The organism is Actinoplanes sp. NPDC019969 (genome assembly GCF_055562375.1).
This window is the reverse complement of the sequence record NZ_JBVHFK010000024.1, coordinates 1-57,671: the sequence shown is the minus strand read 5'-3', so window position 1 is coordinate 57,671 and position 57,671 is coordinate 1. Positions and strand designations below refer to the sequence as shown.

At 72.4% G+C, this 57,671-nt stretch carries 35 protein-coding genes (1 of these 35 running past the window's edge); 17 read left to right on the top strand and 18 right to left on the bottom strand.

The features are described 5' to 3' along the window. Positions 1-1,719, top strand: the final stretch of a protein-coding gene (locus ACZ3II_RS41680) for an SCO7613 C-terminal domain-containing membrane protein (RefSeq protein WP_465526075.1). The gene continues 2,016 nt to the left of window position 1, outside the view; 1,719 of the gene's 3,735 nt are visible here — the last part of the coding sequence; its start codon lies off the left edge, out of view; the stop codon is at positions 1,717-1,719. A 275-nt stretch (positions 1,720-1,994) separates the two neighbouring features. Here ACZ3II_RS41680 and ACZ3II_RS41675 read toward each other — a convergent pair whose 3' ends face one another. The 4 genes from ACZ3II_RS41675 to ACZ3II_RS41660 form a co-directional block, all read right to left on the bottom strand. Further along, the gene (locus ACZ3II_RS41675; RefSeq protein ID WP_465526073.1) at positions 1,995-6,824 is read right to left on the bottom strand and encodes a molybdopterin-dependent oxidoreductase; all 4,830 of its coding nucleotides are present in this window, start codon (positions 6,822-6,824) and stop codon (positions 1,995-1,997) included. A gap of 199 nt (positions 6,825-7,023) precedes the next feature. Then, positions 7,024-8,079: a cell envelope lipid trafficking protein PgfA gene (gene pgfA, locus ACZ3II_RS41670; protein ID WP_465526071.1), complete on the bottom strand. Its 1,056-nt coding sequence runs from the start codon at positions 8,077-8,079 to the stop codon at positions 7,024-7,026. Positions 8,080-8,145: 66 nt separating this feature from the next. Continuing rightward, entirely contained in the window at positions 8,146-13,116 is a 4,971-nt protein-coding gene (locus ACZ3II_RS41665; RefSeq protein ID WP_465526069.1) for an alpha-(1->3)-arabinofuranosyltransferase domain-containing protein, read from the bottom strand. Beyond that, a complete protein-coding gene (locus tag ACZ3II_RS41660; protein ID WP_465526067.1) occupies positions 13,113-14,867 on the bottom strand; it encodes a substrate-binding domain-containing protein in 1,755 nt (584 codons plus the stop codon). The genes ACZ3II_RS41665 and ACZ3II_RS41660 overlap by 4 nt, the downstream gene beginning before the upstream one ends. Positions 14,868-14,971: 104 nt before the next feature. On the opposite strand from ACZ3II_RS41660, the gene ACZ3II_RS41655 reads away from it, so the two are divergent. Beyond that, positions 14,972-16,156, top strand: a complete 1,185-nt coding sequence (locus ACZ3II_RS41655) for a glycosyltransferase family 4 protein (RefSeq protein WP_465526065.1) — start codon at positions 14,972-14,974, stop codon at positions 16,154-16,156. Positions 16,157-16,299: 143 nt separating this feature from the next. Here ACZ3II_RS41655 and ACZ3II_RS41650 read toward each other — a convergent pair whose 3' ends face one another. The 3 genes from ACZ3II_RS41650 to ACZ3II_RS41640 are packed head-to-tail and all read right to left on the bottom strand — an operon-like array spanning position 16,300 to position 20,716. Further along, on the bottom strand, positions 16,300-18,096 hold the full coding sequence (locus tag ACZ3II_RS41650) for an MmpA family trehalose lipid delivery protein (protein ID WP_465526063.1): 1,797 nt from the start codon (positions 18,094-18,096) through the stop codon (positions 16,300-16,302). Beyond that, positions 18,096-19,961 (bottom strand): hypothetical protein, encoded by a 1,866-nt coding sequence (locus ACZ3II_RS41645; RefSeq protein ID WP_465526061.1) that lies wholly within the window; start codon positions 19,959-19,961, stop codon positions 18,096-18,098. Before ACZ3II_RS41645 ends, ACZ3II_RS41650 begins: the two co-directional genes overlap by 1 nt. After that, entirely contained in the window at positions 19,958-20,716 is a 759-nt protein-coding gene (locus ACZ3II_RS41640) for an FkbM family methyltransferase (RefSeq protein WP_465526059.1), read from the bottom strand. Before ACZ3II_RS41640 ends, ACZ3II_RS41645 begins: the two co-directional genes overlap by 4 nt. Positions 20,717-20,817: 101 nt before the next feature. Between ACZ3II_RS41640 and ACZ3II_RS41635 the strand changes: the two genes are divergently transcribed. The 8 genes from ACZ3II_RS41635 (at position 20,818) to ACZ3II_RS41600 (ending at position 29,848) form a co-directional block, all read left to right on the top strand. Beyond that, positions 20,818-22,023 (top strand): nucleotide sugar dehydrogenase, encoded by a 1,206-nt coding sequence (locus ACZ3II_RS41635; protein ID WP_465526057.1) that lies wholly within the window; start codon positions 20,818-20,820, stop codon positions 22,021-22,023. Next, the gene (locus tag ACZ3II_RS41630; protein WP_465526055.1) at positions 22,020-22,808 is read left to right on the top strand and encodes a glycosyltransferase family 2 protein; all 789 of its coding nucleotides are present in this window, start codon (positions 22,020-22,022) and stop codon (positions 22,806-22,808) included. Before ACZ3II_RS41635 ends, ACZ3II_RS41630 begins: the two co-directional genes overlap by 4 nt. Further along, positions 22,805-23,827, top strand: coding sequence for an NAD-dependent epimerase/dehydratase family protein (locus ACZ3II_RS41625; RefSeq protein ID WP_465526053.1), 1,023 nt, complete (start codon positions 22,805-22,807; stop codon positions 23,825-23,827). Before ACZ3II_RS41630 ends, ACZ3II_RS41625 begins: the two co-directional genes overlap by 4 nt. Continuing rightward, positions 23,791-25,050, top strand: a complete 1,260-nt coding sequence (locus ACZ3II_RS41620; protein ID WP_465526051.1) for an MATE family efflux transporter — start codon at positions 23,791-23,793, stop codon at positions 25,048-25,050. The genes ACZ3II_RS41625 and ACZ3II_RS41620 overlap by 37 nt, the downstream gene beginning before the upstream one ends. Before the next feature lie 76 nt (positions 25,051-25,126). Further along, positions 25,127-26,635 (top strand): peroxidase family protein, encoded by a 1,509-nt coding sequence (locus ACZ3II_RS41615; protein WP_465526049.1) that lies wholly within the window; start codon positions 25,127-25,129, stop codon positions 26,633-26,635. Positions 26,636-26,762: 127 nt separating this feature from the next. Then, positions 26,763-27,833: an AI-2E family transporter gene (locus tag ACZ3II_RS41610; RefSeq protein WP_465526047.1), complete on the top strand. Its 1,071-nt coding sequence runs from the start codon at positions 26,763-26,765 to the stop codon at positions 27,831-27,833. A 147-nt stretch (positions 27,834-27,980) separates the two neighbouring features. Continuing rightward, on the top strand, positions 27,981-28,622 hold the full coding sequence (gene lipB, locus ACZ3II_RS41605) for a lipoyl(octanoyl) transferase LipB (protein ID WP_465526045.1): 642 nt from the start codon (positions 27,981-27,983) through the stop codon (positions 28,620-28,622). A 464-nt stretch (positions 28,623-29,086) separates the two neighbouring features. Continuing rightward, complete coding sequence (locus ACZ3II_RS41600) at positions 29,087-29,848, top strand: M15 family metallopeptidase (RefSeq protein WP_465526043.1); 762 nt, start codon at positions 29,087-29,089, stop codon at positions 29,846-29,848. Positions 29,849-29,851: 3 nt separating this feature from the next. Here the strand turns inward: ACZ3II_RS41600 and ACZ3II_RS41595 are convergent, their stop codons facing one another. Beyond that, a complete protein-coding gene (locus tag ACZ3II_RS41595; protein ID WP_465526041.1) occupies positions 29,852-30,835 on the bottom strand; it encodes a saccharopine dehydrogenase NADP-binding domain-containing protein in 984 nt (327 codons plus the stop codon). 87 nt (positions 30,836-30,922) lie between these two features. Between ACZ3II_RS41595 and ACZ3II_RS41590 the strand changes: the two genes are divergently transcribed. Further along, entirely contained in the window at positions 30,923-31,861 is a 939-nt protein-coding gene (locus ACZ3II_RS41590) for a helix-turn-helix domain-containing protein (protein ID WP_465526039.1), read from the top strand. On the opposite strand, the gene ACZ3II_RS41585 is transcribed toward ACZ3II_RS41590, so the two are convergent. Genes ACZ3II_RS41585 through ACZ3II_RS41575 form a run of 3 tightly spaced genes read right to left on the bottom strand, consistent with a single transcriptional unit; the run spans position 31,856 to position 33,298 of the window. Further along, positions 31,856-32,098, bottom strand: a complete 243-nt coding sequence (locus tag ACZ3II_RS41585; protein WP_465526037.1) for a hypothetical protein — start codon at positions 32,096-32,098, stop codon at positions 31,856-31,858. The genes ACZ3II_RS41590 and ACZ3II_RS41585 overlap by 6 nt on opposite strands. 45 nt (positions 32,099-32,143) lie before the next feature. Beyond that, positions 32,144-33,022: a helix-turn-helix domain-containing protein gene (locus ACZ3II_RS41580; RefSeq protein ID WP_465526035.1), complete on the bottom strand. Its 879-nt coding sequence runs from the start codon at positions 33,020-33,022 to the stop codon at positions 32,144-32,146. A 36-nt stretch (positions 33,023-33,058) separates the two neighbouring features. Then, positions 33,059-33,298 (bottom strand): hypothetical protein, encoded by a 240-nt coding sequence (locus tag ACZ3II_RS41575; RefSeq protein ID WP_465526033.1) that lies wholly within the window; start codon positions 33,296-33,298, stop codon positions 33,059-33,061. Positions 33,299-33,647: 349 nt separating this feature from the next. On the opposite strand from ACZ3II_RS41575, the gene ACZ3II_RS41570 reads away from it, so the two are divergent. Both ACZ3II_RS41570 and ACZ3II_RS41565 read left to right on the top strand, forming a co-directional pair. Then, a complete protein-coding gene (locus tag ACZ3II_RS41570) occupies positions 33,648-33,887 on the top strand; it encodes a hypothetical protein (protein ID WP_465526031.1) in 240 nt (79 codons plus the stop codon). 18 nt (positions 33,888-33,905) lie between these two features. Continuing rightward, on the top strand, positions 33,906-34,133 hold the full coding sequence (locus ACZ3II_RS41565; protein ID WP_465526029.1) for a hypothetical protein: 228 nt from the start codon (positions 33,906-33,908) through the stop codon (positions 34,131-34,133). Here ACZ3II_RS41565 and ACZ3II_RS41560 read toward each other — a convergent pair. The 4 genes from ACZ3II_RS41560 to ACZ3II_RS41545 are packed head-to-tail and all read right to left on the bottom strand — an operon-like array spanning position 34,130 to position 43,660. Continuing rightward, the gene (locus tag ACZ3II_RS41560) at positions 34,130-39,337 is read right to left on the bottom strand and encodes a diguanylate cyclase (RefSeq protein WP_465526027.1); all 5,208 of its coding nucleotides are present in this window, start codon (positions 39,335-39,337) and stop codon (positions 34,130-34,132) included. The genes ACZ3II_RS41565 and ACZ3II_RS41560 overlap by 4 nt on opposite strands. After that, on the bottom strand, positions 39,334-41,673 hold the full coding sequence (locus ACZ3II_RS41555; RefSeq protein WP_465526025.1) for a putative bifunctional diguanylate cyclase/phosphodiesterase: 2,340 nt from the start codon (positions 41,671-41,673) through the stop codon (positions 39,334-39,336). Before ACZ3II_RS41555 ends, ACZ3II_RS41560 begins: the two co-directional genes overlap by 4 nt. Before the next feature lie 58 nt (positions 41,674-41,731). Continuing rightward, a complete protein-coding gene (locus ACZ3II_RS41550) occupies positions 41,732-42,487 on the bottom strand; it encodes an MBL fold metallo-hydrolase (protein WP_465526023.1) in 756 nt (251 codons plus the stop codon). Positions 42,488-42,496: 9 nt separating this feature from the next. Continuing rightward, complete coding sequence (locus tag ACZ3II_RS41545; protein ID WP_465526021.1) at positions 42,497-43,660, bottom strand: glycosyltransferase family 4 protein; 1,164 nt, start codon at positions 43,658-43,660, stop codon at positions 42,497-42,499. Positions 43,661-43,966: 306 nt separating this feature from the next. Here ACZ3II_RS41545 and ACZ3II_RS41540 point away from each other — a divergent pair, with 306 nt between their 5' ends. Together ACZ3II_RS41540 and ACZ3II_RS41535 are read left to right on the top strand one after the other, a co-directional pair. After that, on the top strand, positions 43,967-44,572 hold the full coding sequence (locus ACZ3II_RS41540; protein ID WP_465526020.1) for an alpha/beta fold hydrolase: 606 nt from the start codon (positions 43,967-43,969) through the stop codon (positions 44,570-44,572). Between the two features lie 165 nt (positions 44,573-44,737). Beyond that, positions 44,738-45,724, top strand: a complete 987-nt coding sequence (locus ACZ3II_RS41535) for a TerC/Alx family metal homeostasis membrane protein (RefSeq protein ID WP_465526019.1) — start codon at positions 44,738-44,740, stop codon at positions 45,722-45,724. Here the strand turns inward: ACZ3II_RS41535 and ACZ3II_RS41530 are convergent. Continuing rightward, complete coding sequence (locus tag ACZ3II_RS41530) at positions 45,703-48,501, bottom strand: hybrid sensor histidine kinase/response regulator (protein ID WP_465526017.1); 2,799 nt, start codon at positions 48,499-48,501, stop codon at positions 45,703-45,705. The genes ACZ3II_RS41535 and ACZ3II_RS41530 overlap by 22 nt on opposite strands. A gap of 131 nt (positions 48,502-48,632) precedes the next feature. On the opposite strand from ACZ3II_RS41530, the gene ACZ3II_RS41525 reads away from it, so the two are divergent. Both ACZ3II_RS41525 and ACZ3II_RS41520 read left to right on the top strand, forming a co-directional pair. Further along, positions 48,633-50,663 carry an ATP-binding response regulator gene (locus ACZ3II_RS41525; RefSeq protein WP_465526015.1) on the top strand — a complete coding sequence of 677 codons (2,031 nt, stop codon included), beginning with the start codon at positions 48,633-48,635 and terminating at the stop codon, positions 50,661-50,663. Between the two features lie 47 nt (positions 50,664-50,710). Beyond that, the gene (locus ACZ3II_RS41520; protein ID WP_465526013.1) at positions 50,711-52,483 is read left to right on the top strand and encodes a VanW family protein; all 1,773 of its coding nucleotides are present in this window, start codon (positions 50,711-50,713) and stop codon (positions 52,481-52,483) included. Positions 52,484-52,498: 15 nt separating this feature from the next. Here ACZ3II_RS41520 and ACZ3II_RS41515 read toward each other — a convergent pair whose 3' ends face one another. Both ACZ3II_RS41515 and ACZ3II_RS41510 read right to left on the bottom strand, forming a co-directional pair. After that, on the bottom strand, positions 52,499-53,581 hold the full coding sequence (locus tag ACZ3II_RS41515) for a class I SAM-dependent methyltransferase (RefSeq protein ID WP_465526011.1): 1,083 nt from the start codon (positions 53,579-53,581) through the stop codon (positions 52,499-52,501). Next, the gene (locus ACZ3II_RS41510) at positions 53,574-56,576 is read right to left on the bottom strand and encodes an AfsR/SARP family transcriptional regulator (RefSeq protein ID WP_465526009.1); all 3,003 of its coding nucleotides are present in this window, start codon (positions 56,574-56,576) and stop codon (positions 53,574-53,576) included. The genes ACZ3II_RS41515 and ACZ3II_RS41510 overlap by 8 nt, the downstream gene beginning before the upstream one ends. Positions 56,577-57,671 lie beyond the last annotated feature (1,095 nt).

Sequence of the window (57,671 nt, the reverse complement as noted above, 5' to 3'; positions counted from 1 at the left end):
CGACAGGCGCTGGGTGTCGCCCTGGTCGCCGCCGGCAGCATCCCGTTGTGGGCCGGAGCCGGTGCCGACGCGGTCGCGCCGTACGCCGCCGCGGCCCTGCTCCTGATCGTCTCCCTCCTGCCGATCCGCACCACCGCGACCCTCGGCGGCGCCGTGACCGCGGCGCTGGTCCCGGCCCTGGCCCTGATCGCCCTGACGCTCGGCGACCTGGCGATCGTCCTGGCCCATCCGTGGGACGCCACGAACGCCATCTGGTCCGGCGCCGCACCCGATCAACCGGCCGCCGCCTGGCCCTCGGTCGCCGCCTTCACCATGGCCGCGGCCGCTGCCGCCATTGCCGGCTGGCTGTTCACCCGCTTCGCCCTGCTCCCCGCCACGCATACCGAGCCCACTTCACCCATTGAGCCCACCTCCCGCGCCGAGCCTGCCTCGCCCACGGAGCCCGACTCCCTCGCTGAGCCCGCTTCTCCCCTCGAACCCACATCGCCCGCCAAGCCCACTGCATCCGCCGAGCCCGCACCCGCCGCACCCGCAGCGGGCGCGGAAGCGCTGGCCCGAGCCTCTCGACGGGCTGGGATACCACCATGGCTGGTGGCGGTATCGGCGGCGGCTCCGCTGCTCGCGCTGGTGGCGCCGATGGCATTCGCGGCGGCGCGGGCTCCCTGGCCCACCGTGCCGATCGTGGACCTGGTGGTGGGACTCGCGGGGCTACTGGCCATCGCGTACCTGCCCCGGCGCGACAGCCCCGCCGATCTGCTCACGGTTCTGTTCGGCGCGCTGGCCGCGGCCGGGGTCGCCGGCTCGACCGCCGCGCACGGCTCCACGATGGTCGCGCTCGGCCTGGTCACGGCGGCTGCCGCGGTCGCCGGTGTGGGCGGGCGCCGTACGATCGCCCGGATCGCCGGCTGGATCACCGGCACCGTCGCGGTGGTGGCCCTGGCGTACACCGTCGCGGACGCTGCCGACCTCGGCCCCGCCGCGCCACCGTTGTTCGTGCTGACCGCCGCGGCCCTCGCCGTGGCGCTGGAGTGGGTCCTGGCCTCGCACCGCCCACGGGAGGCCCCGGCGCCGTTCGTAGTAGCGCACGCGTCGGCGCTGGTCGCGCTCCTGATCACGGATTCGCTGCTCTGGGCCGCGCTGGTCTGCAAACTGTGGGCGCTGGTCCTCTCGGTCCGCGCGATGCGGCCGGGCGAGACACGAAGGACCCGCTTCCGGTACGCCGTCACCGCCGCCTCCATCGCCCTGGCCGGCTGGTGGCTGCTGCTGTCGTCGCGGGACGTGGAGACCACCGAGGTCTACACGCTCCCGGCCGCCGTCCTGGCCGCGGTGATCGGCTGGTTCGCCCGCCGGAGCCGCCCCGACCTGCCGTCCTGGACCGCCTACGGTCCCGCCCTGGGCGCCGCCTTCCTGCCGTCACTGGCGGTGATCGCCTACGGTTCCGGCGCCGAACCGCACTATCTGCGGCGGCTCCTGCTCGGCACCGGCGCCCTGCTGGTGCTGCTGGCCGGCGCGCGGGCTCGGCTGCAGGCACCGGTGGTGACCGGCGGGGTGACGCTGGCGCTGGTCGCGGTGCACGAACTGGTCCAGTTCTGGGACCTGCTACCCCGCTGGGTGCCGCTCGCCGTCGGCGGCCTGCTCCTGGTAGGCGTCGCTACCACCATCGAACAACGCCGCCGCGACGTGGCCCGCCTCCGCGCCGCCCTCACCCGCATGACCTGACCGCCCCGGTTCGCCAGCCGTCGCTCAGACACCTTCCCCACTCCCCGAAGGACGCCTGACCGACGGCTCACGAACCACCGCCGACCCCCGCCGTCGCTCACACACCTCTCCGAGCCCTCGAAGCAGGCCTGGCCGACGGCTCGCACGCTGTCACCGACCGCCAGCCGTCACTCACACCTCACTCCCCAGCCCCGAAAGCAGCAGGAGCGACGGCTGGCGAACTGATGCCGTCGGCCGGCAACCCTGGGGACCGTGTCACCGGGGCCGGCCCTGACTCAGTAGACGTCGCGGACGTAGCGTTTGTCGGTGGCGAGCTGCTTCACGTACGCGGTCGCGGCCTCGTCACTGAGCCTCCCGTGGTTGACGGCGATGTCGTGCAGGGCGCGGTCCACGTCGCGGGCCATCCGGCTGGCGTCACCGCAAACGTAGAAGTGGGCTCCGGCCTGCAGCCACGCCCACAGCATCGCGCCCTTCTCCCGCATCCGGTCCTGTACGTAGATCTTGGACCGCTGATCCCGGGAGAACGCCACGTCCAGCCGGCTGAGGATGCCGTCGGCACGCAGCGCCTCCAGCTCGGCCGCATAGTAGTAGTCGGTGGCGCTGCGCTGCTCTCCGAAGAACAGCCAGTTGCCGCCGGGCGCGCCGGTGACCTGCCGTTCGTGCAGGAAGCCGAGGAACGGCGCGACCCCGGTGCCGGGCCCCACCATGATCATTGGCGTGTTGGGGTCGGTGGGCACCCGGAAGTGCGGCGCCTTCTGCACGAAGACCGACACCTCAGCACCGGCCGGCGCGTCGGCGAGATGGGTGGAGCAGACGCCTTTGCGGGGACGGCCACGATGGTTGTCGAAGCGGACCACGGAGACGGTGAGGCTGACCAGGTTCGGGTCGGTCACCGGCGTCGAACTGATCGAGTAGTGGCGCGGCTGCAGCTTCTTCAGCACTCCGGCGAGTTCAGCGCCGGTGACCTCGACCGGATGCTCGGCGAGAACGTCGACGGCCTGCCGGCCCCAGGTCCATTTCGCCAGCTCACCCTTGTTGTCGGCGCGCAGCAGCGTCTTGAGGTGCCCGGATCCACTGCGCTCGGCGACGAACCGCAGCAGGTCAGTGGTGACCCGGGTGATGTCGAGATGCCGGCTGAGCGCGTCTCCCAACGTCACCACGCCGATCTTGCCGAGTTCGACCGGCGTGTCCGTAGCCAGCCCGGTCACGTCGAGCCATTCCCTGACCAGCGCCGCACAGTTGACCGGCCACACCCCCAGCGCATCTCCGGCCCGATATTCGAGCAGCCCGCCGGTGTCGAACGTGAACTGCCGAACCTCCTTCGCCGACCCCGGCAGGCTGAGCAGCCGATTCCCGGCCAGCGTGGCAGTCAGCGGCGCCGCTTTCGTAGGCCCCGTTGCCACGTTCGCAACAACCGCAGCCGCAACCCCGATAGAGGTAGCCCCGTTGGTAGCAACACCGCTAACAACAGCACCACCAGCAGCGACACCGCCGGTAGTACCAACGCCGCTAGTGGTAGTAGCGCCGCTGATGCCAACGCGGCTGGTGGTAGCGCCGCTGGTGGTAACGCGGCTGGTGGGAGCGCCGCTGGTGGTAACGCGGCTGGTGGGAGCGCCGCTGGTGGGAGCGCCGCTGGTGGGAGCGCCGCTGGTGGGAGCGCCGCTGGTGGGAGCGCCGCTGGTGGGAGCGCCACCAATACCAACGCCATTGGTGGCAGCGCCACTAGTGGCAACACCGCTAGGAGCAACACCGCGAACGACCGCACCGGCGGCAACACCGCTGGCAAAAACGCCGGTATCGGTAGCGCCGCTAGTAGTACCGGAGGCGTTGGTGATTGCGGCGTTGATAGGAACCGCGCTAGTGGGAGCGGCGGCGGCGAGAACAGCCCCGAGAGAAGCGGAGTCGGCCGGAGCGACGCCAGCGGGAACAGCGCTAGTGGGAACAGCGCTGGCGGGAGCGGCGGTGGAGGCAGCGGCATCAGTAGGAGTGGAGTCGGTCGGAACAGCAGCGGTAGGCAGGGCCGCGAGGACGGAGGAAAGCCATCCGTCAGCGGTTTCCTCGAAGTCCGGCTCGCAGTCCGCCCGCGGTGCCAGGCGAACCGCACCCAGTTCGGCCAGCCGCTCGTCGAGCCGCCTGCCGTGCCCGCAGAAGTCGTCGTAATTGGAGTCCCCGAAAGCCAGCACCGCGTACCGCTGCCCGTCGAGCCGCGGCGCCCCGTCCCCGGCGAGGGAGTCCCAGAACGAGCTACCGTTGTCGGGCGCGTCTCCGTCCCCGAACGTACTGGTCACCACCAGCAGGTCAGCCCCCGGATCGAGCAGATCCGCCGCGGGCCCGTCCATTCCGATCACGCTGACCTGCCGCCCGGTCTCGGCCAGCCGCGCGGCCACGGTCTGCGCGAAATCCTCGGCGTTCCCGGTCTGCGACGCCCACAGCACCTGCAGGCGACCGGCTCGCGGCTCCGCGGGGGGCGAGGCCAGGTCAAGGGCTTGCGTCGGTACGGGGGAAAGCACTCCCGCCAGCAACCCGTTCACCCACATGGCCGTGGCATGGTCGAAGGGCGCCCCCGGCGGCAGCACCGCCGCTCCGGGCCGCACCGCCGCCCCGGCCAGGAACCCGGCCAGATATCGCCGCTGATCCTCGGTGAGTTCCGGCGGCGCCGTGTCGATCCCGAGCGCCTGCCCGACCCCGCCAGACAGACCCGCAGAGCCGGTAAGGGCCAGGCTGGTACCAGCAGGGCTGGTATAGGCCAGGCCGGAAGGAACGGGGCCAGCAATGACAGAGCTGGTACCAGCAGGGCCAGTAAAGGCAGGGCTAGTACCAGCGGGGCCGGCAAAGACAGGGCTGGTACCAGTGGGGCCGGCAAAGACAGGGCTGGTACCAGTGGGGCCGGCAAAGGCAGGGCTGGTACCAGTGGGGCCGGCAGCGGGCAGGGCGACGGCGGGACCGGACGAGGCGGGGCCCGACGGGGCTGGGCCCGACGGGGCTGGGCCGACGCGGGTGAGGGAGACCGCGCACACCTTCAGTTCCGGCTGGAAGGAGATGGGGTCGACGGCGTCGCTGGTGACCGCGTTGACGCTGACGTATTCGCCGAACAGGTCGTTCCAGTGGATCGGGGCGAAGCAGCTGCCCGGCAGCACCCGGTCGGTCACCACGGCGGGCAGCACCGCCCGCCCACGCCGGGACGCGATCTCCACCAGGTCGCCGGCCGCGATCTCGAACAGTTCCGCGTCGACCGCGTTGATCTCCAGGAACGGTTTCGGGTTGAGCCGGTTCAGCTTCGCGATCTTGCCGGTCTTGGTCATGGTGTGCCACTGGTGCTGGAGGCGGCCGGTGTTCAGCACGAACGGATAGTCGTCGTCCGGCATCTCCGCCGGGTCGGTGTGCGGCCGGGCGTGGAACACGGCTCTCCCGCTGGCGGTGGCGAACCGCAGGCCACCGTCCGGGGTGCGGTAGCGGATCGGGTTCCGGTCCGGGCCGCCGGGCGCGGCCGGCCACTGCACCGGCCCGCGGTTCAGGCGCTCGTACGTGACGCCGCTCAGGTCGTACCCCGTCTGCGGGTTGGCAAAGCTCTTGATCTCCTCGAGGATCTCCTCGGCGGAACCGTAGGCGAACGACGCCCCGTACCCCATCTCGGCCGCGACCCGGGCGATGATCTGCCAGTCCGGCAGCGCTTCCCCGGGCGCGGGCACCACCGGGTGGACCAGGGTGAGATTCCGCTCCGAATTGATCATGATGCCGTCGGCCTCGGACCACATCGCCGCGGGCAGCGCGATGTCGGCGTACGCGTTGGTCTCGGTCTCGGCGAACGCGTCCTGGGTGACGACCAGCTCGGCGGCCTCCAGCCCGGCGATCACGGTGCGCCGGTTGCCGACCGAGGCGACCGGGTTCGTGCAGATCACCCAGCACGCCTTGATCCTCCCGGCGGCCATCTGCTCGAACATGTCGACAGTGCCCTTGCCGACCTCGGTACGCAGGGTGCCGGCCGGCACGTCCCAGACGTTCTCCACGAAGGAACGGTCGGCCGGGATCAGCACCGACCGCTGGCCGGGCAGCCCCGGGCCCATGTAGCCCATCTCCCGGCCGCCCATCGCGTTGGGCTGGCCGGTGAGCGAGAACGGCCCGCTTCCGGTACGGCAGATCGCCCCCGTCGCCAGGTGCAGGTTGATCAGGGCATTGGTGTTCCAGGTGCCGTGGGTGCTCTGGTTGAGGCCCATGGTCCACAGGCTGACCCAGTTCCCGGCCGCCCCGATCCACTCCGCGGCGGTCCGGATGTCCGCCTCCGGAATGCCGGTGAGGTCCGCGACCCGGTCGGGGGTGTAGTCGGCCAGGAACGACGGCATGGCCTCCCAGCCCTCGGTGTGGGAGGCGATGAAGTCGTCGTCCTTGGGCAGCAGATGCAGCAGGCCGTTGAGCAGCGCCAGGTCCGCGCCGGGCCGGATCTGCAGGAACAGGCCGGCCTTCTCCGCGGTGGTGGTACGCCGCGGATCCACCACGATCAGCTTGGCCCCGGCCTTGACCCGTTCCATCATCCGCAGGAAGAGGATCGGGTGGCAGTCGGCCATGTTCGACCCGATCACCAGGAACGCGTCCGCGTGGTCCAGGTCGTCGTAGGAGCCGGGCGGCCCGTCCGCGCCCAGCGACAGCTTGTAGCCGGTGCCCGCGCTGGCCATGCACAGCCGCGAGTTGCTCTCGATGTTGTTCGTCCCGATGAAGCCCTTGACCAGCTTGTTCGCGAGGTACTGGGCTTCCAGGGTCATCTGCCCGGAGACGTACATGGCGAACGAGTCGGGCCCGTGCTCGTCGATGATCACGCGCAACCGCCGGGCGGTCTCGCTGATCGCGGCGTCCACGCCGGTCTTCTCCGCGGAGGCGCCCCGGTGGGCACGGATCAGCGCGGTGTCCAGCCGCCCCGGCGCGGCGAGCAGCTCGGCGCCGGTCGCGCCCTTGGTGCAGAGGCGTCCCGCGTTGGCCGGATGGTCCCGGTCCCCACTCGCCTTGATCACGTGGAGACGGCCGTCGCCGTGGCGCGCTACGTCGAGCACCATCCCGCAACCGACACCGCAGTAGCCGCACACGGTTCGCACCTGGGTGACATCGGCAGCCACGGGCACCCCTTCAAGCCAGACGTCATCGCAGATCCCCCAATCTAGGAACCGCTGGTTTCCGCATGGTCACTTGAAAGTGCGTCGCCGATTACCCCGGCGTCACGTCACGACGCCCGCCGTTGTGAGTGTCCACCGACACAGAAAAGCCGCCCCGCCGGGGGTTGTCCCCGGGAGGGCGGCGGTTCTGACCAGCTGTGGATCAGCCCTTGTCGGCGGAGGCCGTCACGTCGGCGGTCTCCTCGTCCTTGGCCGCGTGCCGGCCGGAGCCGGTCCACTGCGCCGGGACGCCGCTGGTGGCCGCGCGGTTGTTGCCGCGGGTCACGATGATGCCGCCGGTGACGGCCAGGATCAGGCCGAGCACACCGAGGGCGATCGGGCCGTAGAGGCCGACCAGGTTGAGCTTGTTCACGTTGGCGCCGACGGTGTCGACCGACTTGTTCACGGTGTCGTCGGTGTAGACGAAGGTCGCGTCGAGGATGTCGATCGAGCGGCCGTCGGTGGAGACCAGCTGCTTCTTCTGCTGCTCCTGGACCTTCAGGTACTGGCCGGTCTGCGGCTCGACCCACACGGTACGGATGTTGCTGTACTTGACCGAGCCCTCGGTGGCGCCCGGCAGGAGCTGGCCGAGGATCAGCTTGACCCGGTCCTCCGGCAGGTTCTGGGTCTCGTCCTGCAGCGTCTGGGTGAACTCGTAGACCTGGAGACCCTGGATCTCGTCGGTCTTCACGAACTTCGCCGGCCGGGCGTCGAGGATGTCCCGGTCGAAGATCTCGTAGTCCTTCTGCTCGGTGCCGAACGGGAACTTGTAGACCTGGCCCTTGTAGGAGACCGGCTCCCGCTGGCCGCCGGTGTCCAGCCACTGGTCCGCCCAGTTCACCGCGGCGGCCGACTCGCGGTCCACGGCGAACGAGGTGCTGTATGCGCTGACCAGCTCGTTGGTGTCGGTGCGCTGGACCTGCTGGCCGGCCACCCAGACCAGCGCGCTGCCGTCGAGGTCACCGGTGAGCTTGGCGGTCGCGTCGGGGTCGACCTGAACGGTCACCGTCGAACGCAGCGTGGCGCTCTCCACGGTGGCCTTGCCGCCCTTGATCTGCATGAAACGGGCGTTCGGCGCCTCGGCCACCGACTGGGTCATCTCCATGTCGTACGGAATCTGCTTGGCCGTCGGGGCCACGAAGAAAGCGAGACCGCCGGCGAATACCAACGCCAAGACGCCGAAACCGAACAGCACGGTGCCGATGACGCGGGACTTCATATGTCCTCCACGAGGTGGAAACGGAATTGTGGCAGGTGAGGTGTATGCCGAGCTTGCAGGAGGTTACTACTGAGTCACATCAGGAAGCGAGACCCTGGACACATCTTCCTGATCGTTTGCTGAAACGGACTCGCCCTCGCGCCGCAGCACCACCGTGAAGTTCCACGTGAGCGCTTCCCGCAGCACGGGCACCGAGGCCACCCATTGTGCCCACCAGGGGTGATACCTCGGGATGACATCGACCACCGTGACAGCCCCGGCACGGCGCGCGGCCCGGGTCCAGCGCATCATCCGTGCGGCGCTGACCGGGAAGAGCGTCTCCCCGAACCGGTTCTTCGGCTCGTGACCGGTCTTCCGGAGGTAACGGCGGCGGGCGCGGTCACCACCGAGCCAGTGCCGGAACGGCCCGGTCTCGTGCCCGCCGTGCGGCGACCACCACGGCGTGAACGACACGAAGACGGTGCCGCCCGGCCGGGTGACCCGGACCATCTCGTCGAGCATCGCCTCCGGTTCGGCGACGTGCTCCAGAACGTTCGACGAGTAGCAGACGTCCAGTGCGCCGGTCCGGATCGGCAGAGCGGTGCCGCTGCCCCGGATCATGCCGTTGACCTCGGCGCCGGCCGCCGCGAAGTCGCCGACGGCCGGGTCGAGACCGAGGTACGTGGCGCCGGCCTTCTCGAACTCACTGGCGAAATAGCCCGGCCCGCCGCCGACGTCGAGAATCTTCGCGCCGTTGAGGCCGGTGTACGCCTCGAGCTGGCGGACCGAGTCCTCGGCGAGCAGCGAGTAGAACCGGTCCGGGTCGCTCTGCTCGACCAGGAAGGCGCGGAACAGCCGGACCGATCGGCGCAGCGTCGCCCGGTACGGGCTGATCGGCCACTCGCTCACTGAGATCTCCTTCTCCGGCCGGCCGGACGACGGGGCCGCGACCGCCGCGACCGCGCACACGGCGGCCAGCATCGCCGACTGCACCGCGATGCCGTACGCCCATTCCTGCCCGTGCCCGAGCAGCCGCCCGCCGACCGCGACCGCGATCGCGACGAGGGCGCTCGTGAAAGCGATCCCGGGCAGCCAGTTCGGCCGTCCCTGCCGGATGATCAGCGCGGTCAGCAGCAGCGCGGCGCCGGCCGCGCCACCGATGACGACCGCCAGCACCATCAGCGGCACCAGCATCCACCAGGCCCCACCGGGGACGAGTGTGTAGACGCGGGCGAGCGGACGGACGGCGACCTCCCGCCGGCGAGCCGGCACGAGGGCGAGCAGAACGACCAGCAGGACACATCCCGCGCCGGCCGCAAGACCGGTACGGTACGGGTCGTCCGGCGTGAACCGCAAGATCACTGTCCCGCCGTCGCCGGCCGGCAGCACGAACGCCTGCTGCCACCCGTCCACCCGGACCGGCCGCAGCTCCTGACCGTTCAGTTCCGCGGCCCATCCGGCGTTCAGGTTCTCCGGGACGACCAGCAAGGAGGCGGCCCCCGAGGCGACCGTCACGGTCCGAACGGTGGCGTCCCAGCGCTGCACGGTCACGGCCCGGTGGCTCACCGCCGGAGCGGCGGCCGGCGTGCCGTCCGGCACCAGGGTCGCCGAGTCGATCAGGAACGCCGCCGACGGCACGGTCCGCAGATGCTGGTCACCCTGCGGCAGCCGGACGGACTCGCTGGCGAACACGTCGCAGACGGACACCTTCAGCGCCCGCTTGGCCCGTATGTCGCCGAGCGTCCCGGTCACCGACGTCGGGTAACGGACCCCGCCGATCTCGACGGACGGGCCCTTGCCGCACGGCACCGCCAGCGGGGTGTTGCCGGTCGCCGCGGTGAGCAGACCGGCCAGGCCGGGCGCCTGGACCTCGGCGATGCCGGCCGGGGCGGGCCAGCCGGTGCCGCCGCCGCGGGCGTCGGCGGTGACGCGCTCGCTCGCCGAGACGGTGATCGCGATCCGGCTGGTGACGACCGCCGGGAACCGCACCCAGCCGTCCGCGTCGACCGGGGCGCTCGCGTTCTTCCCGGCGGCGCTGATCGACACGATGGTGGGCCGGGCCGCGGCCGGGGCCTCCGGCACGACCAGGCGGACCCGGTCGATCCGGCGGTTGCCCCGCCACGCCAGGGTCAGCGTGGGCTGCGCGTCGGTCGGCTCGGCCAGCCAGGCGGTGGCCGGGTCGCCGTCGACGGCGGCGTGCGCGCCTGCCGTGACGTCGCCGGTCAGCACCGACGAGGCGGCCGCGGCCACCGGGCGGGCCAGCGGGACGGTCGCGCCGGGCCGGGGCAGGGCGGTGAGCCGCAGGTCGTAGGCGGCGTCCACCGGCGTGGTGAAGTACCGGTCGATGCCGAGCGGCTCCTCGCCCTGCCGGGCCAGGAACTGGTCGCAGCGGATCGCCGCGCCCGCCTCGGTCCCGGCCGGGTAGCAGGAGCCGCGCTGCTGCACGGCCCGCTCGAAGGCGTAGACCGGCGGGACGTTCCCCGTGGTGTCGGCGGGCACCCGCAGGCCCCGCTCCGCGGTGAGGCCGGGGATGCCCAGCTCGCGCAGCACGACGCTGCCCTCGTACCCCTGGCGCAGCGCGAGGACGGTGACCCGGACCGAGGTGGTCAGGCCGGGCAGCGTCTCCAGGCTGTGCGGGCCGGGGGTGGCCGGCACCGGGCGGTCCACGATGCCCTGGTCGGTGGTCAGCCGGACGACCGAGACCGGCGCCGAGACCCGCAGGTCGTCGACGAAGTCCACGGTCACGGCGGTGACCCGCTTGGCGGTGCCCAGCTCGACGTCGATCCACTGACCGGCGCCGCGCTCGTACGGGTCCGAGCGCCACACCGTGGACCGGTCGCCGTCCAGGGCCGCGTACGGCAGCATGGACGGTTCGATCGCGCCGACCGAGTCGGCGAAGCTGACGCTGCTGGACGCCTGCACGGACCGGATGCCCTGGTACTCGGCGACGGTCTGGTGGCCGGCCGGGTCGAACGGGATCAGGTCCGTGCGTACCCGGCCCTGCCTGGTCTTCTCGTCGGCGGTAAGGGTCTGGCTGACGTTGTCGCGGGTGCGGCCGATGTTGAGTTCGCGGCGGCGCAACCCGTCGGTGACGATCGGCCGGGCGGCCGACTCACCGGCGGTCAGACCCAGGTCCCCGGTGGCGTCACCGGCCAGCACGGCAGGCTGGGCGCCGTCGATCAGGCCCTGTTCGAGGACGCCGAGCAACGACTCGGGACCGCCGCTGACCACCGGGACGTCGGTGATCGCGGTCGCCGACACGGCCGGCACCGGGCTCGCGACCTGGAAGATCTCGATGGCCGGCACGGTGACGCCGGCGTCCACCGGGCTGGTCTCCACGCCGCCGGCGCTCACCGCGGGGCCGAACGTGACGGCCGGTTCCAGGCCCGGCGACCCGGCGACGGCCCGGCGCACCACGGCGATCGGCGGCGCGCCCGAGGCGGCCCGGTCCAGGTCGTGCCGGACCAGCAGGTACTTGTAGCCGGAGCGGGCCAGGAAGTCGGCCAGCGCCGGGGAGCCCTGGCCCTGCGCGAGGACCGCGTCGACGGCGTCCATCACCCGGGTGTTGCCCTCGGAGCCGAGCGGGATCTGGTTGCGCTGCGCCCACGGCGCCCCGGCCAGCGGCTGGATCGGCTCGTCGACGGTCCGGCCCCAGGTGTGCTGGGCGAATCCGGCGCCCGGCACGACCAGCGTGCGGGCCTGCGCGTCCTGATCGGTGAGCCAGTCCGCGGCCTCCTGCCAGTAGGACGGCATCGCGGTCCAGCCCGGCCCGGGGCGCAGCAGCGTCATCCCGGCCGGCGCGGCGGCGATCACCAGCAGCGCCGCGACCAGCGGGCTCGCCGGGACGGGCAGCGGCAGCCGGCGCCAGCGCAGGGTGCGGCTCGCGGCGTACGCCAGGCCCAGCGCGAGCGGCAGGCGCAGCACCGGCTCGAACTTGTGCACGTTGCGCAGCGGGGCGAGCGGCCCGTCCAGCAGGTCCCGGGTGAACGGCGCGAACGGGCTGTCCATGGTGCCGACGTAACCCATGGTCAGCAGGGTCAGGCCGGTCAGCATGGCGATGATCAGGAATCGCCGCTCGGGCAGCCCGCGCATCGCCAGCCCGGCCAGGCCGACCGCCGCGACCAGCGCGGTCGCCGTCATCAGCAGCGGGTTGTCGATCAGGGTCCAGCCGGCCGGCCACCACGGGTCGCCCTGGACGATGTAGCCGACCCACTGGTTGGTGCCGCGGAACGCCTGGAACAGCGAGGTGACCGCGGTGGTCGTGCCGGAGGACTCGATGTAGTCCAGGAACGGCAGGCTGTACTCGCCGAACAGCAGCAGCGGGACGATCCACCACAATGTCGCCCCGACGACGCAGACCACCCACCAGCCGATCAGCGCGGCGAGCCGCCGGTCCCAGCGCCGGGTGATCAGCCACAGGCCGGGCAGCACCAGGGCCATCACGGTCGCGGCGGCGTTGATGCCGCCCATGAAGAGCACGGCCAGCGCGGACAGCGCGGCGGCCCGCCGGGGCGAGCCGATCCGGCGGTACTGCACCAGCGGCAGCATCACCCAGGGCAGGAACACCACCGGCAGCATCTCCGAGGAGAGCGGGCCGATCTCGGTGAGCATCCGGGGGGCCAGGGTGTACGCCAGCGCGCCCACGATCCGGCCGGCGTCGTTGCCGATCCGCAGCGCGCGGGCCAGCAGCAGCACCCCGAAGTAGGTGACGCAGAGCAGCACCGCGCACCACAGCCGCTGGGTGATCCAGGGCGGCACGCCGAGCAGGTCGCCGGTGGCGAAGAACGGGCCCATCGGGAACAGGTAGCCGTACGCCTGCTGCTGCAGTTCGCCCGAGGTCGCCCACGGGTTCCACAGGTGCAGGGCCCGGGACATGAAGCCGATCGGGTTCTCCGCCAGGTCCAGCTTGGTGTCGAAGGTGGCCTGGCCGGGACGCTGCACGAAGGCGAGCACGACCAGCAGCAGGGCCCCGCCGATGGCGAGGAGGTTCCGGCGGGGGCCGGCATCGGTGGCGGGCGGGGTCGTCACGCGGGTCCGCTCCCGGACGGCGGCGGTCATCGGCGGCACTCCGGGGGCAGGCAGCTGAACTCGGCGAGGGAGGTGTAGAAGATCTGCCGGATGCCGGACGGCTTCTCGGTGAGCGCGACCCGGCCGCCGGTGGCCTTGGCGATCTGGTTGAGCTCGGCCGGGTCGATCTCACGCCCGACCCCGATGAACAGGATCGGCACCGGGCGCTTCCGGTCGACGAGCTTGCCCAGCTCACGCAGCAGGGTGGCCCGGCTGATGCCGCTGGCGTTGTCGTCGGTGCCGTCGGTCAGGATCAGCACCATGTTGATCCGGCCGGGCGTCCAGTTGCGGGTGGCGTCCCGGTACGCGGCGAGCGCGGTGTCGTACAGCCCGGTGCTGCCGTTGGGGTTCACCTGCATCCGGTTGACCCGGCGGATGATGTCGTCGCGGCGCGGGCCGATCGGGCCGACCGGGACCACCTCGCGGTAGTCGCGCTGCCCGTCCAGGTCGGTGGAGAACTCCCACACGCCCAGCTCGGTGGTGCTGAGCAACAGCTGCACTCCGTCCTGCGCGGCCTTGATGGTGGCGGACAGCCGGGACTCGTCGGAGCCGGGCACCGTGGCGGCCATCGAGCCGGAGATGTCGAAGACGGCCAGCATCCGGGCGCTGATGTGCACGCCGCCCCACGCGTTGAGCAGGGTCTCGGCGTCCTGTTCGGCGGGCAGCGCGGCGGGCGTGTAGCCGGTCTTGCGGACCCTGGTGGCGGCCGGGATGTCGGTCGGCGCGGCGCCGTCCGGGGCCCGCAGCCCGTGCCCGGTGAACACCTCGGCGCCGTTCTTGGCGAGCAGGGCGCGCAGCAGCGCGGTGGCGTACTCGCGCTGCTCGTCCCCGGCGGTCAGTACCGCGTACGGGTAGTCGGGGCCGGGCACCGGCCGGGCCGGATAGACGGCCACCTGCTTCTTGCCGCCGGCCGCCGCGAACAGCACCTGCTGCTCGGTGCTGATCACCGCGGTCTCGTCCTTGCCGGGGCCGACCGGGTCGGGGACGTTCTCGCCGGCGGTGGAGACGGTGTGCGGCGACAGCCGGCGCATGATCGCCGCGGAGTACGGCGCGCTGCCGCGGGCGATGTCACGGACGCCGAGCAGGCCGGCGAAGCCGAGCGGGCTGGTCGCCGGGTCGGGCAGGGCCACCGGCACCGGCGGTTTCACCGCGCCGACCAGCTGCGTCCAGCCGACCGCGCCGACCCGTTTCGCGGTGCGCTCGTCCAGGGCGAGCACGACCGGGGTGGTGGCCACCGAGACGCCCTCGGCGGGCACCTGGAAGGCGCCGGTGGCGCGGGCCCGGCGCAGCCAGAGGGTGGATTCGGGCAGCCACACGTCGGGGGCGACGGTCGCGGCCTCGGCGGCCGCGGCGCTCGCACCGGCGCTGGCGCTCGCGCTGCCGGAAGAAGACGCGGATTTACCTGCGGACGGGCCCGCGGATGCCGATGCGGAAGTGGTGACGACGGTATCCGTGGCGGTACGGGACACCACCCGCAGCACGTCCGCCGACTCGCGCGCCTCGACCAGCAGATCCAGGCAGGGGTCGCGCTCGGCGAAACGCTGGGCGGTGGTGCGGACGGCGGGGGCGATGCTCGGGGCCGCCGCGACGCGCAGGGTGGTGCGCTCGGTGCAGGCCGGATCGTTACGGGTTCGATCGAGATACGTGAATCCGGACCATCCGGCGAGAACCGCGATCAGCGCCGTGCTCAACAGCGCTACCGGCCAGAACTCCGGTCGCGCGCGGAGGCTCCCATCGCTCACGCGGTTCCTCCCGTTGTTACGCGGCCGTTGCGGTTGTTCCCAGGGCTGACCTAGTGTGACGCGATCGCGAATCGTACTCGCTAGTAGGGGTGGCAGAGTAGACCATGACGGATGCCTGCGGCGGTCACGTCCTGTTCCTGAACTGGCGGGACACCAAGCACCCCGAGGGCGGGGGCTCGGAGCTCTACCTCGACCGGGTCGCCACCGAACTGGTGCGCCACGGGTACCGCGTGACCCTGCTCTGCCAGGCCCACGGCACCGCCCCGGCGGAGGAGACCACCGCCGACGGCGTGCGCATCGTCCGCCGGGGCGGACGCCACACCGTGTACCTGATGGCCGCTCTCACCTACCTGATCGGCCTCCTCGGCATCGGACCGTTGTCCCGACGCCGCCTCGGCCGACCGGATGTGATCATAGACGTCGGCAACGGCATGCCGTTCCTCAGTCGGCTGTACGCCCGGCGGCCGGTGATCGTGCTGGTCCACCACGTGCACCGGGAGCAGTGGCCGGTGGTGTTCGGCCCGCGGATCGCCCGGATCGGCTGGTGGATCGAGTCGGTGCTGGCGGTCCGGGTCTACCGGCGCTGCCAGTACGTCACGGTCTCCGAGTCGACCCGGGACGAGCTCACCGGCCTGGGCGTGGACCGGCACCGGATCACCGTCGTGCACAACGGGACGCCCGAGGTGAGCGGGCCGCCGGTGCCGCGGACCGGGCATCCGAGCCTGATGGTGCTGGGCCGGCTGGTGCCGCACAAGCGGGTGGAGTTCGCGCTGCGCGCCACCGCCCTGCTGGCGTTGGAGCTGCCCACGATCGAGCTGGTGGTGGCCGGGCAGGGCTGGTGGGACGAGCCGCTGCTGCAGCTCACCGAGGACCTGGGGATCCAGGACCGGGTCCGGTTCACCGGCTTCGTCTCCGAGGAGCACAAGCACGAGCTGCTCTGCGGCTCCTGGCTGCTGCTGATGCCCTCGCTCAAGGAGGGCTGGGGCCTGACCATCGTCGAGGCGGGGGTACGGGGCACGCCCTCGGTGGCGTTCCGGTCGGCGGGCGGGGTCGCCGACGCGATGGCCGACGGCGAGACCGGCGTGCTGGTGGAGAACGAGTACGACTTCTTCCTGCAGGTGCGCTCGCTGCTGCTGGACGCCCGGCGGCGTACCGAGATGGGCTCCGCGGCCGCCGTGCACGCCGGCCGGTTCACCTGGGAGAAGGCCGGGGAAGCGTTCGCCGGGGTGGTGCACCGGCAGCTCACCGGCGGCATGCCGTCGGCCCCGGCCGGCGAGCGGGTCGGCTAGACGGGACAGCAACGAGAAGAACGGCCCGGCGGATCTCCGCCGGGCCGTTCCTCGTGCTGCGTACTATCAGCGCTGACCGTAGACGGCAGTGCCCTGGGTGACGTCATCGTTGCTCACGTTGGCGATGTGGTCGGCGGACGGGTTCAAGCTCCCGACCGCTGCGACGACGCCGACGATGCCGAGGAGGCCCCCGGCCAAGGTCGCGATGACGAGCGTGGCCAGTTTGGCCATGATTCTTCCTCCCCGAACTGGTGGGTGCGCGGACCGTACCACGATCTACTGCCCGGTAGCAGTAGCCGAAGAACCCCCGCGATCACCACGAGGGCCGCGAGCAGGTGGCCGAACAGCGCCCAGGCCCGGCGGCCGTCACCGGCCGCGGACGGCACCGTCGGCGCTGACGGGTTGTCCCACAGTTGAAGATACTTCCCGTCGTACACCAGCCGAAGTCCCGCGAGCACCGCGGCGGACGGCTCGCCGGCGCCCCGCCGGACCAGCACCCAGGGGCTTCCGGCGTCGGCGGCCGGCCGGCCCGCGGCCAGCAGCGCGCCCACCGCCGTGGCCCGCGGGCTCTCCCCGTCGACGGTCACCGCGCCGACCCGCAGCGCGTCGTTGATCAGCACCGGGGCGTCCAGGTACCGCGGGGCCGGGTCACGGACCACCACGTCATCGGTCCACGCGTACCGCTGGTAGCCCTCGAACGGCAGCGACAGCACCTCGCCCGGCCGCTCGGCGACCCGCGCGGCCACCTCCCGCCAGTCGGCGGGGTAGCGCACCGGCCGCAACTGGCCCATCGCCCCGAACGCCAGGTCCGGCAGCGCCACCAGCGGCAGCAGCACGGCGCCCACGAGCAGGACCCGGCCGGCGGACGGCTCGAACCGGCGGGCCAGCCAGGCGGCGCCGCGCTCCGCGCCGAGAGCGAAACCCAGGGCCAGGACCAGGGCGTACGGGAGCAGGAACTTCTGCCCGTCACGCAGCAGCCCGGCGCCCGGCACGTGCACCACCGCCCACTCCAGCAGCGCCGTACCCGGCCCCACGATCCCGGCCGCCGCCAGCAGGAACCCGCCCGCGGCCAGGGCGTACAGCCGGACCGCGCCGCCGGGCCAGCGGCGCCGCAGCTCGATCAGGCCGGGCACGGCCGCGGCCACCAGCAGCACGGTCACCAGCGGGGCCAGCACCGACTCCCGGCTGGCCGGGACGGTCTGGGCGTTCCAGATGCCGCCGGTGCCGGCCATCGCCACCCACGTGCCGGCCCAGTTCTCCGCGCGGGCCGCGAACTGGGCGACCCCCTGCGGGTCCGAGGCGCCACCGGCGGCGCTGGTCAGGGCCGCGACCAGCCACGGCGCGTTCAGGGCGGTGACCGCGGCCAGGGCGGCCCCGGTGGCCCGCTGCCGCAGCGGCATCAGCACGGCGACGGCGGCCACGGCGATCAGGCCACCGGTCGGGGTCACCGCGGCCGGGGCGGCGGCGACCACCAGCCGGGCCAGGGCGCGGGGGCGGCCGGCCCGGACGTCCCGGATCGCGGCCACCATCCAGGGCAGGCAGGCGTACGCCAGCAGCAGCGCCCACTGGCCGAGCAGCAGCCGTTCGGCGAGGAAGGGGGTCCACGCGTACGCCAGCGCCGCCACCACCTTCGGCAGCAGCCGCTCCGACGGCAGCAGCCGGGCCGCCCCGAGCGCCGCCAGGTAGACGATCGCCACCAGCGCGATCCGCTGCAGCAGCCAGCCCGGGACCGCCAGGTTCGCCACCGACACCACCGCGTCCAGCGGGACCGCTCGCGGCAGCGCGTCGGCCGGCGCGATCATCTCCCAGCTCAGCGTCTGCCGCGGCACGAACACCATGTCGTAACGCAGCACGTACCCGGGCCGGGCCAGCGGCGCCAGGACCACGCCCGTGACGGACGCGGCCACCGCGTGCAGGACCAGCCCGGGTCGTACGGTCATCACATCGGCTGCGGCACCAGCGCGCCGATCTCGATCTCGTCGGTGCAGAGGCCGGCCTTCGGGTCCCGCAGGGTCAGCTCGACCTCGTCGCCGTCGGCCATCCGGAGCAGGAACATCGCGTTCAGGCCCTGGTGGACGTCGAACGTCACCGGCTCCCGGTCGCCGATCCGCATGGTCGCCACGGTGGCCCGGTCGCTGATGTAACCGATCCGCACCGCGTGCCAATAGTTGATCAGCTCGCTCTGCAGCTCGATCGTCGTGGTCTTCCCGCCGGCCACCCGGTACCCGCAGCCCGGGATCGGGCCCGGCTTGTTCTTCACGCCCTTCACCCAGGCGGGCCGGACGTGCCCGGAGTCGTCGATCACCGACAGCTTCTTGGCCTCGGTGACGAACACCGGGCCCTCGTCACCGAGCGGCCCGAAGAACTTCGACTGCTTGTTCCACGGGTAGACCAGGCTGGGCACCACCAGCTCGGGCACCGGCTGGTCCATGAAGACCGTGCCCGGCTCGGCCTCGGCCAGCTCCTTGGTGGCGGTCGTCAGGTACTCCCGGCCGGCCTTGGACGCCCAGTCGGTGGCGAAGTCGGTGCTGCTGTAGACGCTGCTGGCGATCAGCAGGACCAGGCCGACGCCGAGACCGACGAGGAACTGCTGCGGATGCCGCCGGACCGGGGCGGGCACCGGGTCGTCGACCGGCTCCCCGCCGTCCGGGGCCGGGCGGCGCAGACCGGCCACCGCCACGCCGACGCAGAGCGCCGCGACCACGAACACGTCACCGAGGTAGCGCGGGACCAGGCCGGCCACGCCGCTCATCTCCGAGCCGAGCCGGGTGAACGAGATCAGCCCGGCCGCCATCAGCGCGAACACGATCATCAGGCCCCAGGCCCGGCCGGCCACCGACCGGCGCAGCCAGAGGGTGAGCGCGAACAGCGCGGCGACCAGCCCCCAGGAGATCCACTGCGCCTCCCGGGTGGGCGCGGCGACGGCCGGGCCGTCCGCGGCGTCCAGCCACGACCACGGGCCGCCGGTCAGGCCGGACGCCAGCGACGAGCCGAAGAACTGCACCAGGAAGTCCCAGACCTCCCCGCCGGACCGCGGCACGCGCACCGACGAGCCGGTGGCCATCAGCGAGTAGACGCCGAGGAACAGCAGCGAGATCGCGGTCAGCATGGCCCAGGCCGGCCACCAGCGCTTGATCGTGACGACCAGCGCGCGGACCGGGCCGCCGGGCGCGTACAGGAACAGCGTGGCCAGGAAGACCATCGGGACGATGAGCAGCGCCTTCTCGAAGAAGAGCAGGCCCACCAGGACCGCCGCGGCCAGCGTGATCAGGTGCCGGCGGTCGCCGGTCTGGATGTAGCGGACCTGCGCGGCCAGCGCCACGATCATCGCGAGCTGCATCGGCAGCAGGTTCAGCCCGACCGCCCACCACGCGCTGACCTCCAGCGTGAGCGGGTTGAACAGGAACAGCGTCAGCGGCACCAGCAGCGCCCACCCGGCCGGCAGCATCAGCTTCAGCAGCCGGTAGAAGGCGACGCTGACGGCGAGCTGCCCGAGGATCATCAGGGCGGCGTACGGCCAGTACTCGTACCCGGTCAGCCGGTCGATCAGGTAGGTGACCAGCCGGCCGGCCGGCATGAAGTGGTTGTTGTAGAGCGTGAACAGGCCACCGAGTCCGTACTCGTGGGCCTGCGAGATGATCGGGAAGTCGTCGGCGGTGAGGTAGCCCCGGGTGGTGATCGACGCCCGCCAGAGCACGCTGGCCGCGATGAGCACGGCGGCGATCGCGGCGACCGGATCCAGCTTGGGAGCGACTCCGGCGTCCGGCGGCTGCGGGGTGGCGGGCGTGGCGGTGCTGGTCGTCATCGGCTCTCCTCGGGCCGGAACAGCACCATGTTCACATACCGCGGCTTGGGGCGGACGACCCGTCGCACGAAGCTCTGCCCGACCCGCTCCAGGGCGCCGCGCTGGTGCTCGATCAGGTCGAAGTCCGCCAGCGGGATCCAGCGCTCGTCCGGCATGACGAACGGCCGGTATCCCCAGCCGGCCAGCAGGTCGAGCACCGGCTGAACGGGCTGGATCCGCTCCTCCAGCTCGACGATCAGCAGCGGCTTGTCGCGCTTGATCGTCTGCTCGGCGCCGAGCAGCGCCGCCGTCTCGTGGCCCTCGACGTCCAGTTTCATGAAGCCGACCCCGGTCAGCTCCAGGGAGTCGATCGTGACCCGCCGGACCGTCGCGGTCGGCCCGGTGCCATGCTCGACCGAGGAGGTTCCCTCGCCCGGCCCGCCGGTCGGAAGGAACAGCTCGGCCGTGCCGGCGTGGTCCGACGCGACCGCCTCGATCACCCGGACGTCCGGGAACGCGGTGGCCACACTGCGCGCCAGTTCGGGCACCGGCTCGACCGACACCACCCGCTCGGCGATCCGGCGCAGGCCACGGGTCCAGGGCCCGTACCAGGCGCCGACGTCGACGGCGGTCGCGCAGCGGGGCGCGTACGACTTCAACCGGGCGAGCTCCGGCTCGACCCGCGGATACGCGGTGCGCACCGCGGCTGCCACGGCGCTGGAGGGGAGCGCGGCGGCGATGCGGGCGCTCAGGGTGGTGGACGGCGTGCCTGCCATGGTCACGAACGATAGCCCCTTGGCTACGCATGGGTAGACCCGAGGTTTCCTCACGAGTAACCTGCCTACACGCCGGAGCCTGGCGAGAATTGTGAGGCGAAATGACCGAGGCAGATGAGGCCTTCGGCGTGGACGTCTGCGTGGTCGGTGGGTGTGGCCGGGTCGGCCTCCCGCTGGGCGTCGCACTCGCCGCGCGCGGCCTGTCCGTCGTGCTGTACGACATCGACGCGGCCGCCGTGGACCGGGTCAACTCCGGTGTCATGCCGTTCACCGAGGAGGGCGCGCAGGAGCCGCTCGCCGAGGCCCTCGCCGACGGCAGGCTGCGGGCCAGCACCGACCCGGCGAGCGTCGGGCGGGCGGACGCCCTGGTCGTGGTCGTCGGCACCCCCGTCGACGAGCACCTCAACCCGGACCTGGGCGCGGTGCCGCGGGCGATCGAGCGCTGTGTCGAGTTCCTGCACGACGGCCAGCTGATCGTGCTGCGCAGCACCGTCTACCCGGGCGTCACCGCGCTGACCGAGAAGCTGCTGAAGAGCCGCGGCCTCGACGTCGACGTGGCGTTCTGCCCGGAACGGATCGCCGAGGGACGGGCGATGACCGAGCTCTTCACGCTCCCGCAGATCGTCGCCGCGCGTACCCCGCAAGCTCTCGATCGTGCGGAGAAACTGTTCCGCCGGCTCACCGAGTCGATCGTCCGGCTCGAGCCGGAGGAGGCCGAGCTGGCGAAACTGTTCACCAATACCTGGCGCTATCTGAAGTTCGCGGCGGCCAACCAGTTCTGGATGATGGCGAACGATTTCGGGCTGGACTTCGCCCGGATCCGGCACGCGGTGTCGTTCGACTACCCGCGCGCGGCCGATCTGCCGATGCCCGGGTTCGCGGCGGGCCCGTGCCTGCTCAAGGACACCATGCAGCTGGCCGCGTTCAACCGGAACAACTTCGTGCTCGGCCACTCGGCGATGCTGATCAACGAGGGGCTGCCGCTGTACCTGGTGTCGCGGCTGGAGGACCGGTTCGACCTGAGCGAGCTGACCGTGGGGATCCTCGGGATGGCGTTCAAGGGCGGCAGCGACGACTCGCGGGACAGTCTGGCGTACAAGCTCCGCAAGATCTTGACGTTGAAGGCGCGCGAGACGCTCTGCACCGATCCGTACGTCCGGGACGACCGGTTCCTTTCGCTGGACGAGGTCGTCGAACGGGCCGATCTCCTGGTGATCGCTGCTCCGCACGCCGACTACACCGATCTCAGGACCGACAAGCCGGTCATCGACATGTGGGGCCTTACCGGGCAGGGGGTTCTGGTGTGACACCTCGGGTTTCCGTGGTCATCCCGGTCTACAACGAAGGGCCCGAGGTGGTCCGCCACCTCCAGCGGATCCTGCGCGAGGTGCTGCTGCCGGCCGAGATACTGGTCGTGCACGACATGCCCGAGGACACCACCGTGCCGTACGTGGAAGAGCTGGCCCGCACCGATCCACGGGTGCGCGCGGTGCTCAACACGTACGGGCGCGGCCCGGCCAACGCGATCCGGTTCGGCATCGACTCGGCCCGCGCCCCGGTGGCCGTGGTGACGATGGCCGACGGCTGCGACGACCCGCGGCAGATCGACGACCTGGCCCGGCTCGTCGACCGTGGCGTGGTGGTCGCGGCGGCGTCCCGCTACATGCCCGGCGGCCAGCAGGTCGGCGGCCCCCGGTTCAAGCGGCTGGCGTCGCGGTGGGCCGGCAAGACGCTGAAGATGTTCGCCCGGGTCGGCACCCGGGACGCCACGAACAGTTTCAAGGCGTACGACACCGACTTCGTCCGGGAGGTCGGCATCGAGTCGAACACCGGCTTCGAGATCGGCATCGAGCTGACCGCCAAGGCGACCCGGATGCGGCGGCCGGTCGCCGAGATCCCGACGATCTGGCTCGACCGCCAGCTCGGGGAGTCACACTTCGACGTGGGCCGGTTCATGCCGAGTTACCTGCGCTGGTACTTTTTCGCGTTCGGCCGGCGCCTGTCGGACGAGTACATGGCCGCCCGGTGGGCGGCGAAACGACCGACCCCCGAGGTCGTCTCGGATCGTGACAGGGAGGACACGCCCGCATGAAGGTGCTGGTCACCGGCTCGGCCGGATTCATCGGCGGATATCTGGTCGAGGAATTGCTGGGCCGCGGGCACGAGGTCGTCGGCCTCGACGACTTCAGCAAGTACGGCCCGGTGTCGCACAGCTACGACAGTCACCCGAACTACTCGTTCACCGAGGGCGACGCCCGCGACGTGGAGCTGGTGACGAGGCTCCTCGACGGCTGCGACCACTTCGTGGCCGGGGCGGCGATGATCGGCGGGATCTCCTACTTCCACGCGTACGCGTACGACCTGCTCGCCACCAACGAGCGGATCATGGCGGCCTCCTGCGACGCGGCGATCAAGGCGCACCGCGACGGGACGCTGCGGAAGGTCACCTACGTGTCGTCGTCGATGGTCTTCGAGTCCACCGATCGCTGGCCCAGCAAGGAGGGCGACCAGCACGAGGTGCCGCCGCCGAAGTCCTCCTACGGCTTCCAGAAACTCGCCGTCGAGTACTACGCCCGCGCCGCCTGGGACCAGTACAGACTGCCGTACACGATCGTCCGGCCGTTCAACTGCGTCGGCGTCGGCGAGGGCCGGGCGCTCGGGTCGGCCGAGGTGCTGAGCGGCAACGTCAAGCTGGCCATGTCGCACGTCGTCCCGGACCTGGTGCAGAAGGTGCTCAAGGGCCAGGACCCGCTGCACATCCTCGGCGCCGGCGACCAGGTGCGCCACTACACGTACGGCGGCGACCTGGCCCGGGGCATCGCCACCGCGATCGAGCACGACGCGGCGCGCAACGACGACTTCAACCTGTCGACCGCCGAGTCCACCACCGTGCTCCAGCTCGCCGAGGTCATCTGGCGCAAGATCAAGGGCCCGGACACCCCGTTCGCGTACGTCAGTGACGAGCCGTTCGCCCACGATGTCGCGATGCGCGTCCCGGACGTCTCGAAAGCCCGCGACGTCCTCGGCTTCACCGCGGACACCACCCTCGACACCATGCTGGACGAGGTGATCCCGTGGATCCGGCAGGCGGTCGAGGAGGGCCGGCTGTAACCGCTCCGGCGGCCGGCCGGCGGGTCGGGGTCGGCGCCGCCGCGGTCGCCGTGGCCAGCGCGGTCACCAGCGCCCTCGGCTATCTGGTGCCGGTGCTCGGGGCCCGTACCCTCGAAGCCTCTGATCTCGGCGCCCTCGGCACCGTCCTGGCGATCGCCGGCATCGTCGCCGTGCCCAGCATGGGTCTGCAGATCGCGGTGGCGGTGCACCGGGTGAAACATCCCGGCGCGTCGGCGCGCCGGGCCGGCTGGCTCACCGCCGCCGCCTGCACCGTCCTGGTCGCGCTGCTGGTGCCGTTCGCCGGCCCGTCGTTCCTGGACCTGCCACCCGCCGTGATCCCGCTGCTGGCCGTCTACACCGGCGCGATCGTGGCGGCCGGCCGCTGGCTCGGCGAACTCCAGGGCGACGAGCGGTTCCTGCGCCTGGCCGCGGGCATGGCAGTGCAAGCCACCGGACGGTACGGCGGCCTCACCGCCGGGCTGCTGACCGGCGCCGGGCTGACCGGCTCGATGCTGATCGGCACCGCCACCGCCCTGCTCATCCCGCCGATCCTGGCCGTGATCGCCCGCTCCTCGACCGGCTCGGCCGGCGCGCTCGGCATCACCGCCCGTCAGGTCTTCACCGCCTGCTCGGCGTCGCTGGCCATGCTCGTCGTCTCCTACGCCGACCTGCTGCTGGCCCGCACCCTGCTCACCGACACCGGCTCCGGGGCGTACACGGTCGGCACCATCCTCACCAAGGGCGCGATGTGGGCGCCGCAGGTGGTGACCGTGCTGGTGCTGCCCCGGCTCGCCCAGGGCAGCAAGCGCGCCCTGCTGCTCGCGGTCGGCCTGGTCACCGCCTCCGGCACCGCCCTGGTCACCGCGTCGGCGCTGGCCGGGGGCCTGGCGTTCCGGTTCGCCGGCGGCGAGGACTACGTCGGGCTGGGCCGGTACGCGCCGGTCTTCGCCGCCACCGGCGCCATCTACGCCCTGGTGTACGTGCTGGTCAACGCGCAGGTCGCGGCCGGCGCGAAGTGGCCGTCGGCGCCGCTGTGGGCCGGCACCGCCCTGCTCGTGGTGACCGCCGGCTGGCTGGTCCCGCACACCTTCCCGGCGATCATGTGGTGCGCGTTCGGCACGTCGGTGCTGATCCTCGTCGCCACAGCGGTGCCCAACGTGCTGCGGCACCGCAGGTTGCGGGCCACTCCCCCGACCGGCGGCAACGCTGCCGGGTCGTATTAATCCGTCCAGTCGTTATTTCCACCACGGTGTCACAGAGTGTCGCAATCATGGCTTCCGGCTGGCTACCTTCCGGGTCATGGCTGACACGAACATCGACCGGCGGACGCTGCTCGCCGGGACCGCCGCCGTCGCGGCGGCCACCGGCGCGGCCGCGCTGACCACCCCGGCGCAGGCGGCGGCCGCCGCACCGGCCGCGCCGGGCGACTGGAAACACGCCGTCGCCCTCAACCGCGGCAGCGAGATCGCGGTCAAGGCCGGCCGCGACAAAGAGGGCCGCTTCGGCATCATGTTCAAGAAGACCGAGGCGTACGCGCCGCCGGAGGACCTGCTGCGCTCCCTCGCCAGGCAGATGGGCGAGCCCAGCACGCCGAACCCGACCGACTTCGACAACCCGCGCACCCCCGCCGGGTTCACGTTCCTCGGCCAGTTCATCGACCACGACATGACGCTGGACCGGACGCCCCTCGCCGACGCCAAGGCCGACCCGCTGGCGCTGACCAACTTCGACACCCCGGCGTTCGACCTCGGTTCGCTGTACGGCAGGGGCCCGGCCCAGGACCCCGATCTGTACGAGGCCGACCGCACCCGGATGAAGGTGGTCCGCAACGCCGGCGGGGTCGACGACCTGCCGCGCCGCGCCGACGGCAGCGCCATCCTCGGCGACGCCCGCAACGACGAGAACCTGATCGTCGCCCAGCTGCACCTGGCGTTCGCCAAGTTCCACAACCGCACCCTGGCGACCGGCCTGGCGAAGAACCTGGCCGAGGCGCAACGGCTGACCCGCTGGCACTTCCAGTGGATCATCATCCACGACTTCCTCGACAAGATCGCCGGGCCCGAGGTGGTCGGCCGTTTCCTCGACAACAAGGGCCGGGTCAAGCGGGAGTTCTACAAGCCGAAGAACCCGCACCGGCCGATGATGCCGATCGAGTACTCGGTCGCCGCCTACCGGTTCGGGCACAGCATGATCCGGGCCGGGTACCTGCTCAACACCCGCACCACCCCGCCGGCGGCCGCCGCGATCTTCGGCCAGGAAGGCGGCGACCTGCGCGGCAACCGGCCACTGCCGGCCCGGCTCGAGATCGACTGGTGGCACTTCTTCGACGTACCGGGAAAGCCCTCCGCACCGCGCAACGCGGCCCGCCGCATCGACGGAAAGCTCTCCCTGCCGCTGTTCAACATGCCCGCGACAGTCGTCAACGACGGCACCCCGTCCCTCGCCGAGCGCAACCTGATCCGCGGCGTCCGCCTCGGCCTGCCCGCCGGACAGGACGTCGCCGCCCGGATGGGCGTCACCCCGCTCACCAACACCCAGCTCGGCCTCCCCGACCCGGGCAACCCCGGCTGGCAGGGCAAGGCGCCGCTCTGGTTCTACATCCTCAAGGAGGCCGAACTGGCACACGCCGGGGAACGCCTCGGGCCGGTCGGCGCCCGGATCGTCACCGAGGTGATCCTCGGAATCCTGGACACCGACAAGAACGGCTACCTCAAACTCGACCCGGGATTCCGGCCGGCCGCGCCGATCGCCCCGGCCACCGGCCAGTTCCGTACCGGTGACTTCCTGAAATTCGCCCTGAGTCTTTAGATCCGCCACCCGGCCGGCCGCGCCTCGGTGCGCGGTCCGCCGTCCGGGTCAATAGGCTGATCACATGGGCACGGGTCTGAATTCGAGAAAGACGCGAGGCGCGCTCCGCACATGGTCGAGCGTCTCGATGCAGCTGCTCCTGGTCCTGCTGTCGACCTGGGTGACGCTGTGGCTGTTCGGCAAGGCGTGGTCGGTGATCTGGCCGGTCGTGATCGCGTTGCTGCTCACCACCCTGACCTGGCCACCCGCCCGGTTCCTGCGCAAGCACAAGTGGCCGCCCGCGCTCGCCGCCACCGTGGTGACCCTGCTCTTCCTGGTCGTCGCGATCGGCACCATCGTCGGCATCGCCGTGCCGGTCGGCGCCAAGTCCGGTGAACTGGCCGACCAGGTCGTCGCCGGCATCGCCGAACTGCGCGACTGGGCCGCCGGCCCGCCCCTGAACATCACCGACGACCAGGCCAACCAGTACATCAACACCGCCGTCGACAAACTCCAGGCGAGCGTCGGCAGCATCGCCACGGCCACCCTGAGCGGCGTCGGCTCGGTCTTCAACGGCCTCGTCAACACCATCCTCGCGCTGTTCCTGATGTTCTTCTTCCTCAAGGACGGGCCGCGCTTCCTGCCCTGGCTCAGCCGCCAGCTCCCCGGCCGGCTCGCCACCGACGTCCCCGAGGTCGCCGACCGCAGCTGGAACGCCCTCGGCGCGTTCGTCCGCTCGCAGGCCCTGGTCGGCCTGCTCGACGCCGTACTGATCGGCATCGGCCTGGCCGTCCTCGGCGTCGACCTCGCCCTGCCGCTCGCGGTGCTCACCTTCGTGACCGCTTTCATCCCGATCGTCGGCGCCCTGTTCGCCGGCTTCGTCGCCGTGGTCATCACGTTCGTCACCAACGGCTGGACCGACGCCCTGATCGTCCTCGCGATCATCATCGTGGTGCAGCAACTGGAGGGGAACGTCTTCCAGCCGATGGTCCAGAGCCGGGGCCTGGGCCTGCACGCCGGTGTCGTGCTGCTCGCCGTCACCCTGGGCAGCAGCCTGTACGGCATCGTCGGCGCGCTGCTCGCCGTGCCGGTCGCGGCGATGCTCGCCGTCCTCTGGAACTACCTGCGGGAACAGCTCACCGACACCCCACCGCCGGCCCAGCCGGTCGCTGATGCGGCGCCACCTCCGGCGCCGGCGGCCACGCCCGCCCAGGGCTGACGAGAGCAGGGGCCGCGCCTTCCTCTTCAACCGGCGCGGCCTCTGTTCGCCCGCTTCTTCCATGTTCTCTCGCCGCCGGCTTTCCACCGGCGTGGCGGAGCCCACGCCTCCCTTCACCGGGCCGGCGTGCTGCAGCAGGATGAGGTCATGACTCTGGAGCGGGTGGATCTGGGCGAAGTGGACTATCACCGGGCGATCGAGGACATGGCCGGCTGGGCCGACGAGCGCCGCGACGGCACCGCCCCCGACCGTCTCTTCCTGCTCAGCCATCCCCCGGTTATCACTTACGGTCGCCGGACCCCACCGACCGATCTGCCCCGCGACCTCGCGGAGATCCCTACGATCCCGGTCGACCGAGGCGGCAACGCCACCTACCACGGGCCCGGCCAGCTCGTCGGTTACCTGGTCATGAACCTGCACGAGTGGGGCCCGGTCGACGTGGTCCGCTGGCTGGAGAACGGCTTGATCGCCGCATTGGAGGCGCTCGGATTCCCCGCCGTACGCCGTGACACCCCACCCGGCTCCCCCAGTCTGGTCGGCATCTGGACCCCCGACCACCGCAAGATCGTCTCGATCGGCATGCGGATCCGTGGGGGTGTCACCACCCATGGGTTCGCCCTGAACATCGACCCCGACCTGACTGTCTTTCAGCGCTTCGTCGCCTGCAGCCTGGACGATGTCGCCATGACCTCCCTGCGCGAGCTGGCCGCCGAGCGGGGGCGCCGTACGCCCTCCGACACCGAGGTCCGCGACGCGGTGACGGCTCATCTCCGGTCCGCTCACCGCTGACCTTGCCGGCCATGGCGGATGCGGCATCGCCACTTTCTTACCGGTCTGCGCCGGCCTGGGTTGAGCGCCAGGCGACCGATGCGGGTGAGCGGATCGCAACGCCTGTCCAAGTCCGCATTCGCATTCTCCGTTGGGACGCCTGCGAGCTCCATGAAGTAGTCGAATGAGTTGCGATCTTGAGCAGTGGACACCCGGAACCGGTCGCCGCGTGCGATCTTGTGCGCTGCGCACCGGCCACCCCGGCACAAGGTCGGCAAGGCCCGCGATCTTGGATTCGGAACGCCGGATACCCGGATTCAGGTGCACGAAATCGGGCACGATGCCGATCTTGCGCCGGGGAGGCCGGTGCGGGATCCACAAAATTGAGAACGGGCTCCCCTCTGGCCCGCACACCCCGCCCCATCCCACGGCTGAAAATCTCCGGTTCTGCCACCCCGGCCGGGATCGGCGGTCAGGGTGACTGCGTGAGACGAGTGTCAGCGGCGTTCCTGTCTGTGCTCCTGATCCCCGCGCCGGCCGCACCGAAGGCGACCGCGCACGTCGTACGGCCCGGGGACACGCTGTCGCAGATCGCCGGGCGGCACGGCGTGCGGGTCGCTCAGCTGCGGGAATGGAACAGCCTGGGCGAGAACGAGCCACTACGGATCGACGGAATGGTGCGGCTGACCGCCCCGGCGGCTCCGCTCCCCGGCTGGAAGACCCTGGTGACGCGGGTGACCGCCGCCGAGGCCAACGGCAGCCCGGCGAAGCGGTGCCCGGTCCCGGCTTCCGAACTACGCCGCATCTGGGTGCGTTATCTCGGCTTCGACGGCCGGGCTCACACCGGCCACATCACCATGCACAAGAGTGTGGTCGCCCCCGTGCAGCGGGCGTTCGCCAAGCTCTACCGCTGGCGCTTTCCGATCATGGCGATGCCTCCTGCCGTACCGCCGGACAAGACGGTCCTGACCCTGGGCTACGAGTGCCGTTTCGTGGCCGGCACGACGACGTGGTCCCAGCATTCGTACGGCCTCGCCGTCGACATCAACCCCCGCCAGAACCCGATGATCCGCGGCACCTATCTGGATCCGCCGAACAGCCGCCCGTGGCTCACCCGCACCCACCACTGGGCCGGAATGATGCACGCCGACGGCGCCGTCCCCGCCTTCACCAGCGAGGGCTTCTCCTGGGGCGGCCGCTGGAAGACCTTGCGGGATTACATGCATTTCAGTACGACGGACCGCTGACGGTCACGCCCTCAGGGACACCTCGAGGTACGGGGAGAGCGCCCGCAGAAAGTCCGCAGCGTCGAAGATCGTGCCCGCGGAGGCGACCCCGGTGGTGCGGGTCCGGCCGTCGAGGAGGCGCTGGACGGCTTCGACGGCGAGGGGAGCGCTGACCGCGTAGATGTCGTGGCCCGTGGCGGAGGCGCGGCGCTCCTCATGACCGGATCGGATCAGGACGTCGACGGTGAACGTCTGGTCGGACGACGGGGGCGCTGCGGCGGTGGCCAGGTCGGTGGCTGCCGTCGTGGTCATGTAGGTGCGGATCTCGGGGATCGTGAAGTGGCTCGGCACGGTCACGACGTCGGCCATGGTGAAGTCGCCGAGCACCGGGCGGGAACCCAGCGGCGCGGGGAAGTCCCAGGTGAGGGCCGGCAGCGGGCCGTCGGCGGGATAGTGGTCGAGGCGTCCGCCGGTGTAGCGGACCCGCTGGCCGGCCCGCCGGTCACGGGAGACGGTTCCGGAGGCGAGGGTTCCGGCGGTCGGGTGCCAGTTGCTGAGCCCGTACGCGATGTGGACCTCGTCCGCGGCACGCCGGTCGCCCATCGCGGCGGTGACCAGCAGGTCGCCGAGGCCGCCGAAGAACGCCATCGCCGGGACCACCGGCACCCCGGCGGCGCGGGCCGGCTCGCTGAAGTGCGTGAACGTGTCGGCGTTCGCTTCGATCTCGGCGGCCACGTCCACGTAGGGGATCTTCGCGCGCAGGGCGGCCTCGATCACCGGCGCGGCGGTGGCGGCGAACGGCCCGGCGGCGTTGATCACCGCGTCGGCGCCGGCCAGGTCCAGCGTGCTGTCGGCGGCGGCCACCCGGTAGTTCGGGCCGACGGCGCGGAGTTTCGCCTCGTCCCGGCCGATCAGGAGCGGGTCGAACCCGCGGGCGAGTAGTTCGGCCACCACGAAACGGCCGGTGTGCCCGTACGCCCCGACCACCGCCACGATCTTCTGTGTCATCGATTGTTCCCCCTTCGACGACCATTCTTCAGCGCCCGGAACGGCAGGACGAGTGTCGGGAACGACAATGCCCGTACAGTTTCGGACATGACCGTGCTCGGGATCGCCGCCACCGACGGGATGCTGCACTTCGAGCTGGCCCTGGCCTGCGAGATCTTCACGCGTGACCCGACCGGGCTCGCCGACCCGTGGTACGAGGTGGTGGTCTGCGGCGACGGCCCGGTCCGCGCGGGCCGGTTCGGGATCGTGCCGGACGCCGGGCTGGACCGGCTGGCCACGGCCGGCACGGTGATCGTCCCGGCGGTCGCCGACGTCGACGCCGCGATCCCGCCGGCCCTGATCGGCGCGGTCCGGGCGGCGCACGCGGCGGGCGCCCGGATCGTGTCGCTGTGCACGGGCGCGTTCGTGCTGGCCGAGGCCGGTGTGCTGGACGGGTTGACCGCCACCACGCATTGGGCGCACACCGATGTGCTGGCCGAGCGCTATCCGCGGGTGACCGTCGACCCGGACGTGCTGTACGTGGACAACGGCGACGTGCTGTCGTCGGCGGGCAAGGCGGCGGCTGCCGATCTGTGCCTGCACCTGATCCGCCGGGACCACGGTTCGGCGGTCGCGAACGCGGTGGCGCGCCGCCTGGTGGTGCCGCCGCACCGGGCCGGCGGCCAGGCGCAGTTCGTCACCACCCCGGTGCCGGCGCGGGACGACCATCCGCTGGCCGCGGTGTTCCCGTGGGCGATGGAGCGGCTGGACCGCCCGCTGACCGTGGAGGATCTGGCCCGCCGGGCGAACATGAGCTCCCGGAACCTGGCCCGGCACTTCCGGGCGGTCACCGGCGTCACCCCGTCGCAGTGGCTGTCCACGCAGCGCATCCGGCGGGCGCAGGAGCTGCTGGAGAACACCGCGGACAGCATCGACGCGGTCGCCGAGGCGGCCGGCATGGGCACCGCCGCGACGCTGCGGCGGCACTTCCACCGTACGGTGGGGGTGCCGCCGGAGGCCTATCGCCGGTCCTTCCGGGCGTCATAGCGGGCCGGCGTCCTCCTCCCGGATCAGGCGGGCCGCCTCGAGCAGCAGGTCGCGCGGGATCGCCACGAGCCGTTCGCCGTCGCCGAGGGTGACACCGTCGACGTGCGTGTCGACGACGTGTCCCTGCACGAGAACGGTGTCGTGCCCGGTCCGGTAGACGGTAGGGCAGGTCCCTGTGCCGCAGAGGCCGACCACCAGTCGCGCGACCGGTGCGGCGGCCTTCTCGTGGTTCGTCATGACTTCACGGTAGGAACGCCGCCGACACCGGACAAGCGGGGCGTTTTAGCGAGTCGGCAGCATCAACTGCACGTAGTCGGCGAGGTGCCGGGTCAGGATCTCGTCGATGTCGGACACCGCGACCCGTTCCAGGGTCTCGAACGCGCGCCGGTAGGTGCGCACGGTCTCCCGCCCTTTCGACATCACGGTGGTGTTCAACAGGTCGACGCTGACGAGCCGGTTGTCGGCGACGTAGAACCCGTGCAGCGGCGCCATCGGCAGGGTCACGTCGTCCGGAAGGATCAGGATGTGCACGTTGTCCAGGGCGGACAGGTCACGCAGGCGCTGGATCTGGGCGATCATGTCGGCCGGCCCGCACACCCGGTTGCGCAGCACCTGCTCGGTGAACAGGAACCGGAACTCCCGGCCCGCCTCCATCAGGAGCTCGCTGCGTTTGATCCGGGCGGTGACGGCCTCGGAGACGGTGACCGCCGAGTCGGAGAGCCGGGCGTCCTCCAGCCCCTCGGTCAGGCCGGTCATCACGGACCAGGCGTAGCCGCTGGTCTGCAGCAGGCCGGGGATCACCGCCGGCTGGAAGATCCGCAGCTCCTTGGCGCCGGCCTCGATCCGGTTGATCTCGCTCTGGATGGTGGCCAGGCCGGGTTGTGCCCAGATCCAGTCGGTGACCCGGTTGTCGGCGTGCTCGGCGAGCTCCACCAGCCGCTCGATCTCGCCGGCCGGCAGCCCGAGCTCCTCGGCGATCATGCGCACGTCGCCCGGCTCGGCGGCGACCACGCCGTTCTCCAGGCGGGAGATCTTGGCCTGGCTCATGCCGACCCGGTCGCCGAGGGCCTGCCCGCTCAGGCCCAGTCGTTTGCGGCACCGCGCCAGGATCTGCCCGACCGCCTCGACGGGCGGGTCGGCCGGTTGAGGCGAGTCTGACACCGCACTCGCCCCCTTCCGTCTGGTCAGGAATTCATCTTATTCAGTAATCCGCATGGCCGCCTCGAGCAGCTCCACCGGAATCTCCACCAATTGCTCACCGGCCGGGACGTCGATGTCGACAGTGTCCGAGGCGACGGTGTAACCCTGCACCACCAGGGTGTTGCGGTCGGTCCGGTAAACGGTGGGGCAACTGCCGGGACCGCAGACCGTGGTGACGAGAGTCAGTTTCGGGGCGCCAGCGCCGATGCCGGGAACGCCCTTATTGTCAGAATTCACAAGCAGACGATAACGTCCCTTGTCAAGACCCGGCGGTCTTGTCGAATATTCGGCTTCGCGACCCACCTAACCACAACCTCGCTGGTACGCAAGGGTTGGCGTGGGCCACTTTGTTCACCCAGCGACATCGTGACGGGGACCGAGCTTATACATCGCGTCACCTGATCGGAAGCCCGGATTCACTCCGCCGCATGACGTTTGCGATCAAGCGCATAGAAGCGCATATTCATTGGTAAGGGTCACAGGCTGTCACTTCCCTCCAGCGTCGGATCACGGACGGTGATCAACCACGACCCATCAGGTGCATATGCGCGGCGATCCCGCGCGGACACCCGGATCGGAGGCTGTCATGTCCTTCCTTCTCTCCTCACCCGCGTTACCAGCGATCACCACGTCGCTGCTGTCACAGCCCGTCCTCTACCTGACGGTCGCCGCGGTCTGCCTCGTCGTCGTCCTCCGCTTCCTGAAGCGGGCGATGGCACCGATCGGGCAGCTCATCCAGGCGGTCGCGGCCGCGGCGACGGTCGCCTTCGCCGCCACGATCGCCCTCGCGATGCTCGTCGCGGCCGCCGTCGCGACGTTGCGCTGAGCGCGGGAGGTCCTCGAGATGCCCGGCTACCTGGTGTTGATCGCGATCGGCGCGCTCGCGGTGATCGTGATGACCGAGATCGTCGCGGCCGCGCTGCCGGTGGTCATCGTGATCACGGTGGTTCCGCCGGAGGAGCGGGAGGCGCTCGCCCGGCTGCTGGCCGCCTGTGACAGCTCCCGCAGGCTCCGCCTGTGGCCGGCGCTGCGGCTGGCCGTACGGGAGCGCCGCAAGCAGTTGACCCACTAGTCGATCATGACGCGGTTCCGGCCGGCCTCCTTCGCGCGGTAGAGCGCATGGTCGGCCCGGGCCAGCAGCTCGTCCAGGGTGGTGTCGCCGGGGGCGAGCTGCGTCAGGCCGACGCTGATGGTCACCGGGATCGGGCCGGCCCCGGTCGGGACCGGTTCGACGGAGACCGCCTGGCGGATCCGCTCGGCCAGCTCGGCGGCGTGACCGTCGTGATCGGGCAGCACGGCGGCGAACTCCTCACCGCCGTACCTGCCGAGCACATCGGAGTGGCGCAGGCAGCCACGGATCCGGGCGGCGACGGTACGGATCACCTCGTCGCCCACCCCGTGCCCGTACGTGTCGTTGATCGACTTGAACTTGTCGATGTCCAGCATCACGGCCGCGAGCTGGCGCCCGTTGCGCGCGGCCGCCTGCACCAGCGCCCCGGAGATCGCGTAGAAGTGCCGCCGGTTGTGCTGGCCGGTCAGCTCGTCGGTGGTGGCCAGCTCCTGGACCCGGCTGAACAGGCGGGCGTTCTCGTACGCCGCCATCCCCTGGGTGGCCAGCGCCGCCGCGACCTGCCGGCTGGTGTCGTCGAGCAGGCTGCCGCCGACCAGCACGGCCCCGGCCGGGCCGTCCCGTCCGGTCAGCGGCACGGCCAGCGCGGCGGGGGCGCCGGCGAGCATTCTCTCCCGTACCCCCGCGGTCTCCGCCGGATCCAGCAACTCGGGCGCCTCGCCCAGGGTGAGCTGCAGTGTCGCGCCGACCGCCTCGGGCGGCGCCGAGCCGACCACCGACAGCACCTCGCCGTCCCGGCTGATCAGGCAGCCGGCGGTGGCGCCGAGCTGGGTCTGCAGGGTGCCGGACAGCTGCCGCAGCAGGCGGTCCGGCTCCAGGATCGCGCTGAGCTCGGCGAGGCTGGCCCGCAGCATCTCGGCGAGCGCCTGCTGCTTGCGCGCCGCCTCGACGGCCGAGTGCAGCTGAGCGGCCCGGGCGGTCTCCAGCGACAGCGCGACATGGCTGCTGACCGCGGTGAGCACGGCGACGTCCTCGTCGGTGAAGATGCCGCGGGCGAGCCGGCTGTCCAGGTAGACGACGGCGACGAGGCGGCCCTTGAACTGGACCGGGGCGATCAGGATGCTGCGCAGGCCGTGCACGACGGCGCTGCGGGAGCCGAGGGCGGCGCCCTGTTCGGTGCCGGTGACGACGACGGCCTCACCGGTCTCGGCGACCCGGCGGACCAGGCTGGCGCCGTACTCGCCGGTCTCGGCGAGGTCGCCGGAAGCGTCCCGGCCGGCGTACCGGACCGGCGTGCCGGCCTCGTCGAGCAGGAAGAAGATGGCCCGTTCGGCGCCGAGGATGCGCAGCATCTCGTCGAGGGCGACGCTGGCCAGCTGCTGCGGGTCGAGGATGGTCGCGGCGGCCGCGCCGACCTGCTGCAGCGCGTCCAGGTGCCGGTTGCGGCCGGAGGCGGGGCGGCGTTCGGCGACGGTCCGGCGATGCGTCCCGGCGCCCTCGTCCACCCCGAATTCGGTACGGGTCTGCCGCCGCCGCTGCTCCCACCCGTGGAACATGGTCATCCCGAGCGCGAACCGGGCCTGCCGGTCGGCCTCGTTGGTCATGCCCATCGCCCGCATGGCGCGCGCCCGGATCCGGAACACCTCGTACTGGATGAACGGCGCATCGACCTGCCGCAGCCGCCGCTCGGCCTCGTCGGCGACCTTGACGCAGCGCTGCGGCTCCCCGGCGGCCAGGAGCAGCGACGCCGAGGTGGTCAGGTGGACGCTGCGCAGCAGCGGGGTGCCGCCGACCCGGCCGAGGTCGCGGATCGCGGCGCGGGCCACGGCGAGGCGGGCCGGGCGGTCGGCGTCGGCGGCGTACCGGAACTGGATGAGCCGGGCGTGCGCCCGGTACACGTACAGCCACCGGTGCTGCGGCATCAGCTCGCCGCGGCGCAGCCCCAGCGCGAAGAACTCGTCGAAGACCTCCTCCAGCTGCGGGCCGACCTCGCCCTGCTCGACCAGGAAGCAGGCGGCGGCGGTGAGGATGTTGGCCCGCTGGACCCGGGTGCCGGCGCCCGGCGGGAACGCCTCGCGCAGCCGCTTGAGGGCGGCCGCCGCGTCGCCGAACCGGCTCTGCCCGGCCGGGACCATCACGCTGAGCATGCCGAGGGAGGTGCCCAGCGCGAGAGCCGGGTCGGCGAGGTGGCCGACGCCGCGCTCGTACTCGCGGGCCGCCTCGTCGACGTAGCCGCGCAGCAGGTAGCGCAGGCCCAGGGTGGCGTACCCGGGGATGAGCTGGGCCGGGACGTACCAGCGGGCGTTGCGGGTGATGGTCTTCTCCCACACGCTGCCGTCGTCGGCGCCGCTGAACAGCAGCGCGCAGCCGCGCATCCACTCGACGTAGGCGCCCAGGCCGGGATCACCCAGCTCATCGGCGACGGCGGCGGCCCGGCGCAGGCAGCGGTCGCTCGCGCCGCGCAGTTTGATCACCGCGGTGACGTAGCCGATCAGGCTGTACACCCGGACGTACTCGGGGCAGGGCCCGAGACGGTTCACCGCGTACAGGGCCCGGAGCGCGAGCAGCCCGGCCTCCTTCAGGCGCAGGCCGAGCGCTGCGGCATAGCCGCCGGCGTCGAGGACGGCGGCGAGCGCGGCGAGCGCCTCCCGGTTGCGGCCGCGTGCGGTTCCGAAGCCGATTCCGGTACGCCGGACGAGTCCCCCCACGAACGCGATGAACAACGTCGTGACCAGCGCCAGCACGCCCCCGGGCAGCGGCCGGCGCAGCTCCCACAGGGCCTTGCGGGTGGTGTCCAGGGCCTTGTCGTCGGCCCATACCGTGTGGTGCCGTTCGATCCGGGTGGTGAGCAGCCGGGCCCGGATCACCCGGTCGGTCTCGCCGTCCACCGCCCGGTCGAGCACCGCGTCGGCCTCCTCCAGCCGCCCGGCCCGCAGCAGCGCCTGGGCCAGCACGTGCAGCAGGTCGGTGGCCGGCGCCGGGTCCCCGGTGACCGCGTCGGTGAGGTAGTCGATGGCCTCGGCGGGCGCCTGGTCGGCAAGGGCCCGGCGGCCGGCCGTGGCGGCGCTGCGGCGGCGGTCGGCGGGCGGCGCGGCGTCCCCGGCCTGGCGCAGGTGACGGGCGACGGCGTACGCGTGCCCCTCGTCCCGCAGCTCCTCCGGCAGCTGTTCGAGGGCCCGGGCCACGTCGGCGTGCATCCGCCGCAGCCGCTCCTCGTCGAGCCGTTCCAGCAGCACGTCACGCAGTTGCGGGTGGACGAACGCGTACCAGCCGCCGGGCCGGGACTCCAGCACGTGCCGGTCGGCGGCGGCCGCGAGCGAGTCCAGCACCGGGTCCGCGCCGGTCCCGGTCGCGGTTCGGTGTGTTGAGTTCGGCCGTGATACGCACCCGAAGTCAACACGCGAGGTCTCGCCGAAGGCGAGCAGGGTCTCGGGGCGGAACCGGATGCCGGCCACCGCGGCCACGGTCAGACAGTTCAGGGTGACCTCGGACAGCCCGGTGAGCCGGGTGGCGATCACGTCACGGATGTCCGCGACCGGCGGCAGCGCGTCGGCGCCGGCGATGTCCAGGCGCCAGGTGCCCCAGAACGGGCTGAGCAGCCCGGCGTCGAGCAGCCGCAGCAGGTGGCTGACCACGGCCAGCGGGGTCCCGTCGGTCCGTGCGGTCACGTGCCGGACCAGGTCCACGGTCACCTCGGCGCCGGGCAGCCGGGAGGCGATCACGTCGGCGACCGACGGGGCGGGCAGCGGGGCGCAGGTCACCTCGAGCACGCCCGGGCCGTCCAGCCCGGCCGCCGGGTCGGGCACGCCGTCCGGGGCGGTGAGCAGCACCAGCACCGGCAGGCCGGACAGTTCGGCGGAGAGTTTCTCCAGCAGTTGCCGGGTACCGGAGTCGACGTGCTGGGCGTCGTCGACGACCAGCAGCAGCCCGCCGGAGCGGGTGGCCAGCTCGCCGATGAACGCGGTGCCCGCCCCGAGCACGTGCTCGTCGCCGCCGGAGGCGGGTTCGCCGGCCACCGGCAGCACGTCGCCGAACAGCCGGGCCAGCAGGCCGGCGCCGGCCACCGCGGTCGCCGCGGCGACCTGCTCCTCGACGACCGCCCGCTGCTGCGGCGGCAGCCGGCGCAGCCCGGCCCGCCAGGCGGCGGTCGCCTCGCGGACCACGGCCAGCGGGGACGCCTCGTCCGGGCGGCCGGTCGCCCACAGCACCGGCAGGCCGGCCGCCGACGCCTCGGCCGCGACCTCGGCGGCGAGCCGGGTCCGGCCGGAGCCGGCCGCGCCGCGGATCACCGCGATGCCGCCCTGCCCGGCCCGGGCCCGTTCCCAGCGGCGGGACAGGCGTTCCGCCTCGGCGGCCCGCCCGCGCAGCGGCCAGCCGGAGACGGCGGGCTGGTCAGCCGTGGCGCCGCCGGGGCAGCCGCGCAGGTCGGCCAGGAGCGCGACGGCGTCCGGGTAGCGGTCGTCGGGGTCCTTGGCGAGCAGCCGGGACACCACCGCGGCCAGCGCCGGGTCGATGCCGGGGCGCAGCGGCGCCAGGTCCGGGACGGGCGCGGCCAGGTGCAGGCGCAGCAGCTCACCGACGTCGTCAGCCTCGAACGGCAGCCGGCCGGTGAGGCATTCGAACAGCACCACGCCGAGCGAGTACAGGTCGGAGCGGCCGTCGACCGGGCGTTTGAGCATGCCGGACTGCTCCGGTGACGAGTACAGGAAGGTGCCGACCGCCTCGTCGGCGTCGCCGCGCTCGTCGCCGAGCTGGGCCAGGCCGAAGTCGATCAGGGTGGCCGGCTGGTCCGGGCCGACCATGATGTTGCTGGGTTTGACGTCCCGGTGCACCAGGCCGAGGCGGTGCGCGGCGGCCAGGCCGCGGGCCAGCCGGGCGGCCATCGCGACCACCCGGTCCTCGGCCATCATGCCGCCGGCGAGCTGGTCGGCGAGCGAGCCGCCGGCCAGGTGGTCGAGCACCAGCGCGGGCACCCCGTCAAGGTCCCCGACCGCGTGCACCCGGACCACGCCGGGGTCGTCGATACAGGCCAGCAGCGCCGCTTCACGGCAGAGTTCGGTACGGATCCGCGGGTACTCGCTCGCGTCGGCGAGCGGCCGTTTCACCGCGTACCAGCGGTCGCCACGGCGGCCCCGGTGCACCATCGTGAACGCGCCACGGCCGAGCTCGTCGACCAGTTCGATACCGGTCAGCCCTGTTTCCGTCACTTGCCACTCATTCCGCGTCCGGCGTCACTCTTCTGTTCGGCCGAAGCCGGGCACACCTGAACCGTGATCGTGTCGGCCAGCAACATGGTCAGGTTCGCCGCCGGGACCGGCCGGGCGAAGTGGTACCCCTGGGCCCGCTCGCAGCCCAGGTCCCGCAGCAGGTTGGCGTGGTAACCGGTCTCCACCCCTTCGGCGACGGTGGTCAGGCCGAGCCCGGCGGCCAGGTCGACGATCGCGCGGACGAGGGCGGCCTGCTGGGTGTCGGTGTCGTCGGCCGGCATGAACGAGCGGTCGATCTTCAGCACGTCGATCGGCAGATCCCGAAGGTAGGCCAGCGACGAGTAGCCGGTGCCGAAGTCGTCGATGGCGACCCGGACGCCCTCGGCCCGCAGCGCGCTCAGGTGCAGCAGCGCCTGCTGGGCGTGCGCGCCGGACCGGACCAGCACCCCTTCGGTGATCTCCAGGGTGAGCGCGGTCGCGGGCAGGCCGCTGTCCCGCAGGGCCGCGAGGGCCTTCGCGGTGAACTGCGGATCGATGAGCTGGCGCGGCGAGACGTTGACGGTGACCGTGGTGCCCCACCTCCGGTGCCAGGCGGCCGCGTCGGTGCAGGCCCGCCGCAGCACCCACTCCCCGAGGGCGACGATCAGGCCGCTGTCCTCGGCGGCCGGGATGAACCGGTCCGGGCCGATCGGCGGCTGTCCCGGCGGCAGCCAGCGCACCAGCGCCTCGACCGCCACCGGCCGGGCGTCGTCGAGGGCCACGATCGGCTGGTAGTGCACGGCGAACTCGTCCGCGGCGACGGCCGCGCGCAGCTTCTCCAGCAGGCGGATCCGGTCGGCCTGCTCCTGGCGCATCGCCACGTCGAAGACGGCGGCCTGGTCCTTGCCGGACGCCTTGGCCGCGTACAGGGCCAGGTCGGCGTCGCTGAGCACCTGGACCGGGTCGGCCAGCCGGTCGAAGACCCGGATGCCGGCGCTCGCGGTCACGTGCAGCGACTGCGCGGCGGCCGGCACCGGCTCGCGCAGCGCGGCCAGCAGCAGCTCGCCACGGGCCGCCGCCTCGGCCGGCCCGGCGCCGGGCAGCAGCAGCGCGAACTCGTCGCCGCCGAGCCGGGCCACCGTCGCGTCGGCGCCCGCCAGCTCCCTCAGCCGGCTGCCGACCGCGATCAACAGGGCGTCGCCGGTCGGGTGGCCGAGGCGTTCGTTGACGTCCTTGAAGCCGTCCAGGTCGATCAGGATCAGCGCGCCGTCCCGGCCCTCGACCCGGTGCTGCAGCTCGGTGCGGTTCGGCAGGCCGGTGAGGGCGTCGTGCCGGGCCTGGTGGCTCAGCTCGCGCTGCAGCCCGTCCTGCTCGTCGAGGGCCTCGTACAGGCTGGCGGCGCGCCGGTCGGCCAGCCCGCTGGTGTGGGTGAGCCGGACCACCAGCAGCAGCGCGGTGAGCGCGGTCGCGCCGATCGGCACGGCCATGTCCATCCGGTCCAGGTCGCGGGCCGGGTCCTCGGTGAGGAGCAGGTACGCGGTGGCGGCCGGCCCGATCATGACGAGGGCGATGTTGGCGGCCACCGACGTCCAGGCGCGGTGGCGGCCGGCCGCGCGGGTGCTGATGCCGCCCGCGTCCGGGCGCCGGGCGGCGGCGCCGATCAGCGCGAACGCCAGCACCCACCCGGTGGCGCTCCAGCCCGGCCCGGACCAGTCGCCGCCGGCCGCGACCGAGAGGAAGCAGAACACGTCGGCGACGGTGAGGACCACGACCGCGCCGAGCAGGGCCAGGTCGGAACGGGTGAGCCGGCTCCGCACCGCGATCAGGCGGGTGGCGGCGGCGAGGACCAGCAGGTCAGCGGCGGGGTACGCGATGATCCCGGTCGCGCCGGTCCACGGCCCGCCGTCGTGCACGAACGGGTCGTAGAGCAGCACCCACATCACCACGACGCCGGTGCAGAGCATGACGCCGGCCTCGGTGAGCCCGCCCCAGCGCGCGCCCCGGGTGTCCGGCACGGCCAGCAGCCCGGCCGCGAGCAGCGGGTACATGGCCAGGTAGACGATGTCGACCAGGGTCAGCGCGTCCGGCACCGGCAGCCCGGCGGCCAGCCCGAGACCCCAGATCGCGTTCGCGCACGCCGAGCAGAGCATGGCGGCGCCCAGCGGCCACCACGCCCAGCGCCGGGCCCGCGGGTGGCGGCGCAGGCCGTCCCGCACCGCGGCCAGCGCGGTCAGGGCGACCACGACATAGGCGGCCTGACGTGCGGCGTCGCCGAGCAACGGCGTCAGCAGCGCGAGCAGCACGCCCGCCAGCAGCAGCGCCCGGCCGCCACGATTCCGGTCCCCCGTCGACTCCACCCGATCACCATCGCCCGCCCCGGGTGCGGACCGGTTGCCGGAGCGGATCGCCCGGGTGTCAGAGGGTCGCGGCCAGCTTCTGCAGCGCGTCCTTGGCGCCGGTGGTGAGCGGCTCGCCGTGGCCGGGCAGGATCGCCTGGACGTCCAGGGCGGCCATCCTCTTCACCGAGGCGGCGGCCTTGGCCTGGTCGAAGGTGTACTCCGGGGCCGAGCCCTGCAGGCCGTCCTGGTTGCGCAGCGCGTCCCCGGCCACCAGCACGCCGGTCTGCGGCTCGAAGATCGACACGTGGCCCAGGGTGTGCCCGGGCGTGCCGACGACCTGCAGGCCGAACACCTCGTCGCCGTCCTTGACCGCCCGCAGCTTCTTGCCGCCCGGCTCGCCGATCCCGGTGACGTCATCGGTCCCCGCGTACAGGGTGGCGCCGACCAGCGGCGCGATCTCCGGGAGCCCGCCGGCGTGGTCCTGGTGCTGGTGGGTGAGGATCACGTGCTTCACCGCGGCCCAGCCCAGGCCGGCGGCTTTCAGCACGTCCTCGACCGCGGTGGCCGAACCGGCGGTGCCGGTGTCCACGACCGCCACGTCGCCGCCACGGATCAGCAGGTAGACGGAGACGAAGGACAGGTCGACCCGCTGCCAGTCGCCGGTGACGGCGTTGCCGGCGGCCGAGGACGCCGGACCGGCCGACGGGGTGGCGCCGCCGGCCGGCGGTGGATCGGCCTTGGTGCAGCCGGTCAGGGTGTTGAGGACGGTCACGCCGAGCACGCCGGAACCGGCGGTGAGCAGGAGCCTGCGGTTGAGCCTCAGATCACTCATCCCCCATGACTACCGCACCGTCGCCGGTTCCGCTGCCCGGTGACCGCCGGCGGCGTACCGGCCGGCGTCGAGCGCGTCCCGGTAGTGGCCGATCAGCTCGTCACCGATGGCGTCCCAGCCGCGGCCGCGGACCGCCTCCCGCCCTGCCGTGCCGAGGGCGCGGCGCAGCGCGGCGTCCGCGGCGAGCCCGGCCACCGCCTCGGTGAACCCGCCGGCCCGGTGCGGCGGGACCAGATAGCCGGTACGCCCGTGCGCGACCAGGTCGAGCGGCCCGCCGGCGGCCGGGGCGACAACCGGCAGCCCGCTGGCCATCGCTTCCTGCACGGTCTGGCCGAACGTCTCGTACGGGCCGGTGTGGGTGAAGACGTCCAGACTGGCGTAGATCCGGGCGAGTTGGGCGCCGTGCCGGGCGCCGAGGAAGACCGCGCCGGGCAGGGCCTTGCGCAGCATCGGGGCGGCCGGGCCGTCACCGACCACGACCAGGCGCACCCCGGGCAGCCGAGCCACCCCGGCGAGCAGGTCGACCTCCTTCTCCACGGCGAGCCGGCCGACGAACCCGGCCAGCACCGCGCCGTCCGGGGCGAGCGCCCGGCGGATGGCGGCGCTGCGCCGGCCGGGGTGGAAGCGCACGTCGTCGACGCCGCGGCGCCACAGGTGCACCCGGTGCACGCCGTGGTCGGTGAGCGCGGCGACCGACTCCGAGGAGGGCGCGAGGGTACGGGTCGCCGCGTTGTGCACGGTCCGGATCCACCGCCACGCCATCCGTTCGGTGAGCCGGACCCGGTACGCCCTGGCGTACGCGCCGACGTCGGTCTGGAAGACCGCGACCGACGGCAGGCCGAGCGCCCGCGCGCTGGCCTGGCCCCACGCCCCGAGCACGAACGGGCTGGCCAGGTGCACCAGGTCGGGGGCGTGCCGGCGGATCGCGGCGTGCAGGGAGGGTGCGGGCAGGCCGAGCCGCAGCTGCGGGTAGCCGGGCATGGGCAGGGAGGGGATCCGCACCACCGGGTACGGCAGGCCGGTGACCGGGGCGCGGCGGCCCGGCGGCGGCAGGGGCGCGACGACGAACGGCTGATGACCGGCCCGCACCAGGTGGTCGGCCATCCGGACGACCGAGTTGGCGACGCCGTTGACATCGGGCAGGAACGATTCGGTGACGAGCGCGATGCGCATGCGTACAGGGAAAACGGGGTCACGATCCGGCATGCGGCCGGTCCGTGACACCCGGCGGAACGATCAGCGCATTCTGAGGGTCACGGTCAGCACTCGTAGACCATGTCGGCCGCGAGACTCACCAGCCCGAATCCGAGGATGGCCCGCCACGGGCGGAGCGCCGGGGCGTTGGTCAGGGCAGGAGACGGACTTCGCACGTCCCGATACGTATCACGATCTTCCGGAGATCAATTTCCGGTAATGTTTGGATTTACCGGGTCAACATGCGCATGTTTGGTGTCCCCCCGAACCAGGAAGTCCTTCGCCGTGCATCCTCAGCCCCCGCGCCGGACCACCCACGCCTACGGCACCCCGAAGAACCGGCTGGTCTACGACCGCTGGGGCCGGTTCGGCCGCCCGGTCGTGCTGCTGCACGGCCTGTTCTACGACCGGACCATCTGGTGGCCGGTCGCGGCCGAGCTCGGCGACGCGTGCAGTGTCGTCGCCGTCGATCTCCCCGGCCACGGCGAGTCCGCGGTCCGCGGCGACAACGATGTCGAGTCGCTGGCCCGTGACCTGGCCGTGCTGGTCCGCGACCTGGGCCTGCACCGGGCGCCGGTGCTGGTCGGGCAGGGCGAGGGCGCGCTGCTCGCGGACGCGTTCGCGGGCGTCTACGCGACCCGGGCGGTGCTGACCTTCGACGAGCCGGCGGCGCCTCCGGAGAGCCCGGAACAGCATCGGGCGGCCGCCGACCTGACCGGGGTGCCGGGGCCGTACCGGCAGTTCACCGAGTCCCGGTTCGATCGGGGCGTGCTCTCCTCGTACCGCTGCTGGTTCGGGAAACGCACCCTGCCGCGAGCGGGCAAGCGGCCCTGTCTGCCGCACCTGCGGGCCCCCGCGCGTTTCGCCGCCACCCTCCGGGGACTGATCTGATCCCTCGCCATCAGCGGTTGGCACTATGCTGGCCCGCGAGGGGAGTACCTCCGCGAGAGCGTGGCGGTCACCACGGGCACGACGGAAGTGCCCTCGTGCGTTCGCCCGGCGATCTTCGGCGGGTGAGGGAGACCTCGGACGATGACTCGCGTCCGAGGAGGACCCGTGCTCGATCTGCCGTCCATCGCTTCCCCGCGGCTCTGGGCGATCTCCATCGCCGTGCTGCTGGCGTTGCTCGCCGTCGACTTCGTGATCACCCGCCGGCCGCACGCGGTGGCGATGCGCGAGGCGGTCGGCTGGTCAGTGTTCTATCTGGCGCTTCCGGGCGCGTTCGGCCTGCTGCTCTGGCAGGTGTACGGGCAACGGCCCGCGATGGAGTTCCTGACCGGATACATCGTCGAGAAGTCGCTGTCGGTCGACAACCTGTTCGTGTTCATGCTGCTGCTCGCGGCGTTCGCGGTGCCGCCGGAGCTGGCCCAGCGGGTGCTGCTCTACGGCATCGCCGGCGCGCTGGTGCTACGGGCGATCTTCATCGCGGCCGGCGCGGTGGTGCTGCAGAGCGGGACGTGGGCGTTCCTGCTGTTCGGCGCGATCCTGCTGCTGACGGCGGTGAAGGTGTTCCGGGAGGCGCTGCGGCGCGAGGAGTACCAGGTCGACATCGATCAGATGCGCAGCGTACGGCTGATGCGGCGGCTGATGCCGGTGAGCAACCGCTACGACGGCGGGAAGCTGACCGTGCGGCTGGACGGCAGGCGCGCGCTGACCCCGCTCGCGCTGGTGGTGGTCGCCGTCTTCATGACCGATCTGGTGTTCGCCGTCGACTCGGTGCCTGCCGTCTACGGCGTCACCGAGGACCCGTACCTGGTGTTCGCCACCAACGCGTTCGCCCTGCTCGGGCTGCGTGCGCTGTACTTCGTGCTGCACAACGTCCTGGACAAGCTGCGGCACCTGAACTTCGGTCTGGCGCTGATCCTGGCCTTCATCGGGGTGAAACTGGTGCTGCACTGGGCGCACAAGACGTGGCCGGGCGTGCCGGACGTCCCGACCACGGCGTCCCTGGCGGTCATCGGCCTCACCCTGGTCACCGTGACCGCCACCAGCCTGTACGCCGATCGCCGGGACCGCGCCGCTCAGTCCACGGGCGCCGGCTGAGCCGGTCGGCGGCGGATCTGATCGGCGGCGTCCCGGGCCGCCATGACGACCGGGCGGGCCGCGGTGTACGCGACGACCGCGCCGTCCAGGTCACCGGCCCGGGCCGCGGTCTCGATCGCGGCGCAGGCGCTGGTGGCGGCGGTCGCGCCGAGGTTGGCCAGCACCCCCATGAGCTGGTGTGATTCGGTGCGCAGCAGGTCCGCGTCGTCGAAGGCGAGGGCCTGCTGCATCCGGTCCAGGTGTTCCGGGATCTTCGCCGACAGGGTGGCGAGCAGGCCGGCCAGCGCGCCCGCGGTGGCCGCCGGGTCGGGGCCGCGCAACTGGCCGAGCCGTCGTTCGATCTGCGCCACCACCCCGGCGGGCGCCGTGTTCTCCATCTTCGGCTCCGGCTCGGGCGGTGGCGCCGCCCAATGGTCCAGCACCCGCGCCACGTCGGCCGGGATGAGCGGCTTGGCCAGGTGCTCGTCCATTCCGGCGGCCAGGCAGCGGGCCCGGTCCTCGGGCAGGGCGCTCGCGGTCAGCGCGATGATCGGCACGTGCCGTCCGGGCGGCTCCCGGCGGCGGATCTCGGCGGTGGCCGCGTACCCGTCCATCTCCGGCATCAGGCAGTCCATGAAGATCGCCTGGTAGTCGCGGCGGCCGGCCCGTTCGACCGCCGCCCTGCCGTTGACCGCGATGTCGGCGGTGTAGCCGAGGTTCGCCAGGATGCCCAGGGCGACCGTCCGGTTGATCTCGTTGTCCTCCACGAGCAGCAGGTGACCGCGCCGGGCCGTGGGGCGCGGGGTGGCCGGCGCGGCCCCGGCGGACGGTTCGGCCAGCACCCCGACCAGCGCGTCGTACAGCTGCGACTGCCGCAACGGCTTGGCGAAGGCGGCCGACACCCAGGTCAGGTCCGGTTCGCTGGGCAGGTGGTGCGGGTCCTCGGCGAGCAGGATGGTCTTGGGCTCCGGGCAGTCCGGCGGGGTCAGGGCGAGCGCCTCCCCCGGCGCCGCGTGCATGTCGACGATCAGCAGGTCGATCGGCCGTCCGGTGGCGGCGGCGTCGCGCATCACGGCCACCGCGCCTGCCGTGTCCGGCACCCCGATCGCGTCCATCGACCATTGACCGAGCTGCTCGGCCAGCACCGTCCGGTCGTCGTCGTCCCGGTCCACCACCAGCACGCGCAGCCCGTCCAGGGAGTGCCGCTCGGACAGGTCGAGGTCCTCCCGCGCGGCCCGCAGCGTCACCGTGAACCAGAAGGTGCTGCCCTGGCCCGGGACGCTGTCCACCCCGATCCGGCCGCCCATCACCTCGACCAGGTCACGGCTGATCGCCAGGCCGAGCCCGGTCCCGCCGAACCGCCGGGTGGTGCCGGCGTCGGCCTGGGTGAACGCCTCGAACAGCTGCTCCCGCTGACTCTCGTCGATGCCGATCCCGGTGTCGTGCACCTCGAACCGCACCGGCACCGCGTCCGGCCCGCAGGTCTGAGCGTCGTCGAGGCTCGCGGTCACGGTGACCTGCCCGCGCGGGGTGAACTTGACCGCGTTCCCGGCCAGGTTGAGCAGCACCTGGCGCAGTTTGGCGGGGTCGCCGCTGAGGTCGGCGGGCAGGCGCGGATCGCACGACGCGGTGACCGTGAGCCACTGGTGCGTGTCCGGCGGGGCGACCAGCGACACCACCTCGTGGAGCAGCTTGCGGAGCCGGAAGTTCGCCTCCTCGAGGAGCACCTTCCCGGCCTCCAGCTTGGAGAAGTCCAGGATGTCGTTGATCACCGCGAGCAGCGCGGATCCGGCGGCGCTGATCCCCTCGACGTAGCGCCGCTGCCGCTCGTCGAGATCGGTGCCCAGCAGCAGGCCGGTCAGCCCGATCACGCCGTTCATCGGGGTGCGGATCTCGTGGCTCATCGAGGCGAGGAACTGCGACTTCAGCCGGGCCGTCTCCAGGGCCTGGTCACGGGCCTCGGCGAGGGCCTGCTCGGTCTGCAGCCGGGCGGTGATGTCCCGGACGAAGCCATGGAAGTGCGGGGCGCCGCTGTGCCGGATGCGCCACATGGTCAGCTCGACCGGGATCTCGTGGCCGTCGCGGTGCGTGGCGGCCATCTCGGTGGGCCGGTCCAGCAGCCAGTCCAGGCGGCCGTCGAGCAGCCGCCGCAGCGCGGGCCGGTACGACACGGGCAGCACCGTGCCGGTCACCTCCCGGCCGAGGATCTCCCCGCGTTCCCAGCCGAAGACGTGTTCGGCCTGCCGGTTCCACTCGGTGATCGTCCCGGCGCCGTCCATGGTGAAGAACGGGTCGCTGGCGGTCTGGATGATGATCTCGAGCTGCTCGCGCTCGGACCGGCGGCGCTGATCGGCCTGGACCCGGGCGGTGATGTCGTGCGCGACGGTGGCGGTGCCGACCACGGCGTCGCGGGTGTCGCGCATCGGGGCCATGCTCAGCGACACCTCGATGATGGCGCCGTCCTTGCGCTGGCGGCGGGTCTCGTACCGGGTGGGGGCCTGACCGCGGCGTACCCGGGCGAGCAGTTCCCGCTCCTCGCCGAGCCGGTCGGGCGGCAGCAGGCGGCTGACGTCGTGACCGACCATCTCCTCGGCGGTGTAGCCGTACAGCCGCTCGGCCCCGGGGTTCCAGCTCTTGATCGTGCCGTTCGGGGACTTGCTGACGATGGCGTCCTGGGAGGCCTCGACGATGGCCGCGAGCCGGGCGTTCTCCAGGGCGACCTTGTTGACGTCGCGGCGGGCCCGGCGGGACACCACCACCGCGGTGATCCCCGCGATCACCCCGGTCAGCAGTGACACCGCCCTGCTCCCCACGCGCCCGCTCCCCGCTGATCCGAATCCGATTCAGCATCAACGTACATGCGACCTTTCTCTGCTTTAGCCTTAATGCGGACATAGCACCCACCGACTCGCCGCAAGGAGCCGATGCCGTGGCGACAGTGATGGTCGTCGACGACGTCGCCGCCAACCGGGACATCGTGCGTATGCTGCTCGGCTTCCGGGGCCACGACGTGATCGAGGCGCACGACGGGGCCGACGCGCTCCGCCTGGCCCACACCCACCACCCCGACGTGGTGGTCTCCGACGTCCTGATGCCCGGCATCGACGGCCTGGAACTGGTCCACCGGCTGCGCGCCGACCCGGACCGGGCGGCCGCTCAGGCTCCGGTGATCTTCTACACCGCCAACTACCTGGAGCCGGAGACCCGGCCGATCGCCGAGGCGTGCGGGGTCAGCCAGGTGGTGCTGCGCTCCCAGGACCCGGACGCCCTGCTCGACGCGATCGACACCGCGCTGGCGAGCGGCCCGGTCGACGTCGGGATCACCACCGACGCCGACTTCGCCCAGGCGCACCTGCACGCGGTCAACGCCAAACTGATCGAGAAGGTGCGCGCGCTGCACGACACCGAGCGCCGGTTCGAGGCGATGGCCGTCGCCTCGCCGGTCGGCATCGGGATCATCGACCGGGACGGGTACGCCGACTACGTCAACGCGCGGCTCGCCGAGATCACCCAGCTACCGGTGGACCGGCTGGTCGGCCGGGGCTGGCTGGACTGCCTCGGCGAATCCGACCGGGGGCCCGCGCTGGACCTGCTGCGCGGCACCGGCGAGGACACCGAGCTGCGCTTCACCCACCGGATCACCCGGATCGACGGGAGCGCCCGGTCGCTGCGCATCCACCTGCGGCAGACCCACGACGAGGACGACGGCCTGACCGGCGCGGTCCTCATGATCGACGACGTGTCCGACGTTACGCTGGCCGAGCAGCGGCTGCACGAGGAGACCAAGCGCCGGCAGGCCGAGGCCCGGCACCGCGACGCGGAACGCCTGGACAGCCTGCGGCGGATGGCCGGCGGCACCGCGCACGACTTCAACAACATCCTCGGCGCCATCCTCGGGTACACCAACCTGGCCATCGAGACGATCAACGACGGGCTCCAGGACGGCACCATGCCGGCCGACGCCGCGGAGTCGCTGCTCGGCGACCTGGCCCAGGTGATCAAGGGCGGCGAGCGGGCCAAGACGCTCACCCAGCAGCTGCTCGCCTTCGGCCGCAAGGAGGTCAACAAGCCGGTCGAACTCGATCTGAACACGCTGCTGCGCGACCGGGCCGGGTCGCTGGCCGCCGCCGCCGGGCCGGACGCGGACCTGGTGCTGGACCTGGCGGCCGGCCTGCCCAAGGTGAAGGCCGACCCGGACCAGCTGTCCCAGGTCCTGCACAACGCGGTCCGCAACAGCGCCGACGCGATGCCGGACGGGGGCACCGTCACGATCGGCACGGCGGTCCGCGACGACCGGGTCGCCATCGTGGTCCGGGACACCGGCACGGGCATGCCGCCGGACGTGCTGGCCCGGGTCTTCGAGCCGTTCTTCAGCACCAAGTCGACCACCGGCACGGTCGGGCTCGGCCTGTCCACCGCGCACGGCATCGTCAGCCAGGCCGGCGGCCAGCTCACCCTGGAGTCCGAGGTCGGCCGGGGCACCACGGTCACCGTCACGCTCCCCGCGGTCGCCGGCAGCGCGCCGGCCCCGCCCGCGCCCGCACCGCCCGCACCGTCCGGCCCACCGGCGACGGGTGGCGGCGAGACGCTGCTGCTGGTCGACGACGAGGAGGCGGTGCTGCAGGTGACCGCGCGGATGCTGTCCGGCGCCGGGTACCGGGTGCTGACCGCGGCCGGCGCGGCCGAGGCGCTGACCCTGCTGGAACGCCACGGCGGCGAGGTGGCCGCGCTGGTCACCGACGTGGTGATGCCCGGCCTGGACGGCCGGCAGCTGGCCCGGATCGCGGCGGGCCGGCGGCCGGACCTGTGCGTGGTGTTCGTGTCCGGGTTCGCCGAATCGCTCTTCGACGAGCACGGCAACAACCTCGAACCGGGCTCGACCATCCTGGCCAAGCCGTTCGACCGGGACAAACTGGTCAGCACGGTACGGGACGCACTGTCCGCCACCCAGCGCACGTGATCGACTAGCATTCTCGGCTCGCCGCCCCCACTCCCCCAGGAGGCCCGGTGACCACCGAGAGTGATCGTCAGCCGACCGTACGGCTGCCGCAGCAGGCCACACCCATCCACGACCGGCTCCCCACGGCCGCCGCGGCCCCCACGCCGCCCGCGCCGCCCGCCGCGCCGAAACGCCGCCGGGCGCTGGCCGCCGGGCTGACCGTCCTGGCGCTCGCCGCCGGCGCCGGGGCCGCCGCCGTCTGGACGCTGCACGGCGACGTTCCCCGGGGCGTGACCGTGCTCGGCGTGGACCTGGGCGGCAAGAGCCGCGCCGAGGCCGCCGCCGCGCTGCACGCCCACCTGGCCACCGACCCCGCGGTGACCGCGCCGGTCCAGCTCACCGTCGAGGGCCGGGGCGCCCGGATCCGGCCCGCGGACATCGGCCTGGCCGTCGACGTGGACGCGACCGTCGACACCGCGGCCCGGGGCCGCCCGTCGGTGTTCGGCACCCGGGCCGTCGCCCCGGTCGTCACCGTCGACGCGGCCCTGCTCGACACGGCGCTGCGCGCCGCCGTCGGGACGGTCGGCACCGCGATGCGGGCGCCCGCCGTCACGTTCGCCGGGCTCACCCCGAAAGCGGTCCACCCGCGGCCCGGCCGGGGACTCGACCCGCAACGATCAGCCGAGGCGCTGAAGGCCGGCTGGCTGTCCGGGACCCCGGTGACCGTCCCACTGGCCGAGCTGCAGCCGGTGACCACCGCCGCCGAGGTGGACCGGCTGGTCGAGACGGTCGCCCGGCCCGCGGTCGCCGCGCCGGTCACGGTCACCTCCGAACGCGGCACGCTGACCATCCCGCCGGCCGCGATCGCGAAGAGCCTGCTGCTGACCGCCGACCGGACCGGGCGGATCACGCCGCGGTTCGACCCGGCGCGACTGCGGGCGGCGCTCGCCCCGCAACTCGCGAAGATCGAGGCGCCGGCGAAGAACGCGTCGTTCGCCTTCGCGGGCGGCAAACCCACGATCGTCGCCGGGACCGACGGGACGGCGCTCGATCTCGCCGGTCTCGCGCCGAAGCTTCTTGCGGCGAGCCAGAGCACGTCCAGCCGTACCGTCGCGGGGTCCCTCACCACCGCCGCACCCGCCACCGATGCGGCGGACCTGGCGAAACTCGGGGTGAAAGAGAAGGTTTCGACCTTCACCACGAAGTTCCCCGGTGGGCTGTCGTCGCCGCGCAGCCAGAACATCATCCAGGCCGCGAAGCAGGTCCGGGGCGTCCTGGTGCTGCCCGGCAAGACGTTCTCGCTGAACAAGCACACCGGCGAGCGCGGATACCGGCAGGGCTACAAGGACGCGCCGGTGATCGTCGGCGGGCATCTGCAGCCGGGCGTCGGCGGCGGGGTCTCCCAGTTCACCACGACGCTGTTCAACGCGACCTACTACGCGGGCCTCAAGGACGTCGAGCACAAGCCGCACTCGTTCTATTTCGACCGTTATCCGGCGGTCATCGAGTCCACGATCTTCTGGCCCGATCTGGACTTCAAATTCCAGAACGATTCGCCGTACTGGGTACTGATCGACACCGCGTACACCGGCAGCACCATCACCGTCTCCGTCTGGAGCACCAAGGTGTGGGACAAGGTGTCCACCGAATGGAGCGCCCGGCGCAACGTCACCTCGCCGCCGACGATCACCAAACCGGACGGGCCGTCGTGCATCGCCACCGGCGGCCTGCCCGGCTTCACCCAGGACGCGTGGCGGCTGTTCCAGAAGGGCGGCAAGGTGGTCAAACGGGAGAAGTTCACGTGGAAGTACGACCCGGAGCCCCGCTTCATCTGCTCCTGAAGCGGGGCGGGATCCCTAGGGTTTCCGGGCCGTGACCACGAGGTTGAAGCCGGTGTCGGCGGCCAGCACCGGGTCGGCGAAACCGGCCTCGGCCAGCAGCCGCAGCCGCTTCGACGGGCCGCCCAGGGTGCCCATCCCGTACGCGCCGGGCTGGGCCAGCGAACCGGGCGTGCACAGGGCGGTCGACGAGGCGTACCCGATCCGGGTGATCGGCATCCCGATCGTGCCGGTCCAGTCGTCGGCCGACCACGGCTCGACCGCGACCACGACGCCGCCCGGGGCGAGGGCCTCGTACGCCGCCGTCAACGCCGCCACCGGGTCACCCAGGTCGTGCAGCGCGTCGAAGTAGACCACCACGTCGAACGGCCCGTGCCCGGCGATCCCGGTCGCGTCGGCCACGTGGAAGACCACGTTCGCCGGGCTGCCGGCCTCGATCGCCCGTGCCCGCGCCGTCGCGATCGACGGCTCGTGCCGGTCGAACCCGGTGACCCTGCTGTTCGGCCAGGTCCGCCCGATCAGCAGGTCCGCGAACCCGTGCCCGCAACCGACGTCGGCGACCCGCGCGCCGGCCTCCAGCTTCGCGACCAGCCCCGGCACCGCCGGGAACCAGGTCTGCGCGAGCTGATTGACGTACGCGGTCCGGAAGTACCGCTCGATCCCGTGATAGGTGCATCCCGGAACCTCCTCACCGGACAACCCGCCGTCCGACCGGAACGCCGTCTCCAGGTGCTCCAGCGACAGGAAGTACCCGGTGATGATCTCGGCGGCCGGCGCCACGTGCACCGGGCTGTCCACCACGGACAGCGCCAGCGCGTGCTCCAGCGGCAGCTCGAACCGGTCGCCGTGCACCGTCACGTACCCGGACACCGCGATCTGGTGCAGCCATTCGGTGACCAGCCGCGGGTTCAGCCCGGTCCGTGCGGCCAGCTCGGCCGCGGTCACCGGGCCGGCGCCGGTCATCGCCCGGAACAGGCCCAGCCGGTCCCCCAGGACGGTCATCGCGGTGCTCGCCGCACCCGCGAAATCGGTGATCAGTTGCCCGGTGAAGGCCTCGGCCCGGGCCTCGTCGAGCGCCGGCATCTGCTGTGTGTCAGTCATGCCGTTCACGGTGCGGCGTACCCCTTGCCGTGACCTTGCCGCTCGCTGTCAGCCGCTGCTCGGTCAGTTCGGCGGCCGCCGCCACTCCCCCGGCGCACGGAAGCGCTGTCGTGGCGGCGGCACGGATCCCGGCGAGCCGGGCCCGGTCCGGGCCCATCACCGCAGGCGCCATCGGATCGGCGTCCGCGGCCGCCACCAGCGCCGCGGCGGCCCCGGTGTCCCCGAGAGCGGCGAGCAGCTCCGCGCTCAGCCTGATCATCGTCCACACCTGGGCCGTCATGTTGGCCGCCCGCACCGCCGCCAGCACACTCCGGCACGCCTCGACCGCCTCGGCACGCCGCCCCAGCCGGATCAGCGCCGCGGCCCGCGCCACCCGGGCCACATGACCGGTGTAGACCAGGGCGGCCCGGTCGCTGGCCGCGATCGACCGGGCGTACCAGGCCAGCGCCCGCTCCGGATCGCTGCCCGCCAGCAGCTCACCCCGGGTGAACGGGACGAACCCGTCCAGGTGCTCGGTGTCGAGCCGGTCCGCGTACCGGTCCAGCCACCGCTGCCCCGCCGCCGGATCACCACCGTAGGCGTCCATCAGCGCCGCACAGCAGATCCCGGTCGCTCGCGCCCAGGCCGGCGCGTGCCGATCCACCGCGATCCGCCCGGCGTCGGCACGAACCTCGTCCGGCCGTCCCGCGAACATCCCGTTCGAGATGCGGATCAGCAGGGCACCCCACCGCAGCCGGTGCTCCCCGAGCCGGTCCAGCGCCGCGGTGAGCAGCCGATCCGCCTCCGTGAGCCGCCCTCGCAGCCACTCGCCGGTGCCGGCGGCGAACGCCCGCAACGCCTCGCTCTCCGTCTCCACCCGCTCCGGCGCCCACCGGACCAGCTGCTCGGTCAGTCCCGGATCCGGCGAATCCGCGCCGACGACGGCGAGCATGGCCGCCAGCCGCGCCCCGTCGTCCCGGTCGCCCTCGCCCTCGGTCAGCCAGGCCAGCGCCTCCTGCAGGTTGGCGAGCTCCTGGCGCATCGCCCGGTAGGCCCACGGGTCCCGGTCGCGTCCCCGCTCGACCATCTCGGTGGCCAGCGCCACCATCCAGCGCGCATGCGCGTCCCGGGCGCGGCGCTCGCCCGCCGCCCCGAGATGCCCCAGCCCGACATGCCGGACCGTCTCCAGCAGCCGGTAGCGTGGCGGTCTCGCCTCCACCAGCGACGCGTCGGCCAGTTCCGCCAGCAGCGCCTCCGCCGCGTTCCTCCCCCCGGCGCCCAGGTGCGGCAGGGCGTCCAGGGTGAAACCGCCCCGGCAGACGGCGAGCTGGTCCAGCAGGTGCTGAGCGGCCGGATCGAGCAGACGGTACGACCATTCGACGGTCGCGGCGACAGCCGTCGCGCGGTCACCACCACGAGCGGGGTCCAGAACGTTCAGTCCGGCTCCCAGGCGGTCCCGCAGATGCACGAGACCGAAGACCGCCTCCCGCCGGGCCGCGAGCTCCACCGCCAACGGCAGGCCGTCGACCAGCTCACAGATCTCGGCGGCGAGTTCACGCGTACGCCCGTCGGCAGTGAAGTCCGCCCGCAGCAACGCGGCCCGATCACAGAACAGCGCCACCTGATCCGCCGCCGGAAGCGGGCCGACCCGCAACACCCGCTCCCCCGCCACGTCCAGGCGCTGCCGCGACGTCGCCAGCACCCGCAGACCCGGGCAGCGGGCCAGCAGCTCACCGACCAGCCGCCGAACCGGTTCCAGCAGATGCTCACAGTTGTCCAGCACCAGCGTCACCGGCGCCGCCCCGAGCCGTTCCGCGAGTGCGGCGACCCCACCGCGAGGCGCGGTACGCAACCCCAGCGCCCCGGCGACCGCCGCCGCCACATCCGCCGGAACCGACCGCTCGGCCAGCTCCACCACCGACTCGTCCCCGGTCAGCGCTTCGCTCATCAGCCGGGTCTTCCCCACCCCACCCGGCCCGACCAGCGTCGTGAGCCGCCCCGCCGCCAGCGCCTCCCGTACCGCGGCCAGCTCGTCCCGCCGCCCGAAGAACCGATCCGCCCGCCACCGCGACGCCACCGTGGACACGGCCCGCCAGCCGTCCTCCGTCCCGCCGCCGCCCTCGGGCTCGGGCTCGGCCGCGCTGTCCGCCCGCACCTCGCCGTCGTCCGCCCGCCGTCCGCCGGCGTCCGCCCGTGCCTCGCCGTTGCTGCCGGCTCCGGACCGGCCTTGAGCTGCCGTTTCCGTCCGGTTTCCGCCTCTTGCTCCGGCCCCGCTCGCTGCGGGGCGCAGCGCCGGGTCGTCAGCCAGGATCCGCCGCTGAAGATCACCCATGGCGGGTGACGGGTCGACGCCGTGACCGTCGGCGATCCGGTCCCGGTAGGCCCGCGCCACCGCCAGCGCCTCCGGTGTCCGGCCGGTGACGTGCAACGCGCGCATGAGCAGCAGATGCGCACGTTCCCGAAGTGGTTCAGCGACGGCCAGCGCCTCGATCTCCGGCAGCGCTCCCGCCGCCGCCCCCGCCGCGATCCGCAGGTCCAGCCACTCCTCCCGCAGGTGCCGGCGCAGTTCCGCGAGCCGTACGACGTCCGGGGCGAAGGTCAACCGACCGGCCACGTCAGCCAGCGGATCACCGCGCCACAGGCCGAGCGCCTCAGCCAGGATCGCGGCCGCCTCCTCCGGCGCCTGCGCCCGGGCGTCCGCAACGAGCCGCTCCACCCGCTCGACGTCGAGCATCCCCGGCGCCAGATCCAGGCGGTAGCCACCGGGTTCCCGCCGAAGCACCTCCCCACCGGTATGCCGCCGCAACCGCGACACGTAACTGTGCAGATTCCCCACCGCGTTCTCGGGCGGTTCACCCTCCCACAGCGCATCGATCAGATCGCCCGCCGGAACCGCCCGCCCACCGGCCAGCGCCAACCGGGCGAGCACGACCCGCTGCGGCACACCCGGCAGCGGGACGACCTCACCGTTCCGGCGCAGTTCCACCGGCCCCAGCACGCCGACCCCGATCCCCACCGCGTCATTCTGACCAGCGGGGCTCTCCGGATCACGCGCTTATCGCCCATCTGTCAGGCATACGACCCGCCGGCCGCTCCGGCTGCCGGCACACACCGACAACATCAAGGGCGTCGGCACCGGCCCTCCAACCAGCGGCTCGCCCGCCGCCTCACGCGCGGTGGACCTTGTGCGGCTGGCTCTCATGGCTGTCTCCCGCCCATCGAGACAGCCATGAGAGCCAGCCGAGGTGTTCCGGCTGGTCGTGAGTGCTGTCTCCAGCGCCCCGGGACAGCGCTCACGACCAGCCAGAGATCCCTGCTACCGGCCAGACGGCCTCTGGCTGGACGGGTCCCGCCGGACAGGCTGCCGCTCGCCGCCAGCGGCCGATCTTGGTGTGGTACTGCCTGAACAGAGGCTCCTCCGGGGATCCTGAACGGCGAATAGTCAAGTCCCTGTCCGGGGTGATGCGGTCACGACTGCGGCCGGGCTCCCCGGGCCAGTTTCCGATCTTGTGGACGCGACGCCTGAGCGGGGCGCACAAGATCCAACTTCCGCCCCTTCTTGTGCGCTGAGCTGCGGAAATCCGGTCCCGCCTGCCCAAGATCGCGAGCCTTGTCGATCTCGGGCAGGCGGGACCGGACCGCATCGCACAAGAACGCGGCCCACGGGTCGATCTTGATGGCCGATCGTGCGTACGGACTCACCCGTTCGAAGGCCGGCGGACGCGGACATGAAGCAACCGAGAAGAAGGCTCAACAGTGGATCCGCGAGACACGACGACCACGGGTGACCGGCCGCATCGGACGCCATGGGCTACGTCAGGTGCTGGGTGGCGCCCGAGGCGTGCACGGGCAAGAACGGTCGTTCTCCGGTTCGAGTGGGCAATGGACCGCTGGGCGACGCCCGAGGCATGCACGAGCAAGAACGGTCGTTCTCAGGGGGCTAGTCGCTGGGTGACCGCGAGCAAGCGGGTGACAGGCAGCGCGCCGGGCTGGTGGTATCGCAGTAAAGGGACCCGTGGGTCACGTCCGCTGGCGTGGTGTAAGAGGCGGCCAGCGCTGATCCGTGTGTGTTGATCTTATGCGGCGATTGCTGTCGTTTCGACGATTACGG

Bases quoted from the DNA above. Each gene is read 5' to 3' on its own strand.
- ACZ3II_RS41590 (WP_465526039.1), top strand. From the start codon at position 30,923: ATGACCGTGCTCGGGATCGCCGCCACCGACGGGATGCTGCACTTCGAG.
- ACZ3II_RS41650 (WP_465526063.1), bottom strand. From the start codon at position 18,096: ATGACCGTACGACCCGGGCTGGTCCTGCACGCGGTGGCCGCGTCCGTC.
- ACZ3II_RS41640 (WP_465526059.1), bottom strand. From the start codon at position 20,716: ATGGCAGGCACGCCGTCCACCACCCTGAGCGCCCGCATCGCCGCCGCG.
- pgfA (WP_465526071.1), bottom strand. From the start codon at position 8,079: ATGAAGTCCCGCGTCATCGGCACCGTGCTGTTCGGTTTCGGCGTCTTG.
- ACZ3II_RS41665 (WP_465526069.1), bottom strand. From the start codon at position 13,116: ATGACCGCCGCCGTCCGGGAGCGGACCCGCGTGACGACCCCGCCCGCC.
- ACZ3II_RS41550 (WP_465526023.1), bottom strand. From the start codon at position 42,487: ATGAGTGATCTGAGGCTCAACCGCAGGCTCCTGCTCACCGCCGGTTCC.
- ACZ3II_RS41515 (WP_465526011.1), bottom strand. From the start codon at position 53,581: ATGACTGACACACAGCAGATGCCGGCGCTCGACGAGGCCCGGGCCGAG.
- ACZ3II_RS41635 (WP_465526057.1), top strand. From the start codon at position 20,818: ATGACCGAGGCAGATGAGGCCTTCGGCGTGGACGTCTGCGTGGTCGGT.
- ACZ3II_RS41610 (WP_465526047.1), top strand. From the start codon at position 26,763: ATGCAGCTGCTCCTGGTCCTGCTGTCGACCTGGGTGACGCTGTGGCTG.
- ACZ3II_RS41645 (WP_465526061.1), bottom strand. From the start codon at position 19,961: ATGACGACCAGCACCGCCACGCCCGCCACCCCGCAGCCGCCGGACGCC.
- lipB (WP_465526045.1), top strand. From the start codon at position 27,981: ATGACTCTGGAGCGGGTGGATCTGGGCGAAGTGGACTATCACCGGGCG.
- ACZ3II_RS41655 (WP_465526065.1), top strand. From the start codon at position 14,972: ATGACGGATGCCTGCGGCGGTCACGTCCTGTTCCTGAACTGGCGGGAC.
- ACZ3II_RS41615 (WP_465526049.1), top strand. From the start codon at position 25,127: ATGGCTGACACGAACATCGACCGGCGGACGCTGCTCGCCGGGACCGCC.
- ACZ3II_RS41595 (WP_465526041.1), bottom strand. From the start codon at position 30,835: ATGACACAGAAGATCGTGGCGGTGGTCGGGGCGTACGGGCACACCGGC.
- ACZ3II_RS41585 (WP_465526037.1), bottom strand. From the start codon at position 32,098: ATGACGAACCACGAGAAGGCCGCCGCACCGGTCGCGCGACTGGTGGTC.
- ACZ3II_RS41565 (WP_465526029.1), top strand. From the start codon at position 33,906: ATGCCCGGCTACCTGGTGTTGATCGCGATCGGCGCGCTCGCGGTGATC.
- ACZ3II_RS41625 (WP_465526053.1), top strand. From the start codon at position 22,805: ATGAAGGTGCTGGTCACCGGCTCGGCCGGATTCATCGGCGGATATCTG.
- ACZ3II_RS41570 (WP_465526031.1), top strand. From the start codon at position 33,648: ATGTCCTTCCTTCTCTCCTCACCCGCGTTACCAGCGATCACCACGTCG.
- ACZ3II_RS41545 (WP_465526021.1), bottom strand. From the start codon at position 43,660: ATGCGCATCGCGCTCGTCACCGAATCGTTCCTGCCCGATGTCAACGGC.